The 55157-nt window shown below is 60.8% G+C and carries 61 protein-coding genes and 1 tRNA gene (1 of these 62 running past the window's edge); 31 read left to right on the top strand and 31 right to left on the bottom strand.

Going from position 1 to position 55157, the window contains the following annotated elements; translation table 11 throughout:
- From GGQ88_RS16475 to GGQ88_RS16465, 3 genes are all read left to right on the top strand, one after another.
- Window positions 1-1015 carry the 3' portion of a nickel/cobalt efflux transporter gene (locus tag GGQ88_RS16475; RefSeq protein WP_183614542.1) on the top strand. Its footprint begins 113 nt before the window's first position, so 1015 of the gene's 1128 nt are visible here — the last part of the coding sequence; its start codon lies off the left edge, out of view; its stop codon occupies window positions 1013-1015.
- Window positions 1016-1028: 13 nt separating this feature from the next.
- Window positions 1029-1295: a metal-sensing transcriptional repressor gene (locus GGQ88_RS16470; RefSeq protein WP_183614541.1), complete on the top strand. Its 267-nt coding sequence runs from the start codon at window positions 1029-1031 to the stop codon at window positions 1293-1295.
- A 148-nt stretch (window positions 1296-1443) separates the two neighbouring features.
- Window positions 1444-2550: a DMT family transporter gene (locus GGQ88_RS16465; RefSeq protein ID WP_246386151.1), complete on the top strand. Its 1107-nt coding sequence runs from the start codon at window positions 1444-1446 to the stop codon at window positions 2548-2550.
- A gap of 9 nt (window positions 2551-2559) precedes the next feature.
- Here the strand turns inward: GGQ88_RS16465 and GGQ88_RS16460 are convergent, their stop codons facing one another.
- Together GGQ88_RS16460 and GGQ88_RS16455 are read right to left on the bottom strand one after the other, a co-directional pair.
- The gene (locus GGQ88_RS16460; RefSeq protein ID WP_183614540.1) at window positions 2560-2892 is read right to left on the bottom strand and encodes a YnfA family protein; all 333 of its coding nucleotides are present in this window, start codon (window positions 2890-2892) and stop codon (window positions 2560-2562) included.
- On the bottom strand, window positions 2889-3290 hold the full coding sequence (locus GGQ88_RS16455; RefSeq protein ID WP_183614539.1) for a MerR family transcriptional regulator: 402 nt from the start codon (window positions 3288-3290) through the stop codon (window positions 2889-2891). Before GGQ88_RS16455 ends, GGQ88_RS16460 begins: the two co-directional genes overlap by 4 nt.
- 72 nt (window positions 3291-3362) lie before the next feature.
- On the opposite strand from GGQ88_RS16455, the gene GGQ88_RS16450 reads away from it, so the two are divergent.
- From GGQ88_RS16450 to GGQ88_RS16415, 8 genes are all read left to right on the top strand, one after another.
- Complete coding sequence (locus GGQ88_RS16450) at window positions 3363-4001, top strand: cation efflux transmembrane domain-containing protein (RefSeq protein ID WP_343057248.1); 639 nt, start codon at window positions 3363-3365, stop codon at window positions 3999-4001.
- A gap of 198 nt (window positions 4002-4199) precedes the next feature.
- A complete protein-coding gene (locus GGQ88_RS16445; protein ID WP_183614538.1) occupies window positions 4200-4535 on the top strand; it encodes a hypothetical protein in 336 nt (111 codons plus the stop codon).
- A 63-nt stretch (window positions 4536-4598) separates the two neighbouring features.
- Entirely contained in the window at window positions 4599-5705 is a 1107-nt protein-coding gene (locus GGQ88_RS16440; RefSeq protein WP_183614537.1) for an efflux RND transporter periplasmic adaptor subunit, read from the top strand.
- Window positions 5705-8812, top strand: a complete 3108-nt coding sequence (locus tag GGQ88_RS16435; RefSeq protein WP_183614536.1) for an efflux RND transporter permease subunit — start codon at window positions 5705-5707, stop codon at window positions 8810-8812. The genes GGQ88_RS16440 and GGQ88_RS16435 overlap by 1 nt, the downstream gene beginning before the upstream one ends.
- Window positions 8809-10059 (top strand): TolC family protein, encoded by a 1251-nt coding sequence (locus tag GGQ88_RS16430; RefSeq protein WP_183614535.1) that lies wholly within the window; start codon window positions 8809-8811, stop codon window positions 10057-10059. The genes GGQ88_RS16435 and GGQ88_RS16430 overlap by 4 nt, the downstream gene beginning before the upstream one ends.
- On the top strand, window positions 10056-12518 hold the full coding sequence (locus GGQ88_RS16425) for a heavy metal translocating P-type ATPase (protein WP_183614534.1): 2463 nt from the start codon (window positions 10056-10058) through the stop codon (window positions 12516-12518). The genes GGQ88_RS16430 and GGQ88_RS16425 overlap by 4 nt, the downstream gene beginning before the upstream one ends.
- A gap of 3 nt (window positions 12519-12521) precedes the next feature.
- Entirely contained in the window at window positions 12522-13205 is a 684-nt protein-coding gene (locus GGQ88_RS16420) for a ZIP family metal transporter (protein ID WP_183614533.1), read from the top strand.
- Window positions 13206-13236: 31 nt separating this feature from the next.
- On the top strand, window positions 13237-13629 hold the full coding sequence (locus tag GGQ88_RS16415) for a hypothetical protein (RefSeq protein WP_183614532.1): 393 nt from the start codon (window positions 13237-13239) through the stop codon (window positions 13627-13629).
- A 183-nt stretch (window positions 13630-13812) separates the two neighbouring features.
- On the opposite strand, the gene GGQ88_RS21365 is transcribed toward GGQ88_RS16415, so the two are convergent.
- From GGQ88_RS21365 to GGQ88_RS16365, 10 genes are all read right to left on the bottom strand, one after another.
- The gene (locus GGQ88_RS21365; RefSeq protein WP_246386149.1) at window positions 13813-14409 is read right to left on the bottom strand and encodes a DUF302 domain-containing protein; all 597 of its coding nucleotides are present in this window, start codon (window positions 14407-14409) and stop codon (window positions 13813-13815) included.
- A 280-nt stretch (window positions 14410-14689) separates the two neighbouring features.
- Window positions 14690-15256: a hypothetical protein gene (locus tag GGQ88_RS16405; RefSeq protein WP_343057246.1), complete on the bottom strand. Its 567-nt coding sequence runs from the start codon at window positions 15254-15256 to the stop codon at window positions 14690-14692.
- A gap of 142 nt (window positions 15257-15398) precedes the next feature.
- Window positions 15399-16487, bottom strand: coding sequence for a hypothetical protein (locus tag GGQ88_RS16400; RefSeq protein WP_183614530.1), 1089 nt, complete (start codon window positions 16485-16487; stop codon window positions 15399-15401).
- Between the two features lie 464 nt (window positions 16488-16951).
- Window positions 16952-17392 carry a DUF411 domain-containing protein gene (locus GGQ88_RS16395; RefSeq protein ID WP_246386147.1) on the bottom strand — a complete coding sequence of 147 codons (441 nt, stop codon included), beginning with the start codon at window positions 17390-17392 and terminating at the stop codon, window positions 16952-16954.
- Window positions 17393-17485: 93 nt separating this feature from the next.
- Window positions 17486-17983, bottom strand: a complete 498-nt coding sequence (locus GGQ88_RS16390) for a hypothetical protein (RefSeq protein WP_183614529.1) — start codon at window positions 17981-17983, stop codon at window positions 17486-17488.
- A 204-nt stretch (window positions 17984-18187) separates the two neighbouring features.
- The gene (locus GGQ88_RS16385) at window positions 18188-19213 is read right to left on the bottom strand and encodes a copper resistance protein B (RefSeq protein WP_183614528.1); all 1026 of its coding nucleotides are present in this window, start codon (window positions 19211-19213) and stop codon (window positions 18188-18190) included.
- Window positions 19210-21006 (bottom strand): copper resistance system multicopper oxidase, encoded by a 1797-nt coding sequence (locus tag GGQ88_RS16380; RefSeq protein ID WP_183614527.1) that lies wholly within the window; start codon window positions 21004-21006, stop codon window positions 19210-19212. The genes GGQ88_RS16385 and GGQ88_RS16380 overlap by 4 nt, the downstream gene beginning before the upstream one ends.
- Before the next feature lie 50 nt (window positions 21007-21056).
- A complete protein-coding gene (locus GGQ88_RS16375) occupies window positions 21057-21620 on the bottom strand; it encodes an RNA polymerase sigma factor (RefSeq protein WP_183614526.1) in 564 nt (187 codons plus the stop codon).
- Window positions 21617-22057, bottom strand: a complete 441-nt coding sequence (locus tag GGQ88_RS16370) for a periplasmic heavy metal sensor (protein ID WP_183614525.1) — start codon at window positions 22055-22057, stop codon at window positions 21617-21619. The genes GGQ88_RS16375 and GGQ88_RS16370 overlap by 4 nt, the downstream gene beginning before the upstream one ends.
- Window positions 22054-22335, bottom strand: coding sequence for a hypothetical protein (locus tag GGQ88_RS16365; RefSeq protein WP_183614524.1), 282 nt, complete (start codon window positions 22333-22335; stop codon window positions 22054-22056). Before GGQ88_RS16365 ends, GGQ88_RS16370 begins: the two co-directional genes overlap by 4 nt.
- A 129-nt stretch (window positions 22336-22464) precedes the next feature.
- Here GGQ88_RS16365 and copC point away from each other — a divergent pair, with 129 nt between their 5' ends.
- Window positions 22465-22860, top strand: a complete 396-nt coding sequence (gene copC / locus GGQ88_RS16360) for a copper homeostasis periplasmic binding protein CopC (protein WP_246386144.1) — start codon at window positions 22465-22467, stop codon at window positions 22858-22860.
- Window positions 22861-22865: 5 nt separating this feature from the next.
- The gene (gene copD / locus GGQ88_RS16355) at window positions 22866-23777 is read left to right on the top strand and encodes a copper homeostasis membrane protein CopD (protein ID WP_183614523.1); all 912 of its coding nucleotides are present in this window, start codon (window positions 22866-22868) and stop codon (window positions 23775-23777) included.
- Between the two features lie 72 nt (window positions 23778-23849).
- Here copD and GGQ88_RS21825 read toward each other — a convergent pair whose 3' ends face one another.
- On the bottom strand, window positions 23850-24026 hold the full coding sequence (locus tag GGQ88_RS21825; protein WP_246386198.1) for a hypothetical protein: 177 nt from the start codon (window positions 24024-24026) through the stop codon (window positions 23850-23852).
- On the opposite strand from GGQ88_RS21825, the gene GGQ88_RS21820 reads away from it, so the two are divergent.
- From GGQ88_RS21820 to GGQ88_RS16330, 5 genes are all read left to right on the top strand, one after another.
- Entirely contained in the window at window positions 23961-24095 is a 135-nt protein-coding gene (locus GGQ88_RS21820) for a DUF2933 domain-containing protein (RefSeq protein WP_425490458.1), read from the top strand. The genes GGQ88_RS21825 and GGQ88_RS21820 overlap by 66 nt on opposite strands.
- 11 nt (window positions 24096-24106) lie before the next feature.
- Entirely contained in the window at window positions 24107-24757 is a 651-nt protein-coding gene (locus GGQ88_RS16345; protein ID WP_068071372.1) for a methyltransferase family protein, read from the top strand.
- A gap of 87 nt (window positions 24758-24844) precedes the next feature.
- Window positions 24845-27205, top strand: coding sequence for a heavy metal translocating P-type ATPase (locus GGQ88_RS16340; protein WP_183614522.1), 2361 nt, complete (start codon window positions 24845-24847; stop codon window positions 27203-27205).
- The gene (locus GGQ88_RS16335; protein WP_183614521.1) at window positions 27202-27702 is read left to right on the top strand and encodes an SRPBCC family protein; all 501 of its coding nucleotides are present in this window, start codon (window positions 27202-27204) and stop codon (window positions 27700-27702) included. The genes GGQ88_RS16340 and GGQ88_RS16335 overlap by 4 nt, the downstream gene beginning before the upstream one ends.
- Before the next feature lie 17 nt (window positions 27703-27719).
- Complete coding sequence (locus tag GGQ88_RS16330; protein WP_183614520.1) at window positions 27720-29078, top strand: hypothetical protein; 1359 nt, start codon at window positions 27720-27722, stop codon at window positions 29076-29078.
- Here the strand turns inward: GGQ88_RS16330 and GGQ88_RS16325 are convergent.
- Window positions 29056-29304 carry an AlpA family transcriptional regulator gene (locus tag GGQ88_RS16325; RefSeq protein WP_183614590.1) on the bottom strand — a complete coding sequence of 83 codons (249 nt, stop codon included), beginning with the start codon at window positions 29302-29304 and terminating at the stop codon, window positions 29056-29058. The genes GGQ88_RS16330 and GGQ88_RS16325 overlap by 23 nt on opposite strands.
- A gap of 55 nt (window positions 29305-29359) precedes the next feature.
- Window positions 29360-29614 (bottom strand): hypothetical protein, encoded by a 255-nt coding sequence (locus GGQ88_RS16320; protein WP_183614519.1) that lies wholly within the window; start codon window positions 29612-29614, stop codon window positions 29360-29362.
- 247 nt (window positions 29615-29861) lie between these two features.
- Between GGQ88_RS16320 and GGQ88_RS16315 the strand changes: the two genes are divergently transcribed.
- Entirely contained in the window at window positions 29862-30128 is a 267-nt protein-coding gene (locus tag GGQ88_RS16315) for a metal-sensing transcriptional repressor (protein ID WP_183614518.1), read from the top strand.
- Between the two features lie 100 nt (window positions 30129-30228).
- Here the strand turns inward: GGQ88_RS16315 and cydX are convergent, their stop codons facing one another.
- The 3 genes from cydX to GGQ88_RS16300 are packed head-to-tail and all read right to left on the bottom strand — an operon-like array spanning window position 30229 to window position 33098.
- The gene (cydX, locus tag GGQ88_RS16310) at window positions 30229-30339 is read right to left on the bottom strand and encodes a cytochrome bd-I oxidase subunit CydX (RefSeq protein WP_168853561.1); all 111 of its coding nucleotides are present in this window, start codon (window positions 30337-30339) and stop codon (window positions 30229-30231) included.
- Between the two features lie 15 nt (window positions 30340-30354).
- Complete coding sequence (gene cydB, locus GGQ88_RS16305; RefSeq protein ID WP_183614517.1) at window positions 30355-31503, bottom strand: cytochrome d ubiquinol oxidase subunit II; 1149 nt, start codon at window positions 31501-31503, stop codon at window positions 30355-30357.
- Window positions 31504-31517: 14 nt separating this feature from the next.
- The gene (locus GGQ88_RS16300) at window positions 31518-33098 is read right to left on the bottom strand and encodes a cytochrome ubiquinol oxidase subunit I (RefSeq protein ID WP_183614516.1); all 1581 of its coding nucleotides are present in this window, start codon (window positions 33096-33098) and stop codon (window positions 31518-31520) included.
- A gap of 125 nt (window positions 33099-33223) precedes the next feature.
- Here GGQ88_RS16300 and GGQ88_RS16295 point away from each other — a divergent pair, with 125 nt between their 5' ends.
- Window positions 33224-34840, top strand: coding sequence for an ABC transporter ATP-binding protein/permease (locus GGQ88_RS16295; RefSeq protein WP_183614515.1), 1617 nt, complete (start codon window positions 33224-33226; stop codon window positions 34838-34840).
- On the top strand, window positions 34837-36435 hold the full coding sequence (locus tag GGQ88_RS21685) for an ATP-binding cassette domain-containing protein (RefSeq protein ID WP_183614514.1): 1599 nt from the start codon (window positions 34837-34839) through the stop codon (window positions 36433-36435). The genes GGQ88_RS16295 and GGQ88_RS21685 overlap by 4 nt, the downstream gene beginning before the upstream one ends.
- Before the next feature lie 4 nt (window positions 36436-36439).
- On the opposite strand, the gene GGQ88_RS16285 is transcribed toward GGQ88_RS21685, so the two are convergent.
- The 10 genes from GGQ88_RS16285 to GGQ88_RS16240 form a co-directional block, all read right to left on the bottom strand.
- Window positions 36440-36817: an ArsR/SmtB family transcription factor gene (locus GGQ88_RS16285; RefSeq protein WP_183614513.1), complete on the bottom strand. Its 378-nt coding sequence runs from the start codon at window positions 36815-36817 to the stop codon at window positions 36440-36442.
- Entirely contained in the window at window positions 36814-37464 is a 651-nt protein-coding gene (locus tag GGQ88_RS16280) for a peroxiredoxin (RefSeq protein ID WP_183614512.1), read from the bottom strand. Before GGQ88_RS16280 ends, GGQ88_RS16285 begins: the two co-directional genes overlap by 4 nt.
- A 151-nt stretch (window positions 37465-37615) precedes the next feature.
- On the bottom strand, window positions 37616-39523 hold the full coding sequence (locus tag GGQ88_RS16275; RefSeq protein ID WP_183614511.1) for a KUP/HAK/KT family potassium transporter: 1908 nt from the start codon (window positions 39521-39523) through the stop codon (window positions 37616-37618).
- 78 nt (window positions 39524-39601) lie between these two features.
- Entirely contained in the window at window positions 39602-39745 is a 144-nt protein-coding gene (locus GGQ88_RS16270; protein WP_221214725.1) for a hypothetical protein, read from the bottom strand.
- Between the two features lie 168 nt (window positions 39746-39913).
- Window positions 39914-40264 (bottom strand): carboxymuconolactone decarboxylase family protein, encoded by a 351-nt coding sequence (locus GGQ88_RS16265; protein WP_183614509.1) that lies wholly within the window; start codon window positions 40262-40264, stop codon window positions 39914-39916.
- A gap of 31 nt (window positions 40265-40295) precedes the next feature.
- Window positions 40296-41081, bottom strand: coding sequence for a sulfite exporter TauE/SafE family protein (locus GGQ88_RS16260; RefSeq protein ID WP_183614508.1), 786 nt, complete (start codon window positions 41079-41081; stop codon window positions 40296-40298).
- 15 nt (window positions 41082-41096) lie between these two features.
- Window positions 41097-42020 (bottom strand): MBL fold metallo-hydrolase, encoded by a 924-nt coding sequence (locus tag GGQ88_RS16255; RefSeq protein ID WP_183614507.1) that lies wholly within the window; start codon window positions 42018-42020, stop codon window positions 41097-41099.
- A complete protein-coding gene (locus GGQ88_RS16250; protein WP_183614506.1) occupies window positions 42017-43282 on the bottom strand; it encodes a TolC family protein in 1266 nt (421 codons plus the stop codon). Before GGQ88_RS16250 ends, GGQ88_RS16255 begins: the two co-directional genes overlap by 4 nt.
- Window positions 43283-43294: 12 nt before the next feature.
- Window positions 43295-43498, bottom strand: coding sequence for a YgaP family membrane protein (locus tag GGQ88_RS16245; RefSeq protein ID WP_183614505.1), 204 nt, complete (start codon window positions 43496-43498; stop codon window positions 43295-43297).
- Window positions 43499-43509: 11 nt separating this feature from the next.
- Window positions 43510-44790: an NAD(P)/FAD-dependent oxidoreductase gene (locus GGQ88_RS16240; protein WP_183614504.1), complete on the bottom strand. Its 1281-nt coding sequence runs from the start codon at window positions 44788-44790 to the stop codon at window positions 43510-43512.
- Between the two features lie 171 nt (window positions 44791-44961).
- Here GGQ88_RS16240 and GGQ88_RS16235 point away from each other — a divergent pair, with 171 nt between their 5' ends.
- The 6 genes from GGQ88_RS16235 to GGQ88_RS16210 are packed head-to-tail and all read left to right on the top strand — an operon-like array spanning window position 44962 to window position 50877.
- Entirely contained in the window at window positions 44962-45309 is a 348-nt protein-coding gene (locus GGQ88_RS16235; protein WP_183614503.1) for a rhodanese-like domain-containing protein, read from the top strand.
- Between the two features lie 18 nt (window positions 45310-45327).
- Window positions 45328-46410: an efflux RND transporter periplasmic adaptor subunit gene (locus GGQ88_RS16230; protein WP_183614502.1), complete on the top strand. Its 1083-nt coding sequence runs from the start codon at window positions 45328-45330 to the stop codon at window positions 46408-46410.
- Entirely contained in the window at window positions 46410-49631 is a 3222-nt protein-coding gene (locus GGQ88_RS16225; RefSeq protein WP_183614501.1) for an efflux RND transporter permease subunit, read from the top strand. Before GGQ88_RS16230 ends, GGQ88_RS16225 begins: the two co-directional genes overlap by 1 nt.
- Window positions 49628-49939: an ArsR/SmtB family transcription factor gene (locus GGQ88_RS16220; protein ID WP_183614500.1), complete on the top strand. Its 312-nt coding sequence runs from the start codon at window positions 49628-49630 to the stop codon at window positions 49937-49939. The genes GGQ88_RS16225 and GGQ88_RS16220 overlap by 4 nt, the downstream gene beginning before the upstream one ends.
- Window positions 49940-49964: 25 nt before the next feature.
- Window positions 49965-50414 (top strand): thioredoxin TrxC, encoded by a 450-nt coding sequence (gene trxC, locus GGQ88_RS16215; RefSeq protein WP_183614499.1) that lies wholly within the window; start codon window positions 49965-49967, stop codon window positions 50412-50414.
- Between the two features lie 16 nt (window positions 50415-50430).
- Window positions 50431-50877: a ferritin-like domain-containing protein gene (locus GGQ88_RS16210; RefSeq protein ID WP_183614498.1), complete on the top strand. Its 447-nt coding sequence runs from the start codon at window positions 50431-50433 to the stop codon at window positions 50875-50877.
- 35 nt (window positions 50878-50912) lie between these two features.
- Here GGQ88_RS16210 and GGQ88_RS16205 read toward each other — a convergent pair whose 3' ends face one another.
- Together GGQ88_RS16205 and GGQ88_RS16200 are read right to left on the bottom strand one after the other, a co-directional pair.
- Window positions 50913-51155: an AlpA family phage regulatory protein gene (locus GGQ88_RS16205; RefSeq protein ID WP_183614497.1), complete on the bottom strand. Its 243-nt coding sequence runs from the start codon at window positions 51153-51155 to the stop codon at window positions 50913-50915.
- A gap of 50 nt (window positions 51156-51205) precedes the next feature.
- Complete coding sequence (locus GGQ88_RS16200; RefSeq protein WP_183614496.1) at window positions 51206-51667, bottom strand: helix-turn-helix domain-containing protein; 462 nt, start codon at window positions 51665-51667, stop codon at window positions 51206-51208.
- A 575-nt stretch (window positions 51668-52242) separates the two neighbouring features.
- Here GGQ88_RS16200 and GGQ88_RS16195 point away from each other — a divergent pair.
- Both GGQ88_RS16195 and GGQ88_RS16190 read left to right on the top strand, forming a co-directional pair.
- Window positions 52243-52905, top strand: a complete 663-nt coding sequence (locus GGQ88_RS16195; RefSeq protein ID WP_183614589.1) for a lytic transglycosylase domain-containing protein — start codon at window positions 52243-52245, stop codon at window positions 52903-52905.
- Between the two features lie 44 nt (window positions 52906-52949).
- A complete protein-coding gene (locus tag GGQ88_RS16190) occupies window positions 52950-53129 on the top strand; it encodes a DUF5818 domain-containing protein (RefSeq protein WP_221214730.1) in 180 nt (59 codons plus the stop codon).
- Here GGQ88_RS16190 and GGQ88_RS16185 read toward each other — a convergent pair.
- On the bottom strand, window positions 53117-54391 hold the full coding sequence (locus GGQ88_RS16185) for a tyrosine-type recombinase/integrase (RefSeq protein ID WP_183614495.1): 1275 nt from the start codon (window positions 54389-54391) through the stop codon (window positions 53117-53119). The two genes, GGQ88_RS16190 and GGQ88_RS16185, sit on opposite strands and share 13 nt — an antisense overlap.
- A 94-nt stretch (window positions 54392-54485) precedes the next feature.
- On the opposite strand from GGQ88_RS16185, the gene GGQ88_RS16180 reads away from it, so the two are divergent.
- Window positions 54486-54567, top strand: a tRNA-Lys gene (locus GGQ88_RS16180).
- Window positions 54568-54884: 317 nt separating this feature from the next.
- Complete coding sequence (locus GGQ88_RS16175) at window positions 54885-55055, top strand: FAD-dependent monooxygenase (RefSeq protein ID WP_343057245.1); 171 nt, start codon at window positions 54885-54887, stop codon at window positions 55053-55055.
- Window positions 55056-55157: the final 102 nt, after the last annotated feature.

Here is a 55157-nt window from a genome sequence, read left to right as displayed (position 1 = left end):
CATGATGGCCGCTTTCATCATCGCGGTGCGAGGAACGGTCAAACAGGCTGTACTGCTCGGCCTCTGCGCGACGCTCTCACACACCGCGATCGTCTGGGTGATTGCTCTTGGCGGACTCTATCTGTGGCGAGGCCTCGCGCCGGAGACGATTGAACCATACCTCCAGGTCGCCTCGGCGGTCATTATTATCGGCATGGGCGCATGGATGCTTTGGCGGACCAGGCGGGAACAGGGCCTTGCGGCAACCCATGATCACTCTCATGATGCTAGCAATCATGGCAGACCCTCGCTGATACAAACCGGTCACGGAGTCCTTGAACTTCAGGTCTCTAAAGAAGACGTCCCTCCACGTTTTCGTATCACGGCCCAAAGGGGTCATGCTTGGCTCGCTGCCGATCTCTCACTCGAAACCGAGCGGACAGACGGTTCGCGGCAGGTCTTTAGTTTTGCGCAGCGCGATGGCTTCCTGGAATCCGCCGAGGAAATTCCAGAACCGCATGAATTCATTGCGCGTCTTGGCCTATCGCATGACGGCCACGCCCACAGCTACGACGTAGCATTCGTCGAACACGAGCAGGGGCATGATCATATCCACGAGGAGTTGCGCGGGCTCGACCTGGCTGCGGGCGGTTATCAGGATGCGCATGAACTGGCCCACGCCAACGACATTAGACGGCGTTTTGCGGACAAGTCCGTCACGACATCACAGATCGTGATCTTCGGACTTACCGGAGGCCTCATTCCCTGCCCCGGCGCGATAACGGTCCTGCTTTTATGCCTGCAACTAAAGGCATTTGTCCTCGGGGCTGCTCTGGTCCTGTGCTTCAGTATCGGGCTCGCGCTAACGATGGTCACCTCAGGGGTAATCGCTGCGCTCAGCGTGAAGCATGTCTCAAAGCGGTTCAGCGGGTTTGGCGAAATTGTCCGCAAAGCGCCCTATGTTTCAGGCGCTGTGATCCTCGTCATCGGGCTCTATCTTGGCATCAATGGATGGCTTCATTTGCCTATAAAGTGATAGGAGTCGAACCATGAGCCACGCCTGCAACCGGGAACTGCTGAACCGCCTCAAACGGGCACAAGGTCATTTGGCGAAGATCCTTACGATGATCGGGGAAGGCCGTGACGGACTGGAGACCGCCCAACAACTACAGGCGGTTGTAAATGCGCTCGACAAGGCCAAATCCCTGCTGGTAGCCGATCATATTGAGCATCATCTCGAGGAGGTGGTCGGCCCATTGTCCGTTGAAGCGCGCCAGCAATTATCCCGACTGACTGATTTGGCGAAATACCTTTGATTTAGTGAATCGCCGCATTGGGTTCACCATCCCGAGGTAACCCCAAGCAGTTGTCACACCGCCCTACGCAATTGTGATGAAGCATCGCCGGTGAGAACGGTGTTACAGATCTGATCAACGCGCTCGGACGCGCAGCGCAATACGGCTTTTGGAGGTCGACTGGGCTATGCCTGAACAACTTGAAGGTCGATCGCTGAAATTGCCCGCGCCGGGCGTGTTGCTGGCGCTCCTGTCAGCCATCCTGTTTGGCGCCAGCACACCTCTGGCCAAGCTGGTGCTGGGCAATGGGGTAAATCCATGGCTGCTTGCGGGTCTGCTTTATCTCGGTTCCGGCTTTGGCTTGGCACTTGTCCATGGCGTTCGCCGACTGGCCGGGCACGCCGAGGCCGAGGCCCCGCTTGTCCGCGCCGACTTGCCTTGGGTGGCACTCGTCATCCTGTGCGGGGGTGCCATTGCACCGGTCCTGTTCATGGCGGGACTGGCAACCACGCCCGCGTCCACGGCGTCGCTCTTGCTTAACCTGGAAGGTCTTGCGACACTTGCGATCGCCTGGTTGGTGTTTCGAGAGAACGTCGATCGCCGCCTTTTGATTGGGGCGGCGACCATACTGTGCGGCGCTGTGTTGCTGTCCTGGCGGGGCGGCCCCGAGGGCGGCGGCCTGGGCATGCTGGCGATTGCCGGGGCCTGCCTGGCCTGGGGCATCGACAACAATCTCACCCGAAAACTCAGCAGTGCCGATCCCGTACAGATAGCGATGCTAAAGGGGCTCGCCGCAGGAACCGTCAATCTTGTGCTGGCATTAGCGCTTGGCGCATCGCTTCCGGCGCTACCAGTCGTTGCGGGCGCAGCGCTGATCGGCTTCTTGGGCTACGGCGTCAGCCTCGTGATGTTCGTGCTCGCCTTGCGGCATCTCGGCACGGCCCGGTCAGGTGCCTATTTCTCGACCGCTCCGTTCATTGGCGCTGTGCTGGCGGTGGTGATGTTCGGGGAGCCCGTCACCACGCCTCTCATCATCGCCGGCATTCTGATGGCAATTGGGCTGTGGCTGCATCTGACTGAATCTCACAGCCATGACCACGAGCACGAAGCACTCGAGCACGAACACCGCCATGTCCATGACAGCCATCATCAGCATGAACATCCGCCCGGCATCTCGCCAAGTGAACCGCACAGCCATTGGCACCGGCTCACACCAATGGTCCACCGTCATGCCCATTTTCCCGACCTGCATCACCGGCACGGCCATCCGGATTGAGTAACTGCATCAAGCGGCGAGGCTGCGCGGTCCCAGCAAGATGATGCCGGCGCCCACAAGACAGACCGCCGCCCCGCCGAGATCCCAACGGTCGGGCCGTGTGCTTTCGACCGCCCACAGCCAGCCAAGCGACGCGCAGATGTAGACGGCGCCATAAGCGGCATAGGCACGGCCCGCGGCGTCGCTGTCGACTCGGGTGAGCAACCAGGCAAAGACAGCCAGCGAAACCATTCCGGGCACAACCCAGTACGGCGACCTGCCTAACCGCAGCCATGCCCAGAAGCTGAAGCACCCGGCGATTTCGGCAAGGGCGGCCAGGACGTAGACAATGGCTGTCTTCATTGCCCCATGCCTGCCGGCGCCAGCGTCTCGATGATCAGGCAATCAGCCACCGTTCCCTGGCGGCAGTCGCCGATCAGGCGGCTGAGTTCACCGCGCAATGCCTGCAGATCGGCAAGTTTGCGATCGATCTCCGCCAGATGCGCGCTCGCGATTGCGTCGACAGCTGCACAGGACCGCGCCCGGTCGTCGGCGAGGTCGAGCAATTCGCGAACCTGATCGAGCGTGAAGCCAAGGTCCCGCGCGCGCCGGATGAACGATAACCGCGCCAGATGGTCGTTGCCGAAGCTGCGATAGTTGGCGGCGTCGCGCGCCGGCGGCGGCAACAGTCCGATCTTTTCATAGTAGCGAACCGTCTCGATATTGGTCGCGGTCGCCGACGCCATTTCCCCGATTTTCATCGCTTGACCCTGTAGTTGCTACAGGGTGCATAAGGCAGTCCACACACCGAGTCGAGGATTCGAGGGAAGCCCGTGGACGACTGCTGCGCTAAGAAGAGCGAGACCTTGAACCTGCTGGCGCAGGGCGACCAGCGCCGCGTGCTGGTCATTGTCATGGTGATCAACATCGCGATGTTCGTGGCCGAATTCACGGCGGGCGTCATTGGCCAGTCGAGCGCATTGATGGCAGACTCGGTCGATATGCTGGGCGATGCGTTCGTCTATGCGCTCAGCCTTTATGCGCTTTCCCGCGGTCCACGCTGGGAAGCAGGGGCTGCGCTGACCAAGGGTGCCATCATTCTTGCCTTCGGGCTCGGCATCATCGTCGAGATCGCGTTCAAGATTGGAAATGGCATCACGCCATCGAGCCAGATCATGATGACCTTCAGCGCAATCGCACTGCTGGCGAATGGCGCCTGCCTTGCGCTGCTCTGGCGCTTCCGCAAGCTGAACGTGAACATGAGCTCGACCTTCGAGTGCTCGCGCAACGACGTCGCATCGAACATCGGCGTGCTCGTGGCAGGCGCGGTGGTTGCCTGGTCGGGTTCGTTCTGGCCCGACATTGCCATCGCCGCGATCATCGCCGCGATCTTCCTGCGTTCTGCTCTCTCGGTACTTGCCAGCGCATGGCCCGTCTTTCGCGGCCATCCGGGCGCGGTGAAGCTGGATTGAAACATGGTTCAAGGATTTCCAGACTTGAACGGCGATCCGCGCCAAGCACGGTGTCATGACTGCCAATCGGCGTGGAAGATGTTCGGCTATGCGAGCCTATGCCATGCGAGTTGCTCAAGTCGGCCTGAACAAATCGGTCTCAGCGGCATGAAACAGCGTAATTTGCCACCTCGCCTCTTGGCTGTTAGACGCCAAACCGTGCGTGGCATCCTGATCCGTCTTGCAATTCTCTTTTCGGTCATTCTGGCCGGATTGCACATGCCTGCGGTCGCTGCGGATCTGGGCGAGGTCGATGGTATCGTGACGGCCTACTGCGCAGAGCACGACGATGGGCCGTCTGTCGACCATAAATCGATCCCAGGCGAACAGGGCAGCGAGGGGCTTCATCACCACCACTGCCCCATGGCCGCCGATTTGGATGGCCTTGCTGGTTCGAGCGATCTTGCGCCCATGGCGCAAGTGCATTTCCCGGCAGCCCTCGGTGCGCTGAAATCGCGCGCGACCGCCCCCCCGATTGACCCGCCGCTAGCCTGACGCCGCGACCAGGCCGGTTCCTATGGGAACCGGTCCCAGCATGCGTTCAGGAAAGGCAACGGAATGAATTCCCGGAATATTGTTGTGGGCGGCGCACTTGCCGTCCTTGCCGCGGCGAGCGGCTATGCCCTGTTTGGCACCAAGGAAGCACCAACCCCAGCGGCACAGCAGGCCCCGGCAGGTTCTGAGCCTGCCGAGCTGACCGACGCGCAGCTTGCCCGGCTCGGGATCAAGACCGTGGCGGCGCGCCTCACGAACGATGTGCCTCTGGGCACCGTGCCCGCCATGGTGACGCTGCCCCCGGAAAACCGGGTCGCCGTTACCGCGGCGCTTCCAGGCGCGGTGCGGCAGGTCTTTGTGATCGAAGGGCAGGAAGTGCGCCGCGGCCAACCGCTCGCCACCCTGGTCAGCCGCGACGCGATGCAACTCGGGGGCACGCGCGGACGCGCCTCGGCTCGGATCACTCTGGCGCGCGCCAACCTTTCCCGCGCAGAGGCACTCTATCGCGAAGGTGTCATCGCCGGAGCGCGCGTTCAGGAAGCAAGAGCAGAACTCGCTCAGGCTGAATCGGAGGCGGGCGAAGCCGGCCGGATTCTCGCCGCTTCCGGAGCCAGCGCGAACGGTGTGGTGACCCTGCGAGCGCCGATCTCCGGGCGGGTTTCCAAGGTCGCGATCCAGACCGGCGGTCCCGTCGATGGCATGACCGCACCATTCGTGATCGATGCGGCCAACGCCTATCAACTAGACCTGCAACTGCCCGAGCGTCTTGCTGCGAGCGTTCGGCCAGGAATGAGCGTGACGCTTCCCGGCAATGTGACCGGCCAAATCCTGTCGGTCGGTTCGACCATCGATCCCTCCACCCGCAGCGTAGTCGCCAAGGCCAGCATCGGTGCGGCTCCCGGCCTGATCGCGGGCAAGTCGGTGATGGTCGCCATCGGTGGCGGCAACGGCAATGCAGCGGTCAGCATCCCGTCGTCCGCCCTCGCCCGCGTCAACGACAAGGACGTGGTTTTCGTGCGCACGGGCAAGCGCTTTGCGCTGCGCGAGGTTTCGCTTGGCGGCAGCGGCAAAAGCGAAACCGCCATACTGTCCGGCCTCAAGCCCGGCGAGGTCGTCGCGGCAAGCTCGATCCCCGAACTCAAGATGCTGCTTGGCGGCGGGGGCGAGTGATGCTGAGACGCCTTGTTGAATGGTCGCTGGGCGCACGGTTCGCCGTGCTTGGCCTGGCCGTCTTGCTTGCCGCCTTCGGTGGATGGTCGTTCAAGAATCTCCCGATCGACGCCTTCCCGGATATCTCAACCACCCAGGTCAAGATCATCCTGAAAGCGCCCGGGATGACCCCCGAGGAGGTCGAAAGCCGGGTCATTACACCTATTGAAATGGAAATGCTGGGAATCCCGAACCAGCAGATTCTGAGATCGATGGCCAAATACGGCATCGCCGACATCACGATCGATTTTTCCGACAGCAGCGACATCTACTGGGCCCGCAGCCAAGTTACCGAACGGCTGAACAACGTCATGGGCGACCTGCCCGCTTCGGTTGAAGGAGGCCTCGCGCCGATCTCGACGCCGCTTTCCGACGTTTACATGTTCACGATCGAAGGCCCGCAATCACTCGCCGAAAAGCGCCGGATGCTTGATTGGACGATCCGACCGGCCCTACGCACGGTTCCGGGCGTTGCCGATGTCAATTCGCTGGGCGGGCACGCCGAGACTTTCGAGGTACGCCCAGATCCCGGTGCCATGGCTGCGGCCGGGCTGACCTATCACGACATCCAAACCGCGGTCGAGAGTGGCAATCGCAACGACGGTGCCGGACGCCTCGCCAATGGCGAGAGCACGCTTATCGTGCGGTCGGTAGGGGCAATCCAAACGGCCGACGATTTGCGTGCGATCGTCATCCGCAGCGGTGCGAGCGGCGTTCTGCGGCTTGGCGATGTTGCGACAGTCACCACGGGAAGCCTCACCCGCTACGGCGCCGTGACCAAGAACGGCAAGGAAGAAACCGTCCAGGGGCTGGTGATCGCGTTACGCGGCGCTGATGCCAGCAAAGTGGTCGGCGGCGTCAAGGAGCGCATGGCCGAGATCGAGCGCAGTCTGCCCAAGGGCATGACGGTCGATGTCTTCTACGATCGTTCGGAACTGGTTGGCCATGCGGTCTCCACGGTCGAGGAAGCGTTGCTCGAAGCCAGCATCCTGGTGGTGATTCTGCTGTTCCTGTTCCTCGGAAACGTTCGCGCCTCTCTGATCGTCGCGGCCGCGCTGCCGATGGCGACGCTCGTGACCTTCATCCTGATGCGCTGGTTCGGCATGTCCGCCAACCTGATGAGCCTTGGCGGCCTCGCCATCGCCATCGGCATGCTGGTCGATGGGGCGGTCGTCGTGGTCGAAAACGTGGTCGACCGCTTTGCTCATCCGCATCATCAGTCGACCAGCAAGATCCACCAGGTCCTGGTCGCGACCAGCGAGGTCGTGGTCCCGGTGACATCGGGCATGGTGATCATTGCGCTGGTTTTCCTGCCGCTGCTCACTTTGCAAGGCCTCGAAGGCAAGCTGTTCGGACCGGTCGCGCTGACGATCGTGCTCGCGCTGGCAGGCGCGCTGGTCCTCTCGCTGACCTTGATCCCGGTGCTGGCCTATTTCGGGCTTAAACAGGATGCCGGGCACGATGAGCCGTGGCTGATGCGCCAGCTTTCACCGCTTTACAGCAAATCCCTGCATTGGGCCTTTGACAACCGGCGCACGGTTTTCGCGATCGCGGGCGGCTCTCTGCTCGCCGCAGCGCTGGCTTATACCTTCATCGGCAAGACCTTCATGCCCACGATGGACGAGGGTGCGGTGCTGATGCAGCTCGAAAAGCAGCCCAGCATCGGGCTTGACCACAGCATTGCCGGCGACCTCAAGGCGCAGCGCCTCGTCATGGCGAAGGTGCCCGAAGTGCAGGACATTATCGCCCGGGTCGGCTCCGACGAGCTTGGTCTCGATCCAATGTCGCTCAACGACACCGACAGCTTCATGCGTCTGAAGCCCCGCTCGGAATGGCGCGTCCAGGACAAGGACTGGCTGGTCGAGCAGATCCGCCTCGCAATGGAAGACATGCCGGGCGTCGAACCGGCCTTCACCCAACCCATCGAAATGCGCGTCTCGGAAATGCTGACGGGCGTGCGCGGCGATCTCGCGCTCAAGATTTTCGGGCCTGACCTCAAGACCTTGGGCGAGCTCGCAGCCCAGACGCAAGGCCGGTTGCGCAAGATTCGCGGCGTAACCGAGGTCAAGACGCTGGCCGATGACAAGGTGGACTACCTTCAGATCGACATTGATCGGCTCGCGGCCGGGCGCGCCGGCATGCCGGTGGCTGAGTTGCAGGATGCACTGCGTGCCCAGCTTGAGGGCAGCCGGGCGGGTGTTGTTGCCGAAGGCAATCGGCGGGTGCCGATCGTCATCAAGGGCGATCCCGCCAATGCCGGCAATCCCGATACATTCACCAGCCAGATGATCCGCAGTCCGGACGGCACCCTCTTGAGAGTGGGCGACGTCGCCCGGATCAGCCAAGTGGAAGGCCCGGTAAAACTCGATCACGAGAACGGTTCGCGTTTCGCCGTGGTCCAGGCCTTCGTTTCGGGCCGCGACCTGGTTGGTTTCGTCAATGACGCCAAGGCCGATATCGCACGGAACGTGAAGCTTCCGCCGGGCTACCGGTTTGAATGGGGCGGTCAGTTCGAAAATCAGCAGCGCGCTTCTGCCCGCCTCGGCGTGGTCCTGCCAGTCGCGCTACTGCTGATCTTCGGCGTGCTGTTCTGGACGCTGCGCTCGATGCGGGCCTCACTGCTCATCATTGCGATGATCCCCTTCGCGGTCGTTGGCGGAATAATCACGCTGGCGGTCTCGGGCGAATATCTTTCGGTTCCCGCTTCGGTCGGCTTCATCGCCCTGCTCGGCATTGCTGTGCTCAACGGGCTCGTCATGGTCACCTACTTCCGCCAATTGCGTGAGCAGGGCCTAACCATAGGCGAAGCCGTCCGGCGGGGCGCGGAACGACGATTGCGGCCCGTATTGATGACCGCATCCATCACAGCCTTCGGGCTGGTGCCGCTGCTCTTCGCCAGCGGCCCTGGCAGCGAGATCCAGCGGCCACTCGCGGTGGTCGTGATCGGCGGTATCATCACATCGACGCTGCTCACCCTGTTCCTCCTGCCGATGCTCTACGAGCGGTTCGGCGAGAATCCCGCCGAGCGCGCCGCGCTCGATGACGGGATGGAAAGCGCTTCGGCATGAAACTCAGACTGATTGCGGCTCTGCCGCTCCTTTTCGCCGCCCCGGCCCTTGCCCAGTCGCTTCCCGGACTTCCCGAGGCCGCCGTGCAAGAGGCTATTGCAACCCATCCGCGTGCCCGCGCGGCGGACGCCAAGATCGATGCCGCCCGGCAAGAGGCCGGAGCGTTGCGAGCCAGCCCGCATGAGTTCACCGTTTCCGGCGATTATGCCCGGCGCTCGGTCCAGGGCGAGGGCAATTTCGGCGAATATTCGGTAACCGTCGAACGCCCGATCCGATTGCCGGGCAAGGGAGCGCTCGATCGCAAGGCCGGCAGTCTTGGCATCCAGGTTGCCGAACTGCGGGCAGACGAGGTGCGGCATCAGCTCGCACTGCAACTGGGCGAACTGTGGTGGGACTGGCTCGCTGCCGAAGCTGACGTACGCATTCTCAGCGACACACAAGCCACACTCGAACGGGCTTATCGCGGGGTCGATAGCCAGGTCCGGGTGCAGGACGCAGCCATGGTTGATGCCGATCGGGCCATGGCGGAGGTGGCAACCAACAAGTCGGCGCTGGATGCCGCACGCGGCCGGGCTAGCATCGCGCGCAGCCGGCTTGAGGCCCAATTTCCGGGAATTGCTCTCCCGGCAGAAGCGCCGCTATTGCCGGAAGCGGGCCTCCCCATCGAGGAACTGGCCCGGCTGCGCGACGCGGTCGTCACCTGCAACCACGAGTTGCCGGCAGCCATTGCAGAAGCCGATCGTCTCGCGGCCTTGTCCGAGCGCAGCCGCCGAGACCGCATGGCCGATCCAACCATAGGCGCGCGCGTGTTCAGCGAACGGGGCGGGATCGAGAAAGGGGCCGGGGTCGTGTTCTCGGTCCCGATCGGAGGCCGCTATCGCTCGGCACTGTCCGGACGGGCCCAAGCCGAAGCTCAAGTTGCCGCAGCGGATGCGGCCAGCGCCCGCTTCGACGTTCAGGAGATGGCGACGACAGACTATTCGACCGCACTCGGCAGCTCCCAAACCTGGCAAGCGAGTCAGGCAGCAGCGCTCAGCAGCGCAAAGGCAGTCGGACGATTGCGCGCCGGCTACCGGCTTGGCCACGTCGACCTAGCCGACCTGCTTTACGCTGAGCGACAGGCCAAGGAAGCGGCCTTGGCTGAAAGCCAGGCACGAACTGCTGCCTTACGCGCCGAAACCAAGCTGCGGATCGACGCGCACGCGTTGTGGTTGAACTGCAGCCACCAGGCAGAGGCACCGAAATGATCGAAAAGCTCAAAATCGAAATTCCGCTGGTTCTTCCCGAGGTCGGCGACGAGGCAGATCGCTGCGTAACGAGGCTGCAGGATGTGCTGCGCGCACGTGATGGCGTGGAGGAAGCGCATGTTGCGCCCCAGGCTGCGGGTTCGCCTCCACTCCTGTGCGTTCACTACGATCCTTCGCGTTTGTCGCTGACGCAGGTTCGCTCGGCGGTGGAGGCAGCCGGTGCCGAAATCAGCGCGCGCTTCGGTCACGTTGTCTGGGATCTTGGACAAACCATCAACCCGCGAGAGGCCCGCCGGATCGAGCAACAGGCAGGAAGGCTGCCGGGCGTGATCGAAGCATCGATCAGTGCTGCCGGGATGATCCGGGTCGAGTTCGACAGCAGTCTCACCGATCGGCAATCGCTGTCCGCGGCGCTCAAAACGCTCGGGATGAACTTTGAAGATCTAGCCATCGATGAGCATGCGGGACATGCGCACGGTCCCGGCGACCATGCCCACGCCGATGCCGGTCTGTTTGGCCCCTGGACCGAGCTTGCGTTCGCGCTGGCCTGCGGGACCTCGCTGGCAATCGGCTTTGGATTGGAAAAACTCGCATCCGGGCTCCCGTCCCGGGTGCCTCTTGCCTGCTACATCGCCGCCTACGGTGCCGGCGGTTTCTTCACCTTGCGCGAAGCCATCGAAAACCTGAAGGCGCGCCGCTTTGAGATCGATACGCTGATGCTGGTCGCCGCAGCCGGTGCGGCGGCCCTGGGTGCCTGGGCCGAGGGCGCGCTTCTGCTCTTCCTGTTCAGTCTCGGCCATACGCTTGAGCACTATGCCATGGGTCGGGCCAAGAAGGCGATCGAAGCGCTGGCCAAACTTGCTCCGCAGACCGCACTCCTGCGCCTTGAGAATGGCGGAACCGAAGAGATCCCGGTCGAACAACTGGTCGTCGGCGACATCATCGTGATCAAGCCCGACCAGCGCGTTGCCGCTGACGGGTTCGTTCTCAGCGGCAATTCGGCGATCGATCAGGCACCCGTCACGGGCGAAAGTATCCCTGTCGACAAGCGGCCGGTCGACGATCCTGCCGCAGCTCGCGCGCACGCAGATAAGGTCGATGCTGCGAGCCGGGTCTTTGCCGGCACGATCAATGGCAGCGGCCTGATTGAGGTCGAAGTGACCCGGCTCGCCAGCGAAAGCACGTTGGCGCGTGTGGTGCAGCTGGTCAGCGAAGCCGAAACACAAAAGTCACCGACCCAGCGCTTCACCGACCGGTTCGAGCGCTATTTTGTTCCGGCTGTTCTGGGTCTGTGCGCTCTGCTGCTGTTCGCCTGGACCGTGATCGACGAACCGTTCCGCGACAGCTTCTACCGCGCAATGGCGGTGCTGGTTGCGGCCAGTCCCTGCGCACTCGCGATCGCGACGCCGAGCGCGGTCCTTTCCGGCGTCGCCCGCGCCGCCCGCGGCGGCGTTCTGGTCAAAGGCGGTGCGCCGTTGGAACTTCTGGGATCGCTGGATGCGATAGCCTTCGACAAGACCGGCACCCTGACCATCGGCGAGCCGAGTATCCGCGACATCATCACCGCGCCGGGTGTGTCGCGCGAAGAATTGATGGCTGTCGCTGTCGCGGTTGAAAGCCTCAGCGATCATCCCTTGGCACAAGCCATCGCCCGGGACGGACGCGAACACACCGGCGATCATGTCATCCCGCGGGCCGAAAGCGTTACAAGCCTTACGGGCCGCGGCGTCGCCGCGCGGGTCGACGGAACGGATGTCCTCATCGGCAAGGCCGAGATGTTCGGCACAGACGGCATCGCGCCGCTGTCTGAAGATATGACCGCTGCCATCGCCAGACTACGTGAAGGCGGACAGACGAGCATGGTGGTGCGCCAGGGGGATCGTGACCTCGGCGCAATCGGACTGATGGACACGCCCCGCGAAAGCGCACGCGATGCGATCGCCCAACTGCGCCGCATCGGCATCAAACGGATCATCATGATCTCAGGTGACCACCAGCGCGTTGCCGAAGCCGTCGCGGCACAGGTCGGCATCGATGAGGCCTGGGGCGATCTCCTGCCGGAAGACAAGGTCGCGGCGATCAAGAAGCTCAAGGCATCAACCCGCGTCGCCATGGTCGGCGATGGGGTCAATGACGCACCGGCCATGGCCAGCGCCACTGTTGGCATAGCCATGGGCGCTGCAGGGTCCAACGTCGCGCTCGAAACCGCAGACGTGGCGCTGATGGCTGACGATCTGTCGCACTTGCCCTTCGCGGTTGGATTAAGCCGCCAAACCCGCGCCATCATCCGCCAGAACGTCTTTGTCAGCTTGGGAGTGGTTGCGCTGCTGGTCCCAGCGACTATCCTCGGTCTCGGAATTGGTCCTGCGGTTGCGATGCACGAGGGCTCGACCCTGCTCGTGGTCTTCAACGCATTGCGGCTACTGGCCTTCCGCAACATCGGCGCAAGGGAGCGCTGACAGGTGCAGGCCCTGCCCTATACCCTGATCCCCCTAGGCGCCGTGATCATCGGAACACTCGTCGCGCTTTGGCGCCGTCCTGGCGCAACCTTTGTTAGCGCGACCCAGCATCTCGCGGCAGGGGTGGTTTTCGCGGCAGCTGCGGTCGAAATCCTTCCCCAGATCAAGCACGAGGCCTCACCTGCGGCGACGCTGATCGGCGGCGCTATCGGCGTTGGCGTGATGCTCGCGATCAAGGCGTTCGAGGAACGCTCCTCCGGTCCCTTTGCCATGCTGAGCGCAACCGGCATCGACATTTTCATCGACGGCCTCGTGCTGGGTCTCGCCTTTATTGCCGGTGATCGCGCCGGGATCCTGCTGACCGCAGCCCTGACGCTCGAGATCCTGTTTCTCGGGCTATCCGTAACTTCGGAATTGCAGGAGGAAAAGGCGGGGCCCCGCCGCATTCTGGCCATCGCTATCGGGCTTGGCCTCCTACTCCCGCTTGGGGCTCTCACCGCGACACCCGTTGCGATGCTACCGCCCGTCGTCATCACCGGCTTCCTGAGTTTCGGGCTGATGGCCCTCCTCTACCTCGTGACCGAAGAGCTGCTGGTCGAGGCGCATGAGAAGCCGGACACGCCGCTTATTTCTTCGATGTTCTTCGTCGGTTTCCTCGGGCTGCTCGTGCTCGAGGAACTGATGTGATGATGCGTCCACACCAATGAAAGGGGCTAACATGTTTCTATCCAGATTGAAGCTGGGCCTGACCTCCGTCACCCTCGCCTTGGCAGTCGGCGGCTGCTCCATGGGGCCTGAGCTCAAGATCCCGATTACCCAGAATTCGAATGAGCGCGTCTCGATCCGCTGGGCTCACGCCTACCAGAGAAAGCATGGCATCGAGGTTTGGGGACAGGTTCGGCGCAGGAACTACAGTCTTGTCCGGGGCCACATTCACATCGAAGCGCTTGGTCAATCGGGCACGGTGCTCGCCCAGGCCGACGCCTATTTGCCAAAGATGGTCCGTCATCCGTTTATGGCCAAAAGCTTTGGTGCCAGGCTCTTAGTAAATGACGCTACAGCAGTCTCGCAGCTTTTGGTCGAGGTGCGTTCGCAGGCGGACAATGATTGACCTTGCGACGACGGCGTGAAGATTGTCGGCAGTCTAGATTTGAGGTGCCGGACTGCGGGACGCTGAAGCACACGTCTGACTAGGGTGCTCTGTTTGAGCCAAGTCGGGCCGATCAGAACGTCCGGATGTCCCGCCACGCGCAAAGATAGAAGAATTGCCGCATCAACAGCGCGTGCATCCCCTTCAGCCACTTCGGCCCAAATCTTGAGAAACAGGAAGAAAAGGCCGGCGACAGTGGCCAGTCCGGCGAGAAGACGCAGGGGCAACCCCGAGGCCCCACGGAATCCCGGGAATAGCAATGAAGCCATTCTCGATTCCTGTTTCGCTTGCATGTGCCGATCCGACATCGCTGAAAAACTGCCGCCAGGTCAACTGTTGTCGGGTGATGAAGATGCGTCTTGAGCCGATAGCGCGCATCAGCTTCTCGCGGACGACCCCGGCAGCTTTAACCAATGCCGGGTTGTTGATGGCTTGCATCGAGGCAACAGGGTCAATTGCCGCGACTTCAAATTCGCCAACGCCCGACTGTTGAACAACCACGTTGCATGGCAGCATCAGTCCTACCTTGTCTTCCAGCTGCAATGCCTCGTGGGCCAGGGTCGGATTGCATGCCCCGAGTATCGTATATGGCCGGAATTCGACATCGATCTTTGATTTGAGCGTCTGCTGGATATCGATCCGGCTGATAACGCCGAAGCCCTCGGTCTTTAGGGCGGCCTCGGTGCGCGCGAGTGTATCCTCAAACGATGCCAGCAGTTTGGTGGCTATGTAGTAGGTCATTGATTATCCTTTCCGTCGAAATCTCGGCATCGAGAGCCCCCCAAGACCAGGCTCGCCATGCGATGAATTGACTGCTTCTCAGATCATTTTCGGCCGGACATCAGGTATTTGATCAATGCCACGATCCCCAGGACAATCAGGATCAAGGCCAGCCAACCTAGCCCGCCCATACCCCATCCCATTCCATACATCATTTCGGTCTCCTCATTTGAACGTCAAAAATCAGCACCTTGCCGGCGAATTCTGTGTCCACCGCCAGTTCGTCGCTCGCCATGCAAGGTCACCTGGATAGATTGTTCAGGTGCCTGGCCCAGTCGATGCGGGTGAAGGCAACCAGTAGAACTATCATGGCGACCTGCATTGCGATTCCGAACGGACTGGTGATTGCCTGACGAAAGGCCTCGCCGACGTTCGTACTTTCGATGCTTTTCGAAGTGAGGAGATAGATCGAATATGAAACTGTGCGCCCCACGAAAAAGGCTGCTGTGAAACCAAGCAGCGGAACCCTGGCCAGTCCGGCGGCTTCGAAGAGTGGCGCGGAAGGAACAGGTGAAAGGGCAAACAAGCCGAGCGCGATCATCGAATTTCGTTTCTTGCGCTCGAACGCGGCTCGGGCAGCAGCGACGTTTCTCTTGGTCTTTTCCGACACATGGCGGGCCAGCAATCTAAAGGCATGGGCCAGGAGGAAACGACCTGTTGCAGCCGCTGACGCAGCGACCAAGACGAGCGCCAGCACCGACATTTTGGTGTCGATGCTGTACATCACGATCACCGACCAAGTCGGAGGCCCGAAAGCAGGCATCAGGTTCACGCCAAGAACGATGGCGAACAGGATCAGATAATTCACCACCCTCGCCCCTTTCCGTTCCCCCTGGAGAGAAGGCGCGTATTCTGATGAAGGGTGCTTGGTCTAATCCGTTGGAGACCCGAAAGCGGTTGGTCAGCGCCTGATGTGCGCCGCCCGACTACCCACCAAGCGCATATGGTCCTCACATGACGTGACCATCGTTTGTCGCAAACTTTATGCGCAGGAAGAGCTTAAATCCTCCAGGATCGGAACCATATTCGGGCTTGAATGCCGAAGGTATGAAATCCTTGGTGTATGAGCCGCCGAAGCGCAACGAGAGGCCATGCTGTTCAACCAGGGTCCGCTCGTATCCAAGCGTAAATGCCTTCACCCATCTGGGATCGGTCGGACTGCCAATCGTCGCGTCGTCAAGTTGCTCAGGCGTGATCTGCAAGACTTCGGCCCTACCGAAAAATGCGTTCAGTCCTCGCTGATAAACCGCTTCGGCAAGAAGGCTGGTTTGCGAGGCGCTGTTGCCATCTCGCCCTCTTGCCCAGACAAGTGAGGATCGCAGCGTGCCTGGTCCGACCTGGTGCGAGGTTGCCAGCCACGCCGATATGAATTGGCTGTGTTTTTCAACGCCTGCATCATCCGGCGAAAGCACGTCACCGTAAGACGCTCCCACTTTGATGTGATCGTCAAAGTCCTGGGTGAGGCGGAAGGCGAAGGAATCCGGACTGTGCAGCGGCAGCGGCCAGCTAACGCTCTTCCCGCTGAAAGCAGTCGCCTCAATTGTGGTGCCTGCAATATGGTATTCGATGCCGAGCACCGTTGAAGCGTCATGGAATCCATCCTGCAACCCGTGGCCCAGCGGCGCATCGGGATTTCCTTCTGCGGACAGACGATGCATGAACGGGACGGGACCGATCGCGGCCGCACCACGGGGGGCAAAAAGAAGAGTCAGGTGCTGGTCGCCGCTTGAACCAAGCGCAATGACATCCCTGAACTCCAGCGCCATGAGCGTATCATGGGCATGCATGTTGTCGATATTTTCGGTCTGCAGGAGTTGTGGCGTCCCCTTGTCGCCGACGGTCAATTGCTCGGGCGATGCCATTAGGCTGACAATCAGGTGATTCCTGGGCGCCAGTTCGCGGTCGTACATCAGCATCCAGGTGCCAGGTCCAGTCACGCGTGACCGGCCGCGCGGCCCGGTCGTGTGCGAATAGACCGCAAATTGATTGATCTGCAGCATGAATGGCGATTTTGACTTTTCCCCATCATCCATGTCCATGCCCGTACTGGTAGTGGGCCGACTACTTGCAATGGGCGGGGTTGGCATAGCTGCCGCGCCTGCATCTGGAGCAGTTTTCCTGCCTTGATCGAGCGGCGGCCCGCTAGCAGCGGTTCCCGGAACCGCTTTCCCATCGGGCATGCACATCTGCATATCAGGATTCCAGCGCTCGCTCGGCGAACACTGTGGTTGAGCAGCGTAGGAAGCGGTGCTCAATAGCATCGTTGCTGCAACAAGGCCCAAAGCCACTGGGTGCGCAAAAAACACTCTTCGCGCCACCGCAACAGGCGTCAGAATTAGGGGCTCGTGCATGCAGCGTTCCCAATGATCTGAGGAGCTTATTTCGAATAAAGACCCTCGTATTTAGCGCGGGGATTCGAAGTCAATAAACGATCCGCGCATCGGAATGTTCCGTTCGGGAAGACCTCCTAAGCTTATAAAAGCCATTCGAATGAAGATTCTATTTAGTGGCGTGAATACACAAATGATCTTCCTGTCCCAAACGCCACCACATTATAGTGATTCGCCTGCATTCCCGGCATTTCCATACCAAGCGATCCCATCGGCATGCCGGCTACAGCGAGACCGCGAACGCCGTTGGGCTTTGCGGACAGCACCCGCTTCATGTCGGCAATAGGAACATGGCCCTCAAATGCCATCCCATCGATGATTGCGGTGTGGCAGCCTCCAAGCGAAGCAGGCACACCAAGCCGCCTGTCGAATTCCGCCCGGTGAGCATCATCAATGATCCGAACGTTGCGACCGAACGCCGCGCGAACTTCGGCCGCCCATTTTTCACAGCATCCGCAGCCAGGATCGCGGTGCATTACAATGTCTGTCGCCGCGAGCGCGGGGGTCGTCCATAACACGGCGGCAAGCAGGAACCTCTTTGCGTTGAACGCCATTTTCAGTCCTTTCGGTCGGACATCATATAATTGATCACGCGGAAGTGTGACAACGGCAGCCAAGGCAACCTTGGCTGGACAGTGCTGAGGTTCCTAGTTCGGGTGATGAGCTGCGTGATCTTCAGGCGCGGCGGATGGCGTAACCGACGGTGTGCTGCCTGAGTTCTGCCCGCCTTGCATCATCGTGCCACCCATCATGCCACCCATATTCTGCATGTTGGCCATCATCCCGGCCATTTGATCGTGCATCTTTTGCATTCGTGCCTTCATCGACGGATCGTTGGTACTGTTCATCATGGCGCCCATATCCGTCATCATCGCGCTCATGTCTCTGTGCATGCTGCCCATGCCCATCATGCCCTGAGCACCGCCACCCATGCCCATCATGCCTTGGCCCATCGCGCCCTGAGCACCACTGGCACACGGCGCAGAAGTTGCTGAGTGCCGATGCGCATGGCTTGGCTTGGCATGTGTAGATGGCCGATGTGAGGACGGACTTCCCGACTGGTGAGCCGGTGCAGTCTGAGCGATGGCGCCAGAGGCTGCCACCATTGAAACGGCGGTCAGTGCGGCGGCGATGATCTTCTTCATGGCTTCACTCCTCTGAGATATTGCATGGTATACGCAGATGTCGCCTTCACCCCTCAAAACCAGTTACAAATACCAAAAATAAAACTGCATCCGGAAATGTCCTCAAGCGCCAATGCCCGACGTTTGGCACCTGGCTCCGAAAGTCGGGGGCGACATTTGGTCCACTGCGGTTTTCAACATTGCGTTGCTGGGTCGTCAGCATCTTTAGAACCAAAACCTGATCCCGGCGACGAGACTCGCATACGACGCTCGCTCGCCTGCGGAGCGGGCCATTCGGGCTGTATCGCCGATCTTTCTATCCCACGAAACGCCTACATAAGGCGCAAATTCCCTGGTTATTTCATAGCGCAGCCGTAATCCGAGTTCCACGTTCGACAGACCTGAACCGATCCCATTCTCTGGAATGTCTTGCGCGGCGAAATTGGCTTCCAGCCTTGGTTGCAGGATCAGTTTCTGGGTAATCCGCTGATCGATATCGCCTTCGATGCGGGCAAGGATATCGCCCTTGGTCGAGACATAGGCTGATGCGCCAAGATCGAACCAGTAAGGGGCAATCCCCTCGATCCCCAGAACGGCATAGGTCCGGTCCGGACCCTTGCCGAAATCCTGCCGGATGCCGCCTTGAACATTCCAGTAGGGATCGACCGCATGCGACCAGAGCGCCTGAACTTCACCATGGTCGATCGGTTCGCCAAAACTGCCCTCTCCCTCCGACTTGACCGCGAGCCGGTTGATGTCGCCGCCGAACCACGCGCTGGCGTCCCAGCGATATCCGTCCCGGCCATTGCGGGCCTGATATTCCGCAAGGTTAAACAGTACCTTGTGAAAGGTCATGCCGCCGTGTTCGCCCAGTAGCGCTGCCTGCGCCGTGGCCATGGCTGCCGGATCGTAGAACCGATCGGCGGGACGATCGCTCGCGATCGGTGGCGGCGGCGCGCTGCCGGGCTCCCGGTCGGTACCGCTCGGGCCGGTCGCGCCAGTCTGGCCCGCGGCCGTATCAGATGCCGGGGCGGACTGCGCCTCTGACATCGGCATGTCTTCCATGCCCTGCATATCGTGACCGGCATGTGGATCGACAGGCCCGGGAGCCGGCACGGGCGCCGGCATCTGCATGGTCGACATGTCGTGGCCTTGATGCATTGCCTGATCCATCGGCACGCCAGTTGCCTGGGCCGAAAGAGATGCCGCCAGGACGAGCGGGGAAAGCCCCAGAAACGCGGCCCGGCTCATGCTGCTTCTCCCGCGCCGCGCACTTGGACGACGCGGATCATGCCCGCGTGCATGTGGAGGAACATGTGGCAGTGGAATGCCCAGTCGCCGTAGACGCCGGTAACGTCGAAGCTGACCTTCCCACCGGGCGGTACGTTCACCGTGTGCTTGCGCGGACTGTGGTCGCCGTGCCCTGTCACCAGTTCGAAGAAATGGCCGTGGAGATGGATCGGATGGTTCATCATCGTGTCGTTGATGAGTGTCATACGCACCCGCTCGCCGGTCCGCAGGGGAATCGGCGTTTTTGACTCCGACAAGGTCTGCCCGTCGATGGACCACATGTAGCGCTCCATATTTCCGGTAAGGTGCAGCTCGATTTCCCGATCCGCACCGCGCACATCGGGGTTGCGTTCGAGCGCGACGAGATCGCGGTAAACCAGAACCTTGTGACCCGCGTTTTCCAGACCGACGCCCGGCTCTCCGGTGCGGTCGACCGGCATCGGGGCAATGGTCTGGACCCCCGGCCCGAGCACGACCTCCGGTGCATTGGCACCGTCCCGCATGTTCATGTTCATTGATTGGCCTGACGCGCCATGATCCGGGCTGGCGGCGCCGGCCGACATATCCATGCCTGCCATGTCGTGCCCGGCATGATCGGTCCCTGTGGCGGGCGCATCCATCGCGCCCATGCCCATGTCCTTCATCGTCAGCAATGGACGCTCGCGCAGCGCGGGCACTGGCGCCACCATCCCCTCGCGCGGCGCGAGCGTGGCGCGGGCCATCCCGGACCGGTCGATTGCCTCGCCAACGATCGTATAGGCGCGATCTTCGACCGGCGTGACGATGACATCATAGGTTTCCGCAACGGTCATCTGCAGCTCATCGACTGGGACCGGCCGAACCGGAAGACCGTCGGCGGCCACCACGGTCATCTGCAGACCCGGAATACGGACGTTGAAGATCGTCATCGCCGCAGCATTGATGAACCGCAAGCGGACCCGCTCGCCCGGCTTGAACAGCGCCGTCCAGTTGTCGTTCGGGCCATAGCCGTTGACGACGTAGGTATAGATCGAACCGGTCACATCGAGGATGTCGGTCGGATCCATTCGCATCCGCGCCCAGGCCAGACGATCGGCGCGCGACTGGTCCTTGCCGGCAAGCAATCCGGCCAGCGTCTGCTTCTGTCGGTTGTAATAGCCGGACTCTTGCTTGAGCTTGCTGAACAAGGTGTGCGGATGCACGAAGCTGTGGTCGGAAAACATGACCACATGTTCGCGGTCATAGCCGATCGGATCGGCGCCCTTGGGATCGATCACAATCGGGCCATAGTGGCCCATCGCTTCCTGCAAGCCCGAATGGCTATGATACCAATAAGTCCCCGACTGCTCGATCGGAAATTCATAGGTGAATGACGAACGCGGCTTGATGCCGGGAAAGCTCAGCCCCGGCACTCCGTCCATCTGGAACGGCACCAACAAGCCATGCCAGTGCAGCGAGGTTTCCTCATCGAGCGCATTATCGACGGTAATTCTTACCGCCTGCCCTTCGCGGAGGCGCAGCAATGGGGCAGGAACGGTGCCGTTCATTGCGATGACGTGGGCTTGCCGTCCGTCGACCTGCACCATTTCGTGGGCGACCCGCAAAGCGATGTTGTCACCCGAAAGCTGCGGCAATGGCTTGGCGATGCCGCGAGATACCGGCTGCGCCCATGCAGGCATCCAAGTCGACAGTGCGAGGCCTCCCCCGGCAAGGCTGGCACCACGCAGCAGCGCACGGCGATTGATGCCCGGAAGGGAAGCGGAATTCGAAGTCATGGAAGCCGTCCTGCCTGATGCCTGTTGTGCGCAGATACGCAGTTGCTGCCTCAGCCCCTCAAAATTTCCTGCAATTTGTTGCGTGCGCGGTGCAGCCGGGTCTCCACTGCCTTTTCTGTAATGACCAGAATCGCGGCAGTCTCCGTCTGCGAAAATCCCTCGACCGTGCGCAGCACGAGCACATCCTTGAGCTTGGCCGGAAGTCCGCTCATTGCCGCCAGAACATTGGCTAGTTCCTGCCGATCGCTGGCTACTCGTTCGACGTCGGCAGACAGATCGACCGGATCGGGTGCGTTGTCGAGCGGTGTGGCAAACGAGAAGAGCGCACGCACCGTTCTGCGCCGCGCCCAATCCCGGCACTTGTTGAGCGCAATGCGCGTGAGCCAATGCTTGAGTGGTCTCGACTGATCGAAGCGCTTGAGCGCTGCAAAACCGGCAATGAAGGTCTGTTGTGTGATGTCGAGGGCCGCGTCATCATTGGCGGTATGCGCGCGGGCGAAGCGGAAAATTGCATCGCGATGCCGGCGCATCAATTCGGTATAGGCGCCTTGCCTGCCCCCGATCGCCAGAGCTGCCAGTTCGCCGTCCGAACACGCGCCAAGATCGAGGCTCATTTTGCCTCGACGGTCAGCGCCTTGACCACTGCGTCATCAAACCGCGCGGCCTGTTCGGGTCTCAGCACACTGCGCATGGCGAATATGTGTTCGAGCGTAACTTTTTGCAGTTCCCCCATCGCCTGATGCGAGTGATCGATTGCGGCGCTGACCTGCGGCCCGTAACCATGCTCGGTCTGAATCGCCTGCGCCAGGCGGGCATTGTCCGCGCGCAGTTCCAGTTCGAGCGCCTGGCGCTGGATGGCAAATTGCGCTTCGATGGCTTCGATTTTCGTTTCCTGGACAGAATCCAGATCGAGCTTCTGGTGGAGGAGCTTGTGTAGCTCGCTTTCAACTGGCGGAGGCGGAACAATATAGCTGCGGCCCACAAAGACGCCTGCCAATGCCGCGCCAAAGGCGATCAGGATAACCAGCAGGTAGCGGGACCGATTGTTCATCGCGCGCTCGCGAGCAGGGTCGACGGGGCAAGCGCCGCAGGCGCGCCAAGCGGAAAAGGATTCGGCGCCGCACTCGCCGGTGTACCGGGAATGGCGGAACCCAGAATGCCGGTAACCAGCGCGACTGCGGCCGCTGCTGCAAACAGCCCGCCTGACTGACGACCGCCTGTAGCCAGTTCCCGGTGCAGCCCATCAAGCACTGCCGCATCGATCATGCTCAGGCGCGGATCAACCGGGAGGTCTCGCAATCGGGCAAGTGTGCGTTCGATATCGGTCATGCTTGTTCTCCGAACTCATTGGCCTTCATACGCAAGGACTGAACCAATCCCTCAAATTATTTCGCGCCGGGATGTGAGGGGTCAGGGCGCGACCTGCGTATTAGCCAGCAGATATCTCAGGAGCATTTCATGAAGACCATCAGATCGATTGCCACCGCAGTTGCTGCGATTGCCATGACAACCGCCATTCCCGCGCTGGCTCATCCCAGGCTGCTGTCCTCGATCCCCGCCGCGCAGGCAGCGGTGCAATCCGCACGGCAGATAACCCTTCGCTTCACCGAACGGCTGATGCCGCAATTGACGGGTCTGGAAATTGCGCCTGCCGGTATGTCCCATGCTGATCATGCGGCTCATACGGCCATGGCTCCGTTGCCCGCGATCCGGACGACATTTTCGTCGGACGGCAAAACTCTCATCGCCACGTTCGCAAGCGCCTTGCCGCGCGGGGCCTACACCGTGACCTGGCATGCGGTCGCAGCCGACACCCACCGGGTTCAGGGCCAGTTCGCTTTCACGGTCAGGTAGCAACCATGTCCGAGGGGCCGATCATTGCTGTCCGCTTCGGACTCTTTGCAATTGAAGGGCTGCTGTTGGGTGTGCCCCTCTTCGGTCTCTATGCCTTGCGCGCGCCGGAACGCAGCCAGCTTCCGTTCCGGGCATGGCTGATCCTGCTCAGCCTGATTGGTGTAGGGCTGAACATCCTGGGCTTTGCCCTGTTGCTCGCCAGCATGGCGGGCACTTCCATCAACGCCATCGATCCTGACCTTGCGCGCTCGATCCTGCTCACCGCTCCCGTTGGCTGGGCCTTTGTGCTGCGTCTCGCGGTCACTGTGCTTGCCTTGGGCCTAGTCCTGCTGGCACCGGCAAACCGAACGAGCATGCTGGCAAGCGTTACCGCATTCAGCAGCGTCGCGCTCGCATCACTGGCCTGGAACGGGCACGGCGTAGCCACCGAAGGCGTGCTGGCCTGGCCACATCTGCTTGCCGACATCGTTCATCTGCTGGCCGCAGGCGTTTGGCTGGGTGCGATCGCCTGCCTCCTCTATATGGTGGTCCGCCCGAAGGCCTCCCTTACTGACCTGACCATCGCCGGGCGATGCCTCAAAGAGTTCGGCGTTGCGGGGTCTATGGTTGTCGCGCTTCTGATCGCGACGGGCCTGATCAACGGCTTCGCCATCCTTGGCAACCAGCCCTTCGGACCTGCCTTTGGCTCAGCCTACATTGTCCTGATGGGCAGCAAGCTTGCGCTGTTTGCCCTCATGCTGGCGCTTGCAGCGCTGCACCGGTTCCGGCTTGTTCCCGCAGTGGAAAGCGCCACTGACCACGCGGATAAGGCGATGGCCGTTCGCCGGATAAGATCGAGCATGGCCGTCGAACTGGCTGCTGCCGTCGTGATCCTTGGCCTCGTCGCGTGGCTGGGAACGCTGGAGCCGGGCTGGTGACGCGCCGTATTTCGCCTTCACCTGCCAGCGCAGGCCGTCTTTCGTCCCGTCATTTGAAAGGATCATTCCATTTCAGAGCATGAACTTCATGGCGGCGGAAAGATGTCCGGCCTCGCCAAACTCGTTTTCGGCGGCTTCGCGATAGTGGCGGGCTACTACCTGTTCACCGAGCACACTGTGCACGTGCTGAGCGCATTGCCGCTCCTTCTCTTCCTGTCCTGCCCGATCATGCACCTCTTCATGCATCATGGTCACAAACATGGCGGTGGTCCGCCGTCAGGCAAGTCACAGGGGGCCGGCGACGTCGGTGCACAATGATGGAGGGTACCATGGCTACGCATCAGATGCAGGGTTTCGGCCTGTGGGGCCTCGCTTTCGTCAACTCGGTGGTGTTCATCCTGTTCGCTCTGAGCTTCTTCAAACCGCAGTCGCCAAGGGACTGGCGCAGCTTCAGCGCGTTCAGCGCCTTTCTCGTCGCGCTCTTTGCCGAAATGTATGGCTTTCCGCTCACCATCTACCTGTTTTCGGGCTGGCTCCAGTCGCACTATCCCAGCGTCAACTGGTTCTCCCACGACGCAGGCCATCTGCTCGAGATGATGTTCGGATGGCGGGTGAACCCCCATTTTGGACCGTTCCACATCGCCAGCTTCGTCCTGATCGGCGGCGGCTTCTGGATGATTTCGGTGGGCTGGGCCGTGCTCCATGCAGCGCAGCAACGCCGCGCCATAGCGACCACCGGGATTTATGAGCGTATCCGGCACCCCCAATATGTCGGCTTCATCCTGATCCTGACCGGGTTCCTACTGCAATGGCCAACGCTGCTGACGCTGGCCATGTATCCGGTTCTGGTCGTCATGTACGTCCGCCTCGCCCGTCATGAAGAAACGGCCGCGATTGCCGAATATGGCGATGCCTATCGCAGCTATATGGCACGGACGGGCGGTTTCTTTCCAAAGTGGCGAACCCGAAGCTCTGGTTGAGCAGTTTCCCTTGTTGCAGGCAAACTAGCCGCTTGACCCTGACGTGATGTCAGACCCCACATGAAGATGCGTCAAAGGAGAATCGATATGGCATCGACTGATCACAAGGCGCACCAACATGGCGCAAGCTGCGGCGGCGGCGCGAAAACAGGCGCAGAAAGCGCGACAGATCCGGTCTGCGGCATGAAGGTGGACCCTGCTGCCACCGAACACCACACCACCCACGCGGGCCAGGAATACCATTTCTGCAGCGCAGGCTGCCAAACCAAGTTCGTCGCCCATCCTGATCAGTATCTGTCTAAGAAGGTCTCGCCGCCGGTGCCCGCCGACGCCGGTGACGTCATCTATACCTGTCCGATGCACCCCGAGGTCCGGCAAGTCGGCCCCGGTTCCTGTCCAATCTGCGGGATGGCGCTGGAGCCGGAAACTGTGTCGGCCGATCACGGTCCCAATCCTGAACTTGCCGATATGACCCGCCGCTTCTGGGTCGCACTGGTGCTTACCCTGCCGGTCTTTGCCCTTGAAATGGGCGGACATCTGACCGGCCTCATGATGCTTGTCGGCAAACAAACATCGAACTGGATCCAGTTCGTGCTGGCGACGCCCGTTGTACTCTGGGCTGGCTGGCCCTTCTTCGATCGAGGGTGGGCCTCGCTCAGGTCTCGCCACCTCAATATGTTCACGCTGATCGCCATGGGTGTCGGCGTTGCCTATCTCTACAGCCTCGTTGCCCATTTCGCGCCGGGGCTGTTTCCGCCCGCCTTCCGCGACGCGATGGGCACCGTGCCGATCTATTTCGAAGCAGCGGCCGTCATCACCGTGCTGGTCCTGCTCGGGCAAGTGCTCGAACTACGCGCACGCGAACGCACCTCCGGAGCGATCAAGGCATTGCTCGATCTTGCGCCCAAGACCGCGCGCAGGATTACCGCCGATGGCCAGGACGAGGAAGTTACGCTCGACCTCGTCGTTGTCGGCGATCATCTGCGGGTCCGTCCCGGCGAAAAGGTGCCGGTCGATGGCGTCATCGCCGAGGGCCGCGTCTCGATCGATGAGTCGCTGGTTACCGGCGAGTCCATGCCTGTCACCAAGGAAGCGGGCGCCAAGGTCATCGCCGGTTCGCTCAACAAGACCGGCAGTTTTGTCATGGTCGCCGAGAAGGTCGGAGCCGAGACGCTACTTGCGCGGATCGTCCTGATGGTGGCCGAAGCCCAGCGCAGCCGCGCGCCGATCCAGCGCATGGCCGATAAGGTTTCGGGCTGGTTTGTGCCGATGGTGATCGCGGTCGCACTGATCGCTGCCGCCGCCTGGGCGCTGTTCGGACCTGACCCGCGCCTGACCTATGCGCTGGTAGCGGCCGTCTCGGTGCTGATCATCGCCTGCCCCTGCGCACTGGGTCTCGCCACGCCGATGTCGATCATGGTTGGCGTCGGACGCGGCGCGCAGGCAGGGGTGCTCATCAAGAATGCCGAAGCACTGGAGCGGTTCGAGAAGATCGATACGCTGATCGTCGACAAGACTGGAACGCTGACCGAAGGGCGTCCTGCGGTCACGGGGATCCGCACCGTCAGCGGATGGGACGAGAACGAAATCTTGCGCCTTGCCGCCAGCCTTGAACGTGGCAGCGAGCACCCGCTGGGCGATGCCATCCTGCGCGCCGCGCAGGACCGCAAGCTGGAACTGGAGCAGGCCAGCGATTTCGACTCTCCGGTTGGGCGCGGCGTGACCGGCACGTTGTCGGGAAAGTATGTCCTGCTCGGTGGACCGCGGTTCATGGCCGAACAGAAGATCGACACCGCTGAACTCAATGAAGCAGCCGAGGCAATGCGAGCAGAAGGTGCGACCGCGATCTTTGCGAGTGTGGATGGCAAGCTCGTCGGCCTGCTGGGCATTTCAGATCCGATCAAGGAAACTTCTGCCCAGGCCATCCGCGAACTGAAGGCAGATGGCATCCGCATTGTCATGATGACCGGGGACAATCGCACGACCGCGCTCGCTGTTGCAGCCCGCCTCGGCATTGACGATGTCGAGGCTGAGGTGTTGCCCGAGGACAAGGCCAGCGTCGTCCAGAAGCTCCGCGCCGAAGGCCGCAGCGTTGCGATGGCCGGGGACGGCGTCAACGATGCGCCGGCGTTGGCGGCTGCCGAGGTCGGCATCGCGATGGGTGCCGGATCCGATGTCGCCATAGAAAGCGCAGGCGTGACCTTGCTGCAAGGCGATCTGAACGGCATCGTCCGGGCGCGCCGCCTGTCGCGCGCGGTGATGCGCAACATCCGCCAGAACCTGGTGTTCGCCTTCGCCTACAACGTCGCCGGCATCCCGATCGCAGCGGGCGCGCTCTATCCGGCCTTTGGCTGGATGCTCTCGCCTGCGATTGCGGCGGCTGCCATGGCCCTCTCATCGGTCAGCGTCATCACCAATGCCTTGCGCCTACGGATCGTCCGGCTGTGACCGGCCTGCCGCTCCATTTCGAGGCGAGCGCAGCGATCACCGGTTCGGCAGAAAGCATCTTTGCCATTGCCGATGAACCGGACCTTCTCACCCGGCACATGCGCGAGCCATCGCTCATGATGGGCGGCGGCAGTATGCGGTGTGACCTCGATGCCCTGGCAGGGAAAGCGGTGGGTTCTGTGATCCGGCTGACCGGCAAGGGGTTTGGTTTCGCGATAACCGTCGAAGAGGTCGTCAAGGAGCGCACACCGCCTCTGCGCAAGGTCTGGGCGACGATCGGGACGCCGCAGCTTGTCGTCATCCGCGACTATAGAATGGGCTTCGAGATCATAGAGACAGCTGAAGGCTGCCAACTTCGTGTCTGGATCGACTATGCGCTGCCGCAATCGGGCGTGCGCCACTGGCTCGGGCGACTTCTGGCACCGACTTTCGCACGATGGTGTGTTGAGAACATGCTGCACGAAGTACAGAGAGTTCATATTGCGCCAAGAATTTGATGCCCGAAAGGAATGGGATGTTGCCCACTGAACCCCCGAACGGCTTACTGGTCGCCACGGAAGCGATTGCAGAGCAGCTTAACTTGGGCTGTTTCTGCATTTCGCTCGACCGGATGGAGTTGGAAGAAGCCCTGGACAGTGCAGTCCGGATCGAGGGTTTTGCTGAGCGGCTGAGTGCATCGCATCCGACGCTGTTTTCCAATGTTCCCGTGTTCGTTCCATCGGCAACGCTGGGCAAAATGATGCTGATTGTCGATGCCGTTGAGGGGGCCGCGCAGTTACCAGCCTATCGTGCGGCCACCTTGTCCCTTGCACCGCCATCGGCACAACTGGACTTCGGGCCGGTCGGGGCATTCATGGGCTACGGCTTTCACCTCGCGTCTGATGGTCCAAAGCTCATCGAGGTGAACACCAATGCCGGGGGAGCCTTCCTCAATGCGTTTCTGGCAGGGGCACAGCACGCCTGCTGTCCGGAGGCCGAGTTCCAGGTCAGGCCCCTGACCGAAAGTGAGTTTGTTGAGCGTGTGGCTCGAATGTTTACGGCCGAATGGCAGTTGCAGCGCGGTGGCGGCCAGCCGGCGCTGGTTGCGATTGTCGATGACCTGCCCGAGCAGCAGCATTTATACCCGGAGTTCCAACTGGCGAAGGAGATGCTCGAAGGACAGGGTATCCCAGCAGTGATCGTCGATCCCGCAGAAATGGTGTTCGACGGGCAGAAACTCACGGTCAACGGGCGTACACTCGACCTGGTCTACAACCGCCTGGTCGACTTCTCACTTGAGGAGCCGCGACATGCCGCACTCCAGGCCGCGTACCTGCAAGGGGCAGTCGTCCTCACACCGTCGCCTTATGTCCACGCCCTCTTCGCAGACAAGCGCAACCTTGCGCTGCTGTCAGTCGATGCACGGCTGGATGAGTGGGGGCTATCGATCGAACGCCGAGCCGTTCTGCGCAGCGGCCTGCCGCGGACCGTAGTCGTCACGGCCGCCAATAGCGAGGATCTCTGGCGCGAACGCCGGAACCTTTTTTTCAAGCCGGCCCGCGGTCATGGCAGCAAAGCGGCGTATCGAGGTGACAAGCTCACGCGCCGGGTATGGGATGAGATCGTCAGCGGCGTATATGTCGCGCAGGCCTTCGCCGCGCCCAGCGCACGCAACGCAGCCGTGGCGGGCGAAAGCATCGCTCTCAAAACTGACATCCGACTTTACACCTATGCTGGAGAGCTACTCCTTGCCGCTGCACGGCTTTATCAAGGCCAAACCACCAACATGCGGACCGCAGGGGGCGGATTTTCCCCCGTTCTAGAATTGAATGGCCCTGAATCCTGCTTGGACCAAGCATGCGGGCAAGTCCCTAGCCCGCGGCCACCGAATTGATCCAGGCATCAATTTCGGCCTCGACCCAAACCGTGCATTTGCCGCCAAGCGACCGCGATTTCGGGAACCGGCCTTCACTCATGCGCTGGTAGATCGCGGAGCGCTTCAGTGCGACACGAGACATCACTTCGGGCAGGCGTATCAACCGCGGCGCAGGCGGCACGGGACTGGCATCGGTGCGTGCGAGCGAGGCTGCCGATTCAGTATTCAACTGGGTGGAGGCCATGAGAAGATCCTTGGTCAAAGCAATCATCGGGTTCCCCTCCGATCATTGCTTCCCCTCACCTGCCGATCGCGAGCGACAGGTCGCGATCGGCAAATTCATCGATGTGCTTGGACAGCATGCGGGCAACCAGGCGTGACGTGCCGATCGCCCAGCGGGGCCGCAAATCACCAATCCTGTCGCCGAGCGCCTCGTGCAATTCGCCTGGCAGCGCGGAGAAGAACTCCTCGAGGAAGGCGCCCATCTCGTGGTGCATCCACAGCGCGGCAAGCGCTTCATGTCCTGCGAGCACCAGCGCCAGCGTGGCGCGCACAGGAGCGGCGCAGGCCTCGAGGATCCGGGCTGCCTCGCCTGCTTCAGTATCGGGCTCGCGCTGACGATGGTCACCTCAGGGGTAATCGCTGCGCTCAGCGTGAAGCATGTCTCAAAGCGGTTCAGCGGGTTTGGCGAAATTGTCCGCAAAGCGCCTTATGTTTCAGGCGCTGTGATCCTCGTCATCGGGCTCTATCTTGGCATCAATGGATGGCTTCATTTGCCTATAAAGTGATAGGAGTCGAACCATGAGCCACGCCTGCAACCGGGAACTGCTGAACCGCCTCAAACGGGCACAAGGCCATTTGGCTAAAATACTTAGTATGATTGAAGATGGCAGAGATGGTCTGGAGACCGCCCAACAGCTACAGGCTGTCGTCAATGCGCTCGATAAGGCTAAATCCCTGCTTGTAGCTGATCATATAGAGCACCATCTTGAAGAGGTTGTAGGCCCATTGTCGGTCGAGGCTCGTGAGCAACTTTCACGCCTCACAGAATTGGCAAAATATCTCTAACTTCGGCAATTCCGAGCCAGATTTTACTCTCACTTCACCAATCCAGCGGGCTCCCTGACCCGCACAAGGGGGGCTTGCGCGGGCCAGAGAAGGTAGAACCTCATTCGTCGAGGTCTTCATCAGGCGACATGCGGAACTCGTGCCACATGCCGTTGATGATGCCGAACGAGACGGCGAGGCCAAGGCCCAATATCCAGGAAAAATACCACATGAGCTTTGGGCCTCTTCAGTAGAAGTCTGGGTTGGTTTGGACATCGCGTAGAGAAATGCGACCAAACATCACCCGGAAGGCCCAGGCCGTGTAGCCGAGCACGATGGGCAGGAAGATTATCGTCACCAGCAACATGATCCACAGCGTCAGATGGCTCGACGAAGCGTTCCACACCGTCAGACTAGATCCGGGATCGATCGAGCTCGGCAAGATGAAGGGGAACATCGACAAACCGACGGTCGCGATGATGCCAATGGTGGCGAGCGACGATCCGGCAAAATTGATCGTATGGCTGCGCTGGCGAATGCCGAACCAGGCAATGATAGGCCCGAGCAAGCCAAGCGCTGGCGCCGCAACCATCCAGGGATGTTTGCCGTAATTGTCGAGCCAGGCACCTGCCGCAGCGATTGTGGCAGAATAGTGCGGGTTGGAAGGACCGGTACTATCGACGACGCCCTCGATGCGAAATCCGATCTTGCCGGTGGCGACAAGCACCCCGCCGAGGGCAAAGAGGATGACGCTCGCGAGTGCCGCGATGCCTCCGTAGCGCCGCGCCCTTGCAAGGGCAGGACCTTCCTCGATCTTGAGCGAAAGCCAGCCTGCTCCGTGGAGCACCAGCATGGATACCGATAGCAGCCCGGTCAGCAGGGCGAAGGGCGAGAAGAGGCCAAGCAGCGTGCCTTCATAGTGACTACGAAGATCACTATCGAGGCGAAATGGTGCGCCTTGCAGGACATTGCCGACGGCTACCCCGAACACCAGAGCCGGCACCAGCCCGCCGACAAACAAGGCCCAGTCCCAGCGTGCGCGCCAATTGGCATCTGGATGCTTGGAGCGATACTTGAAGGCGACCGGGCGCAGGATCAGTGCGGCGAGCACCAGGAACATCGCCAGGTAAAAGCCCGAGAAGCTCACTGCGTAGACAAACGGCCAGGCGGCGAAGATCGCACCGCCGCCGAGAATGAACCAAACTTGGTGCCCTTCCCAGTGCGGCGCGACCGAATTGATAACGAGGCGGCGCTCATCATCGGTGCGGCCCACGAAGGGCAGAAGCGATGCGACGCCGAGGTCGTAGCCGTCTGTGAGGGCGAAACCGATCAACAGAACGCCCATCAGCGCCCACCAGATGACCCGAAGCGTCTCGTAATCGAGAGGGATATGCATGTCCCAAGCCTCCTTTATTCTGCCGGGAGCGGAGCGAAGCCGCCATCACGGATGGTCACCGACCGGGGTTTGAGATCATCATGGGCCTCTACCGGACCTTTTCGGATCGCGGCAATCATCAGTCGCACTTCGATGACGAGCAGCGTCGAATAGAGCGCGGTAAAGCCGATGATCGTGGCCCAGACTTGAGCAATAGTGAGGGAAGATGCGCCCAAGAAAGTTGGCAGCACGCCATCTACCGCCCAAGGCTGTCGCCCGATCTCTGCAAGCACCCAGCCAAACTCGATAGCAAGCCAGGGCAGCGGCATGATCGCCACTGCTACGCGCAGGAACCAGCGCCGCTCAAACTGACAAACCGAAGCGCAGTAAAAGGCCAACGCGAAGAAGCCGATCAGGAAAAACCCAAGCCCTGCCATCAGGCGAAACAGCCAGAACATCACCGGGACATTCGGAATGGTGTCCTTTGCTGCGGTGAGGATCTGGGCATCGCTTGCTTGGCGAGGGTCTGCGATCTGCCGCTTGAGCAGCAGCGCATGGCCAAGGTCAGACTTGTGCTGTTCAAACGTCTGTCGCGCGGCGGGATCATTGCGGTTGAGCTTGAGACGCTCGACGGCGTCATAGGCGATGATGCCGCTGTGGATGCGTTCGTCGGCTTTCAGGACCAGCTCGTTGATACCGACAACCTGCCCGGAAAGACTCCGGGTCGAGATCAGCCCGAGAACATAGGGCACCTTGATTTCATACCGGGTGGTGTGGGTCGCAAGGTCGGGAATGCCGAAAAGCGAGAGACCTGCCGGTGCAGGCTCGGTCTCCCACATCGCTTCGATCGCGGCGAGCTTCATCTTCTGGTTATCGGTGAGTGCATAGCCGGACTCGTCGCCGAGCACGACAACCGAAAGCGAGGAAGCAAGGCCGAAGGCAGAAGCTACCATCATCGAGCGTTTGGCTACGGCGATCCATTTACCTTTGAGCAGGAACCAAGCCGAAACACCCATAACGAACACCGAGGCGCACACGTAGCCGGCGCTGACGGTGTGAACGAATTTGGCCTGCGCCACAGGATTGAAGAGGACCGAATAGAAATCGGTCACTTCCATGCGCATGGTTTGAGGATTGAAGCTGGAGCCGACCGGGTTTTGCATCCAGCCATTGGCAATTAGAATCCAGAGCGCGGAAAGATTGGTGCCGAGCGCAACCATGAAGGTGACTGCGAGATGTCCAACCTTCGAGAGACGGTCCCAACCGAAGAACATAAGGCCGACGAATGTTGCCTCGAGGAAAAAGGCCATGAGCCCTTCGATCGCCAGTGGCGCACCAAAGATGTCTCCGACATAGTGCGAATAATAGGACCAGTTGGTCCCGAATTCGAATTCCATTGTAAGTCCGGTAGCGACGCCGAGTACGAAGTTGATCCCGAATAGCTTGCCCCAGAACCGGGTGACGCGGCGCCAGATCGGGCGGCCAGTCATCACGTAAATGCTTTCCATGATCACAAGCAGGAACGAGAGGCCCAACGTCAGCGGCACGAAGAGGAAGTGATACATCGCGGTCAGCGCGAACTGAAACCGCGAGAGTTCGACTACAGCCATATCCATCGTGAAGCGTCCTTCGCTCGCTGCGCCGGATGGGGCTCGACTCGCGACACCCCTTCGTTTAGTGAAATTGTGAATATAAGAATATTGTAATATGGACTGGCCGTCAAGCCATCGAGTCGGAATTTATGCCTGTCACAGCGTCGGAGTTCTTTGCCGCAAAGTCGCCGGAAGTCCGTCGGTCCACCCTTTGGTGGAGCGCCGATACGCTTGGCGCTGCTCTGTTTGCCGCCAGCCTTGCTGCATGGCTCGGTGCCGGCATCGGCCCCCATTCACCGCAACACAAGCTTTGGATACTGAGCGTACTAGGGGTGAGTGGTACGGTTCGCGCTATCGTTCAAGCTTGCGCCTCGCGCCACGGCCAGCGCGCAGCCAACGCGGTCAAGCAACGCCTGCGACGACGCCTGTTCGAAGCACTGCTGCCAACCGGATTTAGACGTGGGCGCTTGCCTGGCGAAGATCTGCGCGCAGCCGTTGACGATGTAGAGACCGCCGAGGGCTATGTTGCTCGCTTTGCCCCGATCAAAGCGGCTGCGGTTCTATCCCCACTGATCTGTGCCGGGCTGGCTTGCTTGGCAAGCTGGGTTGCAGCAGCGATCATGCTCGCCACCCTGATCCCTTTTGCGATTGGCATGGTACTGGCAGGCAATGCCGCTCGGGTTGAAGCCGACCGGCAGCTTCTGGCCCTTTCCCGCATGACCGGTTTGTTCGTCGATCGCGCGCGCGCACTGCCGACGATTGTGAGCTTCGGCGCCGAAGAGCGTGCCACGCGGCAGATTGCCAGCGCGGCCCGCGAAGTGGCGGATAGAACGCTGCTGGTCCTGAAGATAGCCTTCGTATCAAGCGCCATACTGGAGTTCTTTGCCGCACTCTCGGTGGCCCTGATCGCTGTTTACTGCGGGTTTTCGCTGCTCGGTCTGCTCCCCTTCCAGGCCCCTGAGCACCTCAACCTCGGCCGAGCCTTTTTCGTCCTGGCAATGGCTCCGGAGTTTTATCTTGGCATGCGCCGCATGGCGGCCGCCTATCATGAAAAGCAGCAGGGTGAAGCCGCAGCGAGCGCCCTTCAGCCAGAGGTCGAGCGCGCAGAGGCCCTACTCGAGGCGATGGATGAGACTTCGGCGCTGGCCGGTCCTCTCAAGATTGAGGCCCTCGTCATTCGCTATGACGATGGCAGCTGCATCGGCCCGGCTACTGCCAGCTGGCCCGCAACAGGCCTTCATGTGATTACGGGACCGACCGGGTCAGGAAAGTCGTCCTTGCTTCATGCCTTGGTCGGAATGGCACCCGTCGCATCTGGCAGGATTCTGGTGTCGGGCAGCGAGATCGCACCGGGCAACCTGAATTCGCAAATTGGCTGGAGCGGGCAACGACCTTTCCTGCTGCCCGGATCGCTGCAGGACAATCTCTTGCTCGGGGCGCAAATGGCTCCGATCCCTGCCTGGCAAGCGCTTGTCGCACGGCTTGGGTTGGAGACCATGCTGAATGCGCGCGGCGCCAACCTTGCGATCGATCCTGCAGGATCGGGACTGTCGGGTGGTGAGCGACGGCGCATCGGTCTTGCCCGGGCAATCCTATCGAACAGACCGATTCTGCTGCTCGATGAACCCACCGCCGATCTTGATGCCGATACCGCCCATGATGTTGCGGTGGTCTTGATGGAAGTGTCGCGAACGCGCCTGGTGATTGCCGCAACCCACGATCCGTTGCTGCTCAGCAAGGCGCAAAGCGAGGTGACCTACTCGTGAAACAGGACATTCTCGACATTGCAGGGATATCGCAGCGTCCCACCAGACTCACAGCCAGTCTGGTTGGCATGATCGCGGCTATCACGGGCGTTGCTCTTGTCGCGATATCAGGATGGTTTCTGACTGGCGCTGCCATAGCCGGTGCTGGCGGCATCGTGGCTGTACAGGCCTTCAATTATCTCCTGCCCAGCGCGGGCATTCGCGGTCTTGCCATTGCCCGAACCCTATCCCGCTATTTCGAGAGGATTCTGGGCCACCGCGCAGCTTTGATCGGCCTCGCCGATTTGCGCCCTCTGCTGTTTGCCCGTCTCGCCGGAGCCGACATAAGTGAAATTACGAGCCGGAGCAGCGGGACGATTGCCGCCCACCTTGGCTCTGACGTCGAGGCATTGGAAGACCTTTCAATCCGGCGGATCGCCATGACGGCGGCCACTGCGGGCGCTCTGGCTGGACTGGGCGCTGCGCTTTTGGCGGGGGTTGCGCCAGCGCTGATGCTCGTCCTTGGACTCGCGCTCACTTTGTTGATGACGCGCTTACTCGCACCGCGCCTGCTGTCCCGGCATTACCGTGACCATGGCGATGCCGTTCAATCCCTGAAGGGACTTTATTCCGAATATGCGAATTCCAGCGTCGAGCTGGCTCTCTACGGTCAGGCAGAACGCGTCAGCAGGATTCTTGAAGTACAAGGCCTGCGCATAGATCACTCTCGCCTTGCCATCGTGCGAGGTGAAGGGTTGCTCCAGGGATTGCAGCTCGCGCTTGCCTCGCTGACGATCGCGATTATGCTGGCGAGCACGCTAGCACCGCTGGAACTGCAAGCGTTGTCCGCCCTTGCTGGTGCCGGGGCATTCGAAGCTCTGGGCAGCCTCAACCACTCGCTTCTGCAGCGCGCGCGCGTCACGGCGGCTTTGACGCGGCTATCGGCGATTGCCAGCTTGCCCGCCCGGGCAGGCGAGGCCGGTGGGCGGCCCATCCCGGTTTGTGCAACAGGCCCCTCGATCACGCTTGGCCAGGGCAACGAGGCGACCACTGTTGTAGCCGGTGGGCGGATCCGGGTTACCGGGGCTTCGGGAAGTGGCAAAACACGTCTTGTCATGCACCTCGTCGGCTTGCGCCGCGATGCGCCGCAATCCATTTTGGTCGGTGGTGCCAAAGTCAACGAACTCGGCATAGATATTCTGCGAAATATCTTCGCCTTTTCGGCGCAGGAAGCTCCGCTGATTGCCGGGACTTTGGCGGACAACCTGCGGCTAGCTAGGACCGGCGTCACCGAGGAAACAATGTGGTCAGCGCTCGAGGTCGCGTGTCTTGCAAAGACCGTGCGTGCCATGCCCGAGGGCCTTGAAACTTGGCTTGGACCTGATGGTGCGAGGCTTTCCGGCGGACAGCGCAAACGCTTGTCGCTTGCCCGGGCCTTGGTTGCCGAGAAGTCTTGGCTGGTCCTGGATGAGCCGAGCGAAGGACTGGACCTTGCAACTGAACAGCAAATGACGAGCAAACTTGACGCCTGGTTGCGCGAGACTGGCACAGGACTGGTTTTGGTAAATCACCGATCCGGACTGGACTGGCTTGCGAAAGACGTGTTCAAACTTTGAGCGCTCAGCGTCTCGGCTGAACACGCGCGAACATCGCTGCCCCAACTGGGCCTGACGTAACCGCTCTTTCCTCGATCGAATCCTTATCGTCCGCTCCGCTGCACAGCTTTTCAATCGTTTCGCGTGCTAAGTGGAGCGTTGCTGGATTGAGCGAGTAAAACACCTGTTTGGCTTCGCGGCGCGTTTCCACGAGCTCAGCCTTGCGCAAAATGGCGAGTTGCTGGCTTAGCGCCGGCTGACCAATCGCCGTCTCTTGCTCCAGTGCTCCCACCCCATGCTCGCCGGCGACGAGAGCAAGGAGGATGCCCATACGCGAGGGATGGCCGATAACGCGGAAAAGATCTGCAATGTCTTCGGTTCCGGTGGCTGAGCGCGTCATCATCGGGCTTCTCCGACCTCCTTGTAGAACCAGCCGGTGGCAGTCTTGCTGGCGAGCGCATCTGCCGTCAGAAAGTCGGGATGTTCGAGCACCTTGCCTCCTGGTTGCCAGCCCTCGGGAGTAATCACCGAACCATCTGCCGATCGCTTGAGTGCTGCCACCAGGCGCAAGATTTCAGCAACGGACCGTCCAACGTTGATCGGATACCAGGTAATGGCGCGGACAATCCCTTCGGGATCAATGACGTAAACTGCACGGACCGAGGCTGCAGTGTCCGCCTCGGCCGATACCATGCCGAAGGCGCGGGCGATCTCGAGCGTAGGGTCTTCGACAACCGGAAAGTCTATCGTGACCCCGAAATCATCCCGAAGCGCACGGATCCAGGCGAGATGGGAGAACAGGCTATCGACCGAGTGGCCAAGCAGCCCGCAATCAAGTGCCGCAAACGCGTCAGCTGACTTTGCAAAGGCAACAAACTCGCTGGTGCAGACGGGGGTGAAGTCGGCCGGGTGCGAAAAAAACACGAGCCATCGCCCACGAAACTGGCGCAAGGACACCATGCCCTCAGTCGAACGCGCCGTAAATTCAGGCGCGGCTTCTCCGATCCGAATGGCCGATGGCTGCGCCACGCTTATGTCCTGTTCCACCATGCGAATCCTGCCATTCAGTCTATCATTTTCAGAATTTATGCAAATGTCATTGCATCTGCAACTCTTTCCCAGACTTTAACCTGCTCGGCCACGCAAGGATTGCATTGATCAAAGTCAGCCAGATGCGTGAGAACCGGATGCCTGGTTCCGTTCAGGAGAAGTGTACCGGCAGGATCTCAACCGAAAGCGGGACATCGTAGCCAAGACCGTAGTGATAATAGGTCGGCTGAGAAATCAGACGGAGCAATTCGTAAGCCCTGAAGCGAATCGCGCGGATGGGACCCATGTCGCGGGCCGGTGCCAGATGCTCGCGCACAACGTGCACGTTCCATTTCCTGTGATCGGGTTCGAGCCGGATCTCGGACTGCTGCGCCAGCTTCTGGAGCCCAAGTTCAACGTCAGGTACTTCCATAAAGCCAAAACGCATCTCGACGCGAACGAGCCGGCCATTGGGATTGTCCTCGAGTACAGTCGTCTCGAAGCGATCCTCATGGATGAAAGGAACTTTTGGATGGTCGACATGGACGAAGATGATGTTGCGAGGCAGAGCTCCGTTGCGTTCCCACAAAAGCTGTAAAAGCGCCGGCGCGCGCCGTGTCTTCTTGGCGCAATTATGCGCAGGGATCATGAGCACTGCCGTCTGCTCGATAAAATGATCGGCCGAGCGGTGAATGGCAAAGAGTTCCGGCATCGGCAGCGCGCGGCGCGACAGATATGCCGCCAGTGTCTTGGCGCGCCCCCAGTGCCAGACCAGCATCGTGGAGAACACCGCAAAGCCTATGCAGAGCGGGACATAGCCCCCTTCCAGCACTTTCGTGGAATTCGCGAAGACGAAGCCTGCATCAATCAGGACGAGCGGCGCGAAGACGAGCGAAGCGGAAAGCGATGACCATTTCCAGACTTTGCGGGCGAGGACCATCATCGCGATTGAAGTCATCAACATGTTGCCAGCAACGGCTAGCCCATAGGCGGAACCCAAGGCGGCGCTGGATCCAAAACCGATGACCAGCGCGACGCATCCGATGAACAGTAGCCAGTTGATAAAGGGAACATAGACCTCCCCAGCCTGCCCGCGATGCGTGTGTTTGATCTGCAACTGCGGGAACAGTCCCAATGCGATCGCTTGGGAAATCAGCGAAAACGTTCCTGAGATCAACGCTTGCGAGGCGATCACAGTCGAAACAGTGGCCAACACGATGAACGGCAGCAGGAGAGCGTGCGGCACGAGATGAAACAGCAGTCCGGGCCCGGCACGAGCAGGGTCCGACAGCAGATATGCCCCCTGCCCGAGATAGGTGAGGAGAAGCGCAGGAAACGCGATGGCAAACCAGGCCCGGCGAATCGGAACGGCTCCAAAATGCCCCATGTCGGCATACATCGCTTCGCCACCGGTAACGACCAATATGACAGCGCCAAGCAAGAGGAGATTAGCGCTCAGATTGCCATGAATCAGCAGTTGCACTGCGTGCAGTGGCGATAGTGCAGCCAGAATTGCGGGATGCGCAGCAATTTGCATGGCTCCCAGAACCGCGATCACGGCAAACCAGGTCAGCATGACCGGGCCAAACAGTCGTCCGACTGCGCGGCTTCCCCGGTGCTGTACCCAGAACAGGCCCGCGAGCAGGCCCAGTGTTAAAGGTATAACAAAGCCGGACAGGCTGGGTGCCGCCACCGAAAGGCCTTCGACCGCCGAAAGCACACTGATGGCCGGGGTGATTATGCCATCGCCGAACAACAGGCCTGCTCCGAGCAGGAGTGCCCAAGCCAATAGGGAACGCCCATTCCGATTAAACCGATCAAGGAGGCCATAGAGCGCGAAAACCCCGCCTTCCCCGTCGTTATCAGCACGCAGCACCAGCAACGCATATTTGAACGCCACCACAAGGGTAAGCGTCCAGAGGATGAGCGAAATTCCGCCGATAACCTCAGCCGGTGTCGGCGCCATCAATCGATGAGCAAACAGCAGCCCCACAGCATAAAGCGGCGAGGTGCCGATATCGCCGAAAACGACACCCAATGCGCCAAGTTCAGGTGCTGCGCGCAGGTCCCGCCTAGGCATTGCCGAAGGGGTCTCGCGTGGCGAGCTTGGCGCCAGCGGAACCAATCCGAAGCCACTGCATGTCAGGCGCCGTCTGGTTCAGGTCTTCACTAAGTGCGTGATTTTGCGCGCAACCAGCCAGCTTACCGGGATCGCAATCACGAAACCTGCGATTACCGCGATGATAATCGGCCGGGCAGTATCGTAGCCCATGCTGAGCGCGACGGTCACAAGGATTCCCATGAGGGTTGGGCCGATCACGAAATGCAGTGCAAATGCTATGCGACTTTGCATAGTCGGTCTCCGATCTGGCCTCTCCTACAAAGTGCACAGAAAGGTTCATTGATCTCACGCAAATAGTTGGAATTGAATGATCATATTATCGGCAAATACTGTTGCTTTTCGTCGGCATCATTTGGCGGCAGCGGCAAACTGGTCGTAGGCTTCGACAGCCTGCGCGGCGTACATGAGGCTAGGGCCGGCGCCCATATAGAGGGCCATACCCATGACCTCCATGATCTCTTCACGGCTTGCCCCTTGTTTGACGGCGGCCTGCGAATGGAAGGCGACGCAGCCATCGCAGCGAATGGCGATGGAGATGGCCAGTGCGATGAGTTCCTTGGTCTTGGTATCGAGCACCCCGGCTTCGGTTGCTGCCTTCGCCATGGCTGAAAAGGCCTTGGTGACCTCGGGCGAACCGAGGCGTACTTCCTTGATGGCGCTCGACAGCTCGCTCGCCATGGCCTGCCAATCCTTGTGCATTGCAATTCTCCTTCGATTGCCGCTCCTGCGCTCAGGATTGGAAAACCATCCAACTGCGATAGAGCATGTAGCCCGCCACGACGACGATCAGCGCGGCAAAAACTGTGTTGAGACGCCCCTTCGCGGCCGACAGCCTGCGTGCCGCAGCGGCACCAAGCACCGAGCCGACCATGCCTCCGGCAATGAAGCTGGCCGCCAGCGACCAGTCGAGCAGATCCGATGCCGCATAGTTTGCCGCAGTGGTTAGCCCGAACGCGGCCACAGCAATGAGCGACGTCCCGATGGCCCGGTAAATAGGCATAGACGTAGATGCGACCAACGCGGGCACAATCAGGAACCCGCCGCCGATGCCGAAAAACCCTGACAGCATCCCCGTGCCGACGCCGAACAGGATGACCTTGGGCAGATTGTCGCGGTTGCAATGGACGCCTTCGATCCCAGCTTCACCGCGGCCGCGATACATCGCGAAAGCCACGACCAGCATCAACAGGGCAAACAGGAACAGCAGTTTCTGGCCGTCAAAAGCCTTGCCGAGGGTCGAACCGCCGAGCGCGCCCATCACGCCGGCGAGGGCAAAGGAGCCGCCGCACCGCCAGTTGACGTTCTTTTCGCGAGCATGATTGAACAGCCCAGCCAGCGCATTGGCGGCCACGGCCAGCGCGCTGGTGCCGATAGCCAGATGCGGGCTTTTCACGCCCACGACATAGACCATCAAGGGCACGGCCAGAATCGAACCACCACCGCCGACAAGACCAAGGGTGAAGCCGATCAGCACACCGCTCAGCGCACCCAGGATATATTGGAGTTCGCTGAACATCGGCGCGCCTTGCGATTAAAGGAGATTCAGCGGCAGCTTGAGATAACTGACACCATTTGCTTCCGGTTCGGGCAGATGCCCGGCGCGGATATTGACCTGGATCGAGGGCAGGATGAGCCGCGGCATGCCCAGAGTCTTGTCGCGCGCCTCGCGCATGGTGCCGAAATCATCTTCGCTCACGCCGTCATGGACATGGACATTGCCCGTTCGCTCGGCTCCGATGGTCGTTTCCCAGACATAGGTCTCGCGGCCTGGTGCCTTGTAATCGTGGCACAGGAAGACGCGGGTCTCATCGGGCAACTGCATCAGGCGCCGGATTGAGCGGAAAAGTGTGCGGGCATCGCCGCCCGGGAAGTCGGCACGGGCAGAGCCATAATCTGGCATGAACAGCGTGTCGCCAACGAAGACAGCGTCCCCGATGACATAGGCAAGGCACGCAGGCGTATGACCGGGAACGTGGAGTGCGATGGCGCCGAGATTGCCGATCGCAAAGGTCTCGCCATCGCTCATCAGGCGGTCGAACTGCGAACCATCGCGCGCGAAACTTGTCGGCTCGTTGAAAATTCCGGCAAATACATTCTGAACGGTCACGATCTCGCGCCCGATGACCAGCATGCCGCCGAGTTGCTGTTGGAGATAGGGTGCATCCGACAGATGATCGGCGTGGGCATGGGTTTCCAGCAGCCAGTCGACAGTCAGCTTCTGTTCGTGCACATACGCAATGATGGCGTCGGCGGATGCATGGCTGGTCCGGCCGGCTGCCTGATCGAAATCCAGCACGGAATCGATGATCGCGGCGCGGCGGGTCACCGGGTCATGCACCACATGCGTTGCCGTGAAAGTCGGCTCGTCGAAAAATGTCCGGATCACGGGCTTGCCCGCTACCGCACACGCGGCTTCGATCTGGGCTTTCGCGGCCTGAAGGGCACTGTCGTTCATGGGGCGATATTCCCGGTGAGAGCATTCAGCCGCCAGGCTGCAACGGTCTGCATGCCTTCGGCCTGAAGCAATGCCGCTTCGGCCTCGATAGCTTCTCGTTCCGCATCGAGCACGGCTAGCGTGGGCTTAGCGCCGACCTGGGCTTCGAGCCGCGTGCCCCGCAGCGCCTCGGCGGCGGCATCGGTGCGCAGACGCGAGGCATCGGTCATGCGCCGCGCGGTGACCAGACCCTGCCACGCGTCAATGACCATACCCTCCAACGTCTGGTCGGCCTGCCTGAGCCTTGCCTCGCTGGCATCAAGATCGGCATCAGCAGCCCGTGTTTGCGAAGAGACACGTCCACCGGCCCACAAAGTCCAACGACCGCGCACACCCACGGCAACCGAATCCGCCTTGTAACCAGGGAAAAATTGGTCGCGAACATGCGCGGCTTCGGCGAACGCGCCGACAGAGGGCATGCCTTCTGCTTTGGCGGAGCGAACCCCGGCGCGCGCGACATCAACGCCCGACTTGGCTTGCCGCAAGGCCGGGTTGGAGGTCCGCGCCATGTCCAATGCTTCATCGAGCGTTGCCGGAATATGCGGCAATTCTGGCAGAGGTGCGAGATCCCCGGCAGGTTTTCCGGTCAGGCGCTGATAAGCGGCTTCAGCGGAAGCGCGCCGCCCTTGCGCCTGCGCGAAACCAGCGTCGGCTTCTGCTTTGCGGGCACGGGCCTGGGCCAGTTCGGAACTGGCGATCTCTCCCGCGCGAAAGCGCAGGCCTGCTTGCCGCTCGGTCTCGACCAACTCACTGACGAGCCGGTCGTACCGGGCTTCGAGTTTTCTCGACGTCAGCACTTCGGTGTAAGTGCTGACGGCAAGCACGATGGTTTGCAACCGCGCCTGTTCAGCGCCAAAGCGGGCCATGTCCGCGCCGCCACGCGCCTGATCGATCGCTGATGAAATTCGGCCACCTGCGTAGAGCGGCATCTCAGCTGTTGCCTGCAACGCCAGCGGCGAAACGTTGTCGGCAGTGATCCCGAAAAATCCTCCGTTATCGATCCTCCCGGCCCCGTAGGAGCCTTCGATTCGCAGCAGCGGATTGCTCTCGGCCCGCGCCCGGTCGAGCCGGGCTTTCGCCGCCGCCTCACCGGCGTTTGCTTCGGCAAGCGTGGGGGCGTTTGCCAGAGCATCGGTGATAGCGGCGGCGAGATCCTGCGCCGAAACCGGGGGGGCGGCAACGAGGCAGGATAGCGTGACCATAGGCAGGATCAGACGGCGCATGTCAGGTCCGATTCAGTTGAACGCATTGCCGGGCCTGACACCCAGCTTCTTGAAAATCATTGCCGCAGGGCAAAAGCCGGTGAAGCTGGCCTGAAACAGGTTCGCACCCGCAAACGCGGTCAGCCAGAGAAAGCCGGGATGGACCCAGTGCGCCAGAGCCAGGCTGGCCAGCACGACCACACCGGCAAAACGGAATACTGCTGCATCAAGCATCATGACCATTCTCCTTATTTGAAACGCAGCTTGCGGATGCCGAGGGCATGCATCGCCAGCTTTTCGTAGAAGGGTTCGCTGGTGCCGCGCCGAACTTTGTGGAGGAAATATTTCTCGAAGCCGATCTTCGCGAGGTGAACCCATTTCCCGCTCGACGACCAGTTAAGGTTGCGCGGCGGGATCTGCGGTTGCGCCACGAATGCCACCCCGCCATCGCCAAAGTCGGCCAGGCAGACGGCATTCCAGGTGGCCTCTTCGACCGGTTCCTTGCCTTCCAACTCGAGCTTGAGATTGGCGGCAATGGCGGTGACCATCGATTCGATCATGAAGCCGGTCTTGGGCACGCCCACAGGAACGGGCGTCGGCCCGATCGGCGGGATCGCCACACATACCCCCAGCGAATACACATTCTTGAATGTCGGATTGCGCTGGTGCTTGTCGGCGAGAATGAACCCGCGCGGATTAGTCAGTCCCTCGATACCATGGACGGCAGCGACGCCCCTGAACGCTGGCAGGATCATCGAATAGCCGAACTGAAGGTCATGGGCCGATTTGACCGAACCGTCATCGGCAACTTCCTCGACGTGCATCATGCCCTCTTCCACATTCGTGATACGGGCGTTGGTAATCCACTTTATGTGGCGATTGCGAAGTTCGCTCTCGAGAAGGGTTTTGGTATCGCCCACCCCGTCGAGTCCAAGATGGCCAATGTAAGGTTCCGGGCTGATATAGGTCATCGGCACGCGATCACGAATCTTGCGGCGCCTGAGTTCGGTATCAAGAATCAGGGCAAACTCATACGCCGGACCATAGCATGAGGCCCCTTGCGCGGCGCCCACTACGATCGGCTTGGGGTCTTCGCAGAACTTGTCGAAGGCATCCGCTGCATGAGATGCATGGTCGGTGCGGCAGACCGATTGCGTGAAGCCGTCGGGGCCAAGCCCGGCCACTTCGTCGAATGCAAGCTCGGGCCCGGTTGCGATCACGAGGTAATCGTAGGGCAGCGAGGTGCCATCATTGAGCTCGACGCGGTTTTCCTGAGGATGCACGCGCTTTGCACCCACAGCCGTAAACCCGATGCCCTTCTTCTTCATGATTGGGGGAAGATGAACCTTGATCGCCTCGGGTTCACGCCAGCGCACCGCGACCCAGGGATTGCTGGGGACGAACCAGTAATCTTCCTGATCATTGATCACCGTGACCTCCGCCTTGCCCTTGGCGGCATCGCGGATTTCATAAGCGGCGATCGTTCCTCCAAGACCTGCGCCTAGGATGATGATCTGGGGCAATGACATATCGGTTCTCCCGCAATCTTGTCTGACGCCGCGGTCCCTCAGGAAATCTGTCGAAACGCGCGCCGACACTCTGTATCGGACTTGACTTATATAAGGCGTTTCCGATATGAGCAAGGGGTAATGTTTGCACATAGCCGCTTGAGAGCGGTCACCCGACGAAAGGACGAGCACATGGTTTTTGGGTTTGGCAAAGGCAAGGCGAGTTCCGGGCATCCTGAACTGACCGCGCAGGAACTCGACGCAATGCTGCGCACGGGTGATGCGGTCGTCGTCGATGTCCGAGAAGTTGACGAGTTTGCAGCGGGTCACATCCCCGGTGCGATCAACATGCCGCTGTCGACGTTCCAGCCATCCCGGCTGCCGGACACCGGAGCAAAGAAGTTGGTCCTCACCTGTCTCGGCGGCAAACGATCAGCCATGGCGCTCGACAAGTGTGGCGTGGCGCAGGCTACGGTCGACACTCATCTCGCGGGCGGTTTTGGCGCCTGGCAGTCGGCCGGCCTGCCGGTCGAACGATAAGAAACGTCAGCAAGGAAAATGACGATGCGGGGATACCTGTTGGCCTTGACCGCTCTCAGCACAGCGGTTCTCAGTCTGCCACTGACTGGTTGCAGCAGCGGCGAGGAGACTGCGCAGACAGCAAAGGCGCCTGCAGGACCCCGTTTGGTCCTAGGCGCCAGTGACACGGTCAGCTGGCAGGACGTGAGCGCGGAAATCGCTACGGTCGATCAGGCTCAGGTGCTGGCTCGCATTCCGGGCATATTGACCACGCTGACGGTCAAGGAAGGCGACATGGTCGCGAAGGGCCAGGTCATCGGACGCATTGTCGACAGCCAGCTGGGCTATCAGGCAGGAGCTTATGGCGCACAGGCTGCCGCCGCTCAGGCCCAGGCCGCCCAGGCGCAAAGCGAACTTTCGCGTGTGCGTTTCCTTTACCAGAACGGTGTCTATGCCAAAGCGAGGCTCGAACAGGCACAGGCAGCCGCCACAGCCGCCAACGCCCAGATCCGCGCCGCACAGGCACAGCAAGCTGCGGTGGGTGCCGTGGCCGGGCAAGGCGCGGTGACGGCACCTGCCAATGGCCGCGTCTTGCGTGCCGATGTTCCGGCCGGTTCCCCGGTTGCACCAGGCATGGCGATCGCCGTGATTACCGCTGGTCCCACGATTGTCCGCCTCGAAATGCCAGAATCGCTGGCCGACAAAGTCCATGCAGGATCGCGGGTGACCACAAGCAGCCTGAATGCCGGAGCGGGCAGCGGAACGAGCGTGGGAACTGTGATCAAGGTCTATCCATCGGTCACCGCAGGGCAGGTTACGGTTGATGTGGATATGCCGGGAATCGACAGCAAGCTGATCGGCCGCCGAGTTGCCGCCAAGGTCGAGACAGGCACGCACAAGGCGCTGCTGGTACCGGCGAGCTTTATCACAAATCGCTATGGCATCGATTACGTGACCCTCCTGACCAAGGACGGTTCTGCCGCGCAGGTGCCCGTGCAGACTTCAGCCACGACCGAACCGGGGAAGGTCGAAATCCTGTCGGGCGCAGCTGCTGGCGATACGCTGATAGGTCCGACTGGCGCGGTCCCAAGCGCTGATCAGTCAAACGGGGCGAAGCACTGATGAATCTCGGCATTTCGGGAAAGCTCACCCGGGCGACGATCATGTCGCCGCTCACGCCACTGTTCCTGCTGGCAGCAATTCTTGTCGGGTTGCTGGCAACGATCACGATTCCCCGCGAGGAAGAGCCGCAGATCAAAGTGCCGATGGTCGACATCATGGTCCAGGCACCGGGGCTTTCCGCACGAGAAGCTGTCGAACTGGTGGGCAAGCCGCTTGAGACCATCGTCAAGAGCGTCGACGGTGTCGAGCACGTCTATACCCAAGCGCAGGACAATGGCGCTCTGGTCACTGCCCGGTTCCTCGTCGGCTCGAATCCCGAGGACGCGGCAATCCGGATCAACGAGAAAATCGAGGCCAACAAGGACCGTATTCCAGTTGGCATCCCTGCGCCGCAAGTGACCGTGCGCGGGATCAACGACGTGCCGATCGTGGTGCTAACGCTGACCCCCAAACCGGGCGCGGCGGGACGATGGGACGACCAGGCACTCTCCGAACTCGCTGGCAAACTCAGGACCGAAATCGCCAAGGTCGATGACGTCGGCCTGACCTTCATCACCGGCGGCCAGCATATGGCGCTGAGGGTGGTGCCGGATCCCGCAAAACTGGCTCTCTACCGCGTGCCGCTGGGCAATCTGATCGAAGCTGTTTCACAGGCCAATCGCGCCTTTCCGGCAGGAACCGTCCGCGAAGGCGGACAGGCGGCGTTGGTTGTGGCGGGCCAGACGCTGCGCGATGCACAGGAACTTTCCAGCCTGACCGTGCGCTCCGCGAGCGGCGCTCCGGTCCTGCTCTCCGATGTGGCTAAGATCGAGCAGGCCCCGACGCAGAATCAGGCCCGCGCATGGCGCTGGGCCAAGGATGACCGTGCAGCCTGGAATATGGGGCCGGCAGTCAGTCTCGCCATTGCCAAGCGCGCAGGGGCTAATGCAGTTGCCGTTTCAGAAGGCGTTGTCGAGCGGGTGGGCACCCTCAAAGCCACGCTGATCCCTGCGGGCGTCGAAGTCTCCGTCACGCGCAACTATGGCGAAAGCGCCAACGACAAGGCCAACGAGCTCATCTTCCACCTCGCGCTGGCGACCGTCTCGATCGTCGTGCTGATCGGCTTTGCGATTGGCTGGCGTGAGGCAGGCGTCACCGCCATCGTCATTCCGACCACGATCATGCTGACCATGTTCGCGTCGAACGTCATGGGCTTCACGATCAACCGAGTCAGCCTGTTCGCGCTGATCTTCTCGATTGGCATCCTTGTCGACGACGCCATCGTCATGATCGAGAACATCGCCCGGCACTGGGCGATGAACGATGGCCGCAGCCGGATCGACGGTGCGGTCGATGCCGTGGCGGAAGTTGGCAACCCGACGATCATTGCGACGCTGACCGTGGTCGCCGCACTGCTGCCGATGCTGTTCGTCTCAGGTCTGATGGGCCCCTACATGGCTCCGATCCCGATCAACGCCAGCGCTGCGATGATCTTCAGCTTCTTCGTCGCGGTGATCATTGCCCCGTGGCTGATGGTCCGCTTTGCCAGGCAGACGCTGGCGCACGGTCACGAAGAGCACGGTGGCAAGCTGGGTGCGCTCTACAAACGCTACGCCAGCAAGGTCATCGCCACGCCGCAGAGCGCCAAGCGTTTTCTCGTCGTAGTCGGCATCGCGACGCTGGTCGCCTGCTCGATGTTCTACTTCAAGGCGGTGACGGTGAAGTTGCTGCCGTTCGACAACAAGAGCGAAGTGCAGCTTGTCGCCGACCTGCCAGAGGGCGCAAGCCTCGAAACAACCGCGCGCGTGCTGGAACAGGCTGCTGCTGTGGCAAGGACGGTGCCCGAAGTCACCTCAATGGAAGCCTATGCGGGGACCTCCGCGCCGTTCAACTTCAACGGGCTGGTCCGGCATTATTTCCTGCGCAATGCCCCTGAAATGGGTGATCTGATGATCACCCTGCTGCCCAAGGGTGATCGCTCGCGCTCCAGCCACGAGATTGCGGTGGACCTGCGCGAGAAACTCAAGGCAATCCCCATGCCCGCTGGCGGCTCGCTCAAGGTCGTCGAAACCCCGCCGGGGCCACCCGTGCTGGCAACGCTGCTGGCGGAGATCTATGGCCCGGATGAGGCAACCCGCCAGAAAACCGCGGCGCAGGTGGAGGCGATCTTCAAGTCGGTGCCTTACATCGTCGATGTCGACAACAGCTTCGGACAGCCCCGCCCCACCCTCAAGCTGGTCCCTGATCGGGCGAAGCTCGATCACTATGGCCTGTCCGAGCGCCAGTTGTTCGACAGCATTGGCGCGTTGATGGGGACGCAAGTCGTCGGCTATGCCCCCAGATCTGAATTGGGCGGGAATGATCGCGATCCGCTGCCGATCGAGCTCGCACTCGATCAGTCGCAGCGCAGCTGGTCGGCCTCTCTCGCCGCCACACCCGTCGCCGCAACGCCCACTGGCCAGCTCGTGCCGCTGGGCGAACTCGTGACCGCGAAAATGGAGCCCGGCGGCCAGGCGATCTTCCGCCGTGACGGGCGCGGCGCGACGATGGTCACCGCCGAACTCGCCGGGCGCTACGAGGCGCCAATCTACGGAATGCTCGCTGTTGATGATGCCATCAACAGCTTTGACTGGAAGGCCCACGGGTTGGTCAAGCCGGACATCATTCTTCACGGCCAACCCGAGGACGAGAGCAAAGCCTCGGTCCTGTGGGACGGCGAATGGGAAATCACCTGGGTGACCTTCCGCGATATGGGCGGTGCCTTCATGGTGGCGCTGCTGGGCATCTATGTGCTGGTGGTCGGCCAGTTCCGCAGCTTCACCATCCCGCTGGTGATCCTCACCCCGATACCGCTGACGCTGGTCGGCATTGTGCTCGGCCACATCCTGTTCAGCGCGCCGTTTACCGCGACCTCCATGATCGGGTTCATCGCGCTCGCCGGGATTATCGTACGCAACTCGATCCTGCTCGTGGACTTCATCCGCCACACGCGCAGTCCGGACAAGAGCTTGCGTGAAACCTTGCTGGAGGCCGGCATGATCCGCTTCAAGCCGATCGTCCTTACCGCAGCGGCGGCGATGATCGGGGCAGCGGTGATCCTGACCGACCCGATCTTCCAGGGGTTGGCGATTTCGCTTCTGTTCGGCCTCGCCTCCTCGACCTTGCTGACGGTGCTCGTTATTCCAGCAATTTACATAGTCCTGCGCGACGATGGTCGCCCGTTTCCGGAACCTGCAACATGAAGCCGACCGATCTTTCTGAACTCAAGGCCAACGCCGTGGTCATGGCGGGGCGCCTCAAGCTGATGAGCCACCCCGAACGACTGCTGATGTTGTGCCGGATGGATGAGGGCGAAGTCTCGGTAACGGAACTTGTTGAACTGGCCGGACTTTCACAATCCTCTGTCTCTCAGCATCTGGCGATGCTTCGTGAGGAAGGTGTGGTCAGCATTCGAGGTGAGGCACAGACCCGATTCTACAGCCTGAAGGACCCCATTGTGCGTGGGGTCATTCATGCCTTGTGCGAACTATGCAGAGACGCCGGCCGATGACAGTCGTAGAGCACGGAATGCAGCCATGAGTGCAACCGATCCCGTCCTGATCATCTGTCCGACCTGCTCGACGACCAATCGGGTGCCGCGTGCCAAGCTCGGTGCGGGCGGAAAATGCGGTCGGTGTGCATCAGCGTTATTTGGCGGACATCCTGTGACACTTGGGTCCCCCAATTTCGAGGCGTATCTTAACAAGAGTGGCATCCCGCTGCTGGTCGATTTCTGGGCGTCCTGGTGTGGACCCTGCCGTCAGATGGCACCGGCGTTCGAGGCCGCAGCCTCCCAGCTCGAGCCCTATATCCGGTTAGGCAAACTCGACACGGAAGCCGAGCAAGCGATTGCGTCGCGCTTTGCTATTCGTTCCATCCCGACGATGATCCTGTTTGCCGACGGCAAGGAGGTCGCCCGCCAATCCGGCGCCATGCCTGCGGGCGCAATCGTGTCGTGGGCCAGGCAGGCAATACCTGCGCGATAAAAAGTCAGGATCAGAAATGGCAAAGCCAGACATTGCTGCAATTCTTAACGAAGCTCTCGAGGACGAGCGCAAGGCCGAGGCGACCTACGCCGCAATTATAGAGCGATTTGGGCCTGTGAGGCCGTTCATCAACATCGTGGATGCAGAAACACGCCACTCCCGGGCATTAGAACGTCAAATGGAGCGGCTGGGAATCACCATTCCGGCCAATCTGTGGATGGGACAAGGGTCTGCTCCCAATAGCCTGACGGCCGCCTGCGAGGCCGCAGTCGTCGGTGAAATCGAGAACATTGCACTCTACGATCGGTTGCTTCCTTTGGTGCAAGACCCAACTGCTCGCAGCGTCCTTGAGAACTTGCAGTCCGCGTCGCGTGACAATCACTTGCCAGCATTCCGACGTTGTCTCACTCGCGAGCAAGGTGAAGCGACACTAGGCGGCGGTCATGGACGACGGGGTCGCTAAGGATTTGCCATGTTCCTCCACGCCCATTGCGTGTGTCAGGGACGGCGCGTTGCAATCTCGTCGATCCATGCGTTGATTTCAGCTTCAACCCAGACTGCGCATTTAGCGCCGAGCGACCGCGATTTCGGGAACCTGCCTTCGCTCATGCGCTGATAGATGGCCGAGCGCTTCATACCGACTCGAGCTATGACTTCCGGCAAGCGCAACAGGCGAGCAGGTGGTGGAGTCACTTCCACGCCAGAAACTGCGATATCTTCATTTTGGGGAACTGCGGTCATTGGTCATTCCTGATTGCCAAATGGCTCGGTCCCCTCCGAGATTGCTTGGATCACCTGGGCAGGGACATCGAAATGTCGCGGTTGGCGAAGTCATCAATGTGCTTCGCCAGCATGCGCGCCACGAGCTGAGATGTGCCATTGGCCCATCGCGGCCGCAGATCATGTGTCCTGCGGCCAAGTGTTCGGTCGAGATGGCCAGGCAAGCTGGTGAAAAACTCCTCCAGAAACTCACCCATCTCAGAACGCATCCACTCGCAAGCAAGGTCTTCCTGTCCTGCGAGGGCAAGGATCATGCAGGCACGAGGATAGGCCCCACAGACGGAGAGAATACGGGCCGCTTCGTCCAGGCCGATGGCGCGTTCGCCGCGCATGACCCGAAGCAATGTCTCCCGGTGCATACCGACTTCGCGGGCGATCTGGTGCCGCGGCTTGTCTGCAGCTTCGACGGCGTGGGCGAGAATCCGGGCGAGGCCGTTGTTGGCCTGAACGGATACAGAAGGTGGTTGATACATGCTGACTCTCCTTAATGAACGACGGTGAGTCGCAGCCATATCCCGAGACGCATCTTGTAGGAAAATAAAAAGAACAAATACGGAATATCTCGGTTATCGGCGAATCGTTTCCATAATGTGATTCGCCGGCAAAGTCCGGCAGTTTCGCCGAAGATTCCCAGCAAGTTGCTGGCTAAAATCCGTCAGTTTCTGCCAGAATCGCCGCTATGGGGACGCCAATCCGTCCGCATTCGTCCGGCCCGACATCAGTTCCGCTGGCAACGCTTTCCTACAACGATTTCCTAGATGCATGTGGTCTGCACAGCGAACGCAAGGACGCTGTGTCCACCCCTCTCCAAACGGAGCTCCGCATGCAGTCCCTCACCCTCACCCGGCGCGCTGGCGCCAACCATACCCTCGCCTCGAAGTTCGGCCGCGCCCTCAATATCGCCATCCCAGTCGCCATTGCCGCTCTCGCGGCAAGTGCGGCCTATGCCGGCGCCGACACGACGTTCACCCCCGCACTGACGAAGTTCACCTACAAGCTATGTTCTATATATGTTCCCATCCGATTCGGCCATAGAAGGAATCGAGATATGAAACTGAAATGGGCAACGGTCACAGCGGCGGTAGCGGGATTGGCGTTCGTCGTCCCGGCGCAGGCGCAGGAGGAAACGGCCCCCGAAGCTGCGGCGTCACCTGAGGTTCGACCTTACGGCTTCCGCGTGGAAGAGGCGTCAAACGGTTTTCAATTGGTCGAACACGGGATCTGGCAGGGACCTCAGAATATGACTACGTCCGCTGCCCCTAGCCTCGAAGCGGGCCGGACCTACCTCCCCTATCGCTATGCAAAACCAGAAAGCAGGGGGCCGTCGGGATTTCGTCGGGCAAGCTACCTTCCCCATATCTATGCCGCAGAAACGCAATATGCCTTGCCGGCGGGCCTTCTCGACGCGTTGGTATGGACGGAGTCCCGATATAATCCTGTGGCGATTAGCAAGGCTGGTGCCGCTGGCCTGGGTCAGTTGATGCCAGCGACCGCCCGCGACCTTGGCGTATCAAACCGCTTTGATCCAATGGCGAACATCTTTGGCGCTGCACGGTATCTTCGGCAGATGCTCGACAAGTTCGGGGTAGTGCATCTGGCCCTCGCTGCATACAATGCAGGTCCTGGCGCCGTCGAGCGAGCTGGTGGTATCCCACGCAATGGCGAGACACCGGCCTATGTGCGCGATGTGCTGCGTCATTGGCGGTTCTGAGCAAGGGGATGGTTGTGAGTTCCGGTCGAATACGCGTGTCAGGAATGCTGAGCCGCGGCAGGCGCGGGATGATCCTGACCACGAAAGCTGACGAGGTCTGGATCGTCGAAAGCGAGGAAGTTGCGGACGATCTCATCGGCTCGAAGGTGGTCGTTGAAGGCGTTGTTGCAGGGATGGATCGCCTACGAGCCGACTGGATTGGCGCGGACAATCACCTCTCCTGATTCTCCTGCGGCGGATATTTCGCGACGAGTTGGAGAACCTCCCTGCCCCATAGCGCGAGAGCTTCGCGCTTCTCATTGGTGTACTGATGCCGATGATAAACTCCGGCGACACCGGCCATTGCCGAGCCCGACTGATGGTTGAGAACAGCTTCCGAAACGACCAGCGGTATTCCAAGCCTTTGCAGGCCGGTCGCCACTGTCCGGCGAATATCATGCATGGTGAAATGACTGGCTTCATAGCCAAGCTTCTCGTCCACGCTTGCCCGAATCCGCTTCCAGGCCTTTGACAGCCCACTAACGCTGTTCGTGTTGGTGACCTTGGATGCCAAAAGAATCTGGGATTGCTTGTGAGCTTCGTCAGGGGCGATCCCCGCCGCCGCAAAAATCTCGGATACGACTGCATATGCCTGCGCAGACAGAGGCACCACGTTCGCCTTTCCGTTTTTCGCCCTGTCTCCCGGCACGGTCCAAACCTTCCCCTTGAAATCGAACTCGTCGCAAGTCGCGTCGAGCACTTCTCCTCTGCGCTGGGCCGTAAGGACCAGCATTTGTACAAGATGACCAAACGGATAGCCGTCCTCGACAGCAGCCTGCCAAAGTGCCGCGAGTTCGCGGTCGCTGAGTACGCGGTCCCGAGGCTCGCTCCGCTTCGGACGCCATGCATCGCGGCACGGATTGGCTGGCAAATGCTCGAGCCTGGTGAGCGCCCAGGTGTAGAACGTGGAGAGATGGCGATAAACGATGCGCGCCATCGTCAGGGTTTCCTTACCCCGCTCGAATGCGATCTTCTCGACAAAGCGGCTCACGTCGCTTCGAGTGATGGAATCGGCGAGACGGTCTCCCAGCTCGGGTTCGATGTATTTCCGGAACACCCGGTCGAACTCCTTTGCGCTGCGCTTTTTGCCCTCGATCTGCTGGGACAGATAAATCTCGTATAGCTCGGCGACCGTCCCAACGCCCTTCGATCCCTTCCTCTTCGCGCCAGGCTTTCTGGCGATGTTCTTGCCCTGCTCAACATCCACGAGGAGATCCCGTGCCTTCCGCCGAGCATTGGCAAGCGTAAAGCTCGGGCCATGGCGTCCGATCGTGACATTCAACCACTTGCCCTGAACCCGCTTGCGCAGAATGTATGTCTTGATACCACTGGCACCCATGCGGAGCCTAAGTCCGGGGACGATACCATCGGCGAGCTCTATCTGACCCGCAGCCGGCGCCTTCAGCCCTGCGATCCTAGCATCCGTCAAACCTACTTTGTTCGCCATATGCACCTGCTACCTTAGGTAGCTTTTTGTAGTGGATACTGGCGAACATTTCAAGAACAATGCGGACTATGAATCGCAGATTTCCGCCAATTTTGGACACATGCGGACGCGCTTGGACCCTCTGATCATGGCTCTTAATCAGCGGGTCCTTGGTTCGAGCCCAAGTGCGTCCACCACTCTTCGTTACACGTCATACGGTTACGTCAACGTCGTCGGACCATCTGGCGCCTGGTATGACCCCCCGCAGAAGCAGCGCGATCACGCGTCTGGCTGGCCACGTCCGGTGAAGCCGGGGCGCCGGGTAGACGAATGTGTTATGAAATAGACGAGAAGCCGGTACGCTTGATCGGTTAGGATGAGGCGGCAGTGGGAGCGTCTCCAGGCCGGAACAGAGCAAATGCTGGCCCGTCTTGGATTTTCTGGCCCGCTTGCTATCCTGTGATCAATAGAATCCCCGACAGACGGTTTGTCCTGATCTTATCCGGACGCAGCGGTGGGAAGCGGGTTTTTGCAATGGGAAGAGCTGCGAAAGGAGGATGTTCTAGTAGTTGGCGGTGGGCCCGTTGGGTTGATCGCCGCGATCGGTCTCGCCCGACAAGGGCTTCAAGTCCGGATCATCGAGGCCGAACACGGAGTGCTGCCGACACCAAGGGCCATGGGCTAGGCCCGCCATGTCGCGCGGCGATCTGGATGAGAAAGCGCGACAATCAAGATGAGAATCCGGTGTGTTGGGATCGGCGTAGGGCGTAGCCCGAAGCCGATCCCA

Source organism: Novosphingobium hassiacum, from assembly GCF_014196055.1.
In the GTDB taxonomy this organism is placed as follows: Bacteria; Pseudomonadota; Alphaproteobacteria; order Sphingomonadales; family Sphingomonadaceae; genus Novosphingobium; species Novosphingobium hassiacum.
This window is presented reverse-complemented; position numbering and strand designations above follow the sequence as displayed.

What these genes read in the sequence shown, in the direction of transcription:
- GGQ88_RS16400 (WP_183614530.1), bottom strand. Translation starts at nt 16,487, where the DNA reads ATGGACATGGATGATGGGGAAAAGTCAAAATCGCCATTCATGCTGCAG.
- GGQ88_RS16270 (WP_221214725.1), bottom strand. Translation starts at nt 39,745, where the DNA reads ATGGGAATCCTTGTGACCGTCGCGCTCAGCATGGGCTACGATACTGCC.
- GGQ88_RS16365 (WP_183614524.1), bottom strand. Translation starts at nt 22,335, where the DNA reads ATGACCGATATCGAACGCACACTTGCCCGATTGCGAGACCTCCCGGTT.
- GGQ88_RS16345 (WP_068071372.1), top strand. Translation starts at nt 24,107, where the DNA reads ATGGCTACGCATCAGATGCAGGGTTTCGGCCTGTGGGGCCTCGCTTTC.
- GGQ88_RS16340 (WP_183614522.1), top strand. Translation starts at nt 24,845, where the DNA reads ATGGCATCGACTGATCACAAGGCGCACCAACATGGCGCAAGCTGCGGC.
- GGQ88_RS16260 (WP_183614508.1), bottom strand. Translation starts at nt 41,081, where the DNA reads ATGTTCAGCGAACTCCAATATATCCTGGGTGCGCTGAGCGGTGTGCTG.
- GGQ88_RS16415 (WP_183614532.1), top strand. Translation starts at nt 13,237, where the DNA reads ATGTTTCTATCCAGATTGAAGCTGGGCCTGACCTCCGTCACCCTCGCC.
- GGQ88_RS16240 (WP_183614504.1), bottom strand. Translation starts at nt 44,790, where the DNA reads ATGTCATTGCCCCAGATCATCATCCTAGGCGCAGGTCTTGGAGGAACG.
- GGQ88_RS16280 (WP_183614512.1), bottom strand. Translation starts at nt 37,464, where the DNA reads ATGGTGGAACAGGACATAAGCGTGGCGCAGCCATCGGCCATTCGGATC.
- GGQ88_RS16190 (WP_221214730.1), top strand. Translation starts at nt 52,950, where the DNA reads ATGCTGAGCCGCGGCAGGCGCGGGATGATCCTGACCACGAAAGCTGAC.
- GGQ88_RS16235 (WP_183614503.1), top strand. Translation starts at nt 44,962, where the DNA reads ATGGTTTTTGGGTTTGGCAAAGGCAAGGCGAGTTCCGGGCATCCTGAA.
- GGQ88_RS16250 (WP_183614506.1), bottom strand. Translation starts at nt 43,282, where the DNA reads ATGCGCCGTCTGATCCTGCCTATGGTCACGCTATCCTGCCTCGTTGCC.
- GGQ88_RS16210 (WP_183614498.1), top strand. Translation starts at nt 50,431, where the DNA reads ATGGCAAAGCCAGACATTGCTGCAATTCTTAACGAAGCTCTCGAGGAC.
- GGQ88_RS21825 (WP_246386198.1), bottom strand. Translation starts at nt 24,026, where the DNA reads ATGATGCATGAAGAGGTGCATGATCGGGCAGGACAGGAAGAGAAGGAG.
- GGQ88_RS16225 (WP_183614501.1), top strand. Translation starts at nt 46,410, where the DNA reads ATGAATCTCGGCATTTCGGGAAAGCTCACCCGGGCGACGATCATGTCG.
- GGQ88_RS16425 (WP_183614534.1), top strand. Translation starts at nt 10,056, where the DNA reads ATGATCGAAAAGCTCAAAATCGAAATTCCGCTGGTTCTTCCCGAGGTC.
- GGQ88_RS21365 (WP_246386149.1), bottom strand. Translation starts at nt 14,409, where the DNA reads ATGACCTACTACATAGCCACCAAACTGCTGGCATCGTTTGAGGATACA.
- GGQ88_RS16200 (WP_183614496.1), bottom strand. Translation starts at nt 51,667, where the DNA reads ATGTATCAACCACCTTCTGTATCCGTTCAGGCCAACAACGGCCTCGCC.
- GGQ88_RS16440 (WP_183614537.1), top strand. Translation starts at nt 4,599, where the DNA reads ATGAATTCCCGGAATATTGTTGTGGGCGGCGCACTTGCCGTCCTTGCC.
- GGQ88_RS16295 (WP_183614515.1), top strand. Translation starts at nt 33,224, where the DNA reads ATGCCTGTCACAGCGTCGGAGTTCTTTGCCGCAAAGTCGCCGGAAGTC.
- trxC (WP_183614499.1), top strand. Translation starts at nt 49,965, where the DNA reads ATGAGTGCAACCGATCCCGTCCTGATCATCTGTCCGACCTGCTCGACG.
- GGQ88_RS16315 (WP_183614518.1), top strand. Translation starts at nt 29,862, where the DNA reads ATGAGCCACGCCTGCAACCGGGAACTGCTGAACCGCCTCAAACGGGCA.
- GGQ88_RS16220 (WP_183614500.1), top strand. Translation starts at nt 49,628, where the DNA reads ATGAAGCCGACCGATCTTTCTGAACTCAAGGCCAACGCCGTGGTCATG.
- GGQ88_RS16185 (WP_183614495.1), bottom strand. Translation starts at nt 54,391, where the DNA reads ATGGCGAACAAAGTAGGTTTGACGGATGCTAGGATCGCAGGGCTGAAG.
- GGQ88_RS16375 (WP_183614526.1), bottom strand. Translation starts at nt 21,620, where the DNA reads ATGAGCCTCGATCTTGGCGCGTGTTCGGACGGCGAACTGGCAGCTCTG.
- GGQ88_RS16205 (WP_183614497.1), bottom strand. Translation starts at nt 51,155, where the DNA reads ATGACCGCAGTTCCCCAAAATGAAGATATCGCAGTTTCTGGCGTGGAA.
- GGQ88_RS16230 (WP_183614502.1), top strand. Translation starts at nt 45,328, where the DNA reads ATGACGATGCGGGGATACCTGTTGGCCTTGACCGCTCTCAGCACAGCG.
- GGQ88_RS16385 (WP_183614528.1), bottom strand. Translation starts at nt 19,213, where the DNA reads ATGAGCCGGGCCGCGTTTCTGGGGCTTTCCCCGCTCGTCCTGGCGGCA.
- GGQ88_RS16460 (WP_183614540.1), bottom strand. Translation starts at nt 2,892, where the DNA reads ATGAAGACAGCCATTGTCTACGTCCTGGCCGCCCTTGCCGAAATCGCC.
- GGQ88_RS16430 (WP_183614535.1), top strand. Translation starts at nt 8,809, where the DNA reads ATGAAACTCAGACTGATTGCGGCTCTGCCGCTCCTTTTCGCCGCCCCG.
- GGQ88_RS16330 (WP_183614520.1), top strand. Translation starts at nt 27,720, where the DNA reads ATGTTGCCCACTGAACCCCCGAACGGCTTACTGGTCGCCACGGAAGCG.
- GGQ88_RS16195 (WP_183614589.1), top strand. Translation starts at nt 52,243, where the DNA reads ATGAAACTGAAATGGGCAACGGTCACAGCGGCGGTAGCGGGATTGGCG.
- GGQ88_RS16285 (WP_183614513.1), bottom strand. Translation starts at nt 36,817, where the DNA reads ATGATGACGCGCTCAGCCACCGGAACCGAAGACATTGCAGATCTTTTC.
- GGQ88_RS16395 (WP_246386147.1), bottom strand. Translation starts at nt 17,392, where the DNA reads ATGGCGTTCAACGCAAAGAGGTTCCTGCTTGCCGCCGTGTTATGGACG.
- GGQ88_RS16455 (WP_183614539.1), bottom strand. Translation starts at nt 3,290, where the DNA reads ATGAAAATCGGGGAAATGGCGTCGGCGACCGCGACCAATATCGAGACG.
- copD (WP_183614523.1), top strand. Translation starts at nt 22,866, where the DNA reads ATGTCCGAGGGGCCGATCATTGCTGTCCGCTTCGGACTCTTTGCAATT.
- cydB (WP_183614517.1), bottom strand. Translation starts at nt 31,503, where the DNA reads ATGCATATCCCTCTCGATTACGAGACGCTTCGGGTCATCTGGTGGGCG.
- GGQ88_RS16275 (WP_183614511.1), bottom strand. Translation starts at nt 39,523, where the DNA reads ATGCCTAGGCGGGACCTGCGCGCAGCACCTGAACTTGGCGCATTGGGT.
- GGQ88_RS16265 (WP_183614509.1), bottom strand. Translation starts at nt 40,264, where the DNA reads ATGCACAAGGATTGGCAGGCCATGGCGAGCGAGCTGTCGAGCGCCATC.
- GGQ88_RS16390 (WP_183614529.1), bottom strand. Translation starts at nt 17,983, where the DNA reads ATGAAGAAGATCATCGCCGCCGCACTGACCGCCGTTTCAATGGTGGCA.
- GGQ88_RS16435 (WP_183614536.1), top strand. Translation starts at nt 5,705, where the DNA reads ATGCTGAGACGCCTTGTTGAATGGTCGCTGGGCGCACGGTTCGCCGTG.
- cydX (WP_168853561.1), bottom strand. Translation starts at nt 30,339, where the DNA reads ATGTGGTATTTTTCCTGGATATTGGGCCTTGGCCTCGCCGTCTCGTTC.
- copC (WP_246386144.1), top strand. Translation starts at nt 22,465, where the DNA reads ATGAAGACCATCAGATCGATTGCCACCGCAGTTGCTGCGATTGCCATG.
- GGQ88_RS16255 (WP_183614507.1), bottom strand. Translation starts at nt 42,020, where the DNA reads ATGAACGACAGTGCCCTTCAGGCCGCGAAAGCCCAGATCGAAGCCGCG.
- GGQ88_RS16380 (WP_183614527.1), bottom strand. Translation starts at nt 21,006, where the DNA reads ATGACTTCGAATTCCGCTTCCCTTCCGGGCATCAATCGCCGTGCGCTG.
- GGQ88_RS16370 (WP_183614525.1), bottom strand. Translation starts at nt 22,057, where the DNA reads ATGAACAATCGGTCCCGCTACCTGCTGGTTATCCTGATCGCCTTTGGC.
- GGQ88_RS16470 (WP_183614541.1), top strand. Translation starts at nt 1,029, where the DNA reads ATGAGCCACGCCTGCAACCGGGAACTGCTGAACCGCCTCAAACGGGCA.
- GGQ88_RS16325 (WP_183614590.1), bottom strand. Translation starts at nt 29,304, where the DNA reads ATGGCCTCCACCCAGTTGAATACTGAATCGGCAGCCTCGCTCGCACGC.
- GGQ88_RS16300 (WP_183614516.1), bottom strand. Translation starts at nt 33,098, where the DNA reads ATGGATATGGCTGTAGTCGAACTCTCGCGGTTTCAGTTCGCGCTGACC.
- GGQ88_RS16245 (WP_183614505.1), bottom strand. Translation starts at nt 43,498, where the DNA reads ATGATGCTTGATGCAGCAGTATTCCGTTTTGCCGGTGTGGTCGTGCTG.